58 protein-coding genes, 1 pseudogene, 1 riboswitch and 1 other annotated feature (2 of these 61 cut by a window edge) are annotated in these 57,671 nt (G+C 35.4%); of the genes and pseudogenes, 17 read left to right on the top strand and 42 right to left on the bottom strand.

The window, feature by feature from the left end; all coding sequences use genetic code 11:
- Together glsA and ACYFX0_RS22520 are read left to right on the top strand one after the other, a co-directional pair.
- Nucleotides 1-625, top strand: the 3' portion of a protein-coding gene (gene glsA / locus ACYFX0_RS22525) for a glutaminase A (protein ID WP_001149844.1). 305 nt of this gene lie to the left of the window's left edge; the window shows 625 of its 930 coding nt (coding positions 306-930); its start codon lies off the left edge, out of view; its stop codon occupies nucleotides 623-625.
- 158 nt (nucleotides 626-783) lie between these two features.
- Complete coding sequence (locus tag ACYFX0_RS22520) at nucleotides 784-1,125, top strand: DUF3969 family protein (protein ID WP_000766603.1); 342 nt, start codon at nucleotides 784-786, stop codon at nucleotides 1,123-1,125.
- A 23-nt stretch (nucleotides 1,126-1,148) separates the two neighbouring features.
- On the opposite strand, the gene ACYFX0_RS22515 is transcribed toward ACYFX0_RS22520, so the two are convergent.
- On the bottom strand, nucleotides 1,149-1,307 hold the full coding sequence (locus ACYFX0_RS22515) for a hypothetical protein (protein WP_000532409.1): 159 nt from the start codon (nucleotides 1,305-1,307) through the stop codon (nucleotides 1,149-1,151).
- Nucleotides 1,308-1,421: 114 nt separating this feature from the next.
- A complete protein-coding gene (ytaF, locus tag ACYFX0_RS22510; protein WP_000100730.1) occupies nucleotides 1,422-2,033 on the bottom strand; it encodes a sporulation membrane protein YtaF in 612 nt (203 codons plus the stop codon).
- A gap of 130 nt (nucleotides 2,034-2,163) precedes the next feature.
- Between ytaF and ACYFX0_RS22505 the strand changes: the two genes are divergently transcribed.
- A complete protein-coding gene (locus ACYFX0_RS22505) occupies nucleotides 2,164-2,817 on the top strand; it encodes a DUF1232 domain-containing protein (protein ID WP_001262777.1) in 654 nt (217 codons plus the stop codon).
- Between the two features lie 99 nt (nucleotides 2,818-2,916).
- Here ACYFX0_RS22505 and ACYFX0_RS22500 read toward each other — a convergent pair whose 3' ends face one another.
- The 3 genes from ACYFX0_RS22500 to ACYFX0_RS22490 form a co-directional block, all read right to left on the bottom strand.
- Nucleotides 2,917-4,191: an acetylornithine deacetylase gene (locus ACYFX0_RS22500; protein WP_001067752.1), complete on the bottom strand. Its 1,275-nt coding sequence runs from the start codon at nucleotides 4,189-4,191 to the stop codon at nucleotides 2,917-2,919.
- A 95-nt stretch (nucleotides 4,192-4,286) separates the two neighbouring features.
- A complete protein-coding gene (locus ACYFX0_RS22495; RefSeq protein ID WP_000969252.1) occupies nucleotides 4,287-5,708 on the bottom strand; it encodes an amino acid permease in 1,422 nt (473 codons plus the stop codon).
- Nucleotides 5,709-5,813: 105 nt separating this feature from the next.
- The gene (locus ACYFX0_RS22490; RefSeq protein ID WP_000859489.1) at nucleotides 5,814-6,068 is read right to left on the bottom strand and encodes a biotin/lipoyl attachment domain-containing protein; all 255 of its coding nucleotides are present in this window, start codon (nucleotides 6,066-6,068) and stop codon (nucleotides 5,814-5,816) included.
- Between the two features lie 292 nt (nucleotides 6,069-6,360).
- On the opposite strand from ACYFX0_RS22490, the gene ACYFX0_RS22485 reads away from it, so the two are divergent.
- Both ACYFX0_RS22485 and ACYFX0_RS22480 read left to right on the top strand, forming a co-directional pair.
- Nucleotides 6,361-7,764 (top strand): sigma-54 interaction domain-containing protein, encoded by a 1,404-nt coding sequence (locus ACYFX0_RS22485; RefSeq protein ID WP_001258425.1) that lies wholly within the window; start codon nucleotides 6,361-6,363, stop codon nucleotides 7,762-7,764.
- 84 nt (nucleotides 7,765-7,848) lie between these two features.
- The gene (locus ACYFX0_RS22480; protein ID WP_000063865.1) at nucleotides 7,849-8,052 is read left to right on the top strand and encodes a hypothetical protein; all 204 of its coding nucleotides are present in this window, start codon (nucleotides 7,849-7,851) and stop codon (nucleotides 8,050-8,052) included.
- 44 nt (nucleotides 8,053-8,096) lie between these two features.
- On the opposite strand, the gene truA is transcribed toward ACYFX0_RS22480, so the two are convergent.
- From truA to ACYFX0_RS22450, 6 genes are all read right to left on the bottom strand, one after another.
- On the bottom strand, nucleotides 8,097-8,834 hold the full coding sequence (gene truA / locus ACYFX0_RS22475; protein WP_000553114.1) for a tRNA pseudouridine(38-40) synthase TruA: 738 nt from the start codon (nucleotides 8,832-8,834) through the stop codon (nucleotides 8,097-8,099).
- A gap of 56 nt (nucleotides 8,835-8,890) precedes the next feature.
- Nucleotides 8,891-10,270 carry a 23S rRNA (uracil(1939)-C(5))-methyltransferase RlmD gene (gene rlmD, locus ACYFX0_RS22470; protein WP_000615211.1) on the bottom strand — a complete coding sequence of 460 codons (1,380 nt, stop codon included), beginning with the start codon at nucleotides 10,268-10,270 and terminating at the stop codon, nucleotides 8,891-8,893.
- Between the two features lie 10 nt (nucleotides 10,271-10,280).
- The gene (locus ACYFX0_RS22465; protein WP_000269427.1) at nucleotides 10,281-11,144 is read right to left on the bottom strand and encodes a DNA-3-methyladenine glycosylase family protein; all 864 of its coding nucleotides are present in this window, start codon (nucleotides 11,142-11,144) and stop codon (nucleotides 10,281-10,283) included.
- Between the two features lie 59 nt (nucleotides 11,145-11,203).
- Nucleotides 11,204-11,986 carry a delta-lactam-biosynthetic de-N-acetylase gene (pdaA, locus tag ACYFX0_RS22460; RefSeq protein ID WP_000875970.1) on the bottom strand — a complete coding sequence of 261 codons (783 nt, stop codon included), beginning with the start codon at nucleotides 11,984-11,986 and terminating at the stop codon, nucleotides 11,204-11,206.
- A gap of 125 nt (nucleotides 11,987-12,111) precedes the next feature.
- The gene (gene fumA, locus ACYFX0_RS22455) at nucleotides 12,112-13,632 is read right to left on the bottom strand and encodes a class I fumarate hydratase (protein WP_000413529.1); all 1,521 of its coding nucleotides are present in this window, start codon (nucleotides 13,630-13,632) and stop codon (nucleotides 12,112-12,114) included.
- Nucleotides 13,633-13,838: 206 nt separating this feature from the next.
- Nucleotides 13,839-14,021, bottom strand: a complete 183-nt coding sequence (locus ACYFX0_RS22450) for an SE1561 family protein (protein WP_000513558.1) — start codon at nucleotides 14,019-14,021, stop codon at nucleotides 13,839-13,841.
- 213 nt (nucleotides 14,022-14,234) lie between these two features.
- Here ACYFX0_RS22450 and yfkAB point away from each other — a divergent pair, with 213 nt between their 5' ends.
- The gene (yfkAB, locus tag ACYFX0_RS22445; RefSeq protein ID WP_000156022.1) at nucleotides 14,235-15,362 is read left to right on the top strand and encodes a radical SAM/CxCxxxxC motif protein YfkAB; all 1,128 of its coding nucleotides are present in this window, start codon (nucleotides 14,235-14,237) and stop codon (nucleotides 15,360-15,362) included.
- A 35-nt stretch (nucleotides 15,363-15,397) separates the two neighbouring features.
- Here the strand turns inward: yfkAB and ACYFX0_RS22440 are convergent, their stop codons facing one another.
- Together ACYFX0_RS22440 and cax are read right to left on the bottom strand one after the other, a co-directional pair.
- Nucleotides 15,398-16,195 carry a YfkD famly protein gene (locus ACYFX0_RS22440; protein WP_002083605.1) on the bottom strand — a complete coding sequence of 266 codons (798 nt, stop codon included), beginning with the start codon at nucleotides 16,193-16,195 and terminating at the stop codon, nucleotides 15,398-15,400.
- Between the two features lie 81 nt (nucleotides 16,196-16,276).
- Nucleotides 16,277-17,332 carry a calcium/proton exchanger gene (gene cax, locus ACYFX0_RS22435; protein ID WP_000482131.1) on the bottom strand — a complete coding sequence of 352 codons (1,056 nt, stop codon included), beginning with the start codon at nucleotides 17,330-17,332 and terminating at the stop codon, nucleotides 16,277-16,279.
- Between the two features lie 178 nt (nucleotides 17,333-17,510).
- On the opposite strand from cax, the gene ACYFX0_RS22430 reads away from it, so the two are divergent.
- From ACYFX0_RS22430 to ACYFX0_RS22420, 3 genes are all read left to right on the top strand, one after another.
- On the top strand, nucleotides 17,511-17,927 hold the full coding sequence (locus ACYFX0_RS22430) for a pyridoxamine 5'-phosphate oxidase family protein (RefSeq protein ID WP_000550220.1): 417 nt from the start codon (nucleotides 17,511-17,513) through the stop codon (nucleotides 17,925-17,927).
- Nucleotides 17,928-18,081: 154 nt separating this feature from the next.
- The gene (locus ACYFX0_RS22425) at nucleotides 18,082-18,228 is read left to right on the top strand and encodes a BH0509 family protein (protein ID WP_000817786.1); all 147 of its coding nucleotides are present in this window, start codon (nucleotides 18,082-18,084) and stop codon (nucleotides 18,226-18,228) included.
- A gap of 209 nt (nucleotides 18,229-18,437) precedes the next feature.
- A complete protein-coding gene (locus tag ACYFX0_RS22420; RefSeq protein WP_000100295.1) occupies nucleotides 18,438-18,866 on the top strand; it encodes an EamA family transporter in 429 nt (142 codons plus the stop codon).
- An 11-nt stretch (nucleotides 18,867-18,877) separates the two neighbouring features.
- Here ACYFX0_RS22420 and ACYFX0_RS22415 read toward each other — a convergent pair whose 3' ends face one another.
- On the bottom strand, nucleotides 18,878-19,471 hold the full coding sequence (locus ACYFX0_RS22415) for a DedA family protein (protein WP_000434870.1): 594 nt from the start codon (nucleotides 19,469-19,471) through the stop codon (nucleotides 18,878-18,880).
- A gap of 487 nt (nucleotides 19,472-19,958) precedes the next feature.
- Between ACYFX0_RS22415 and ACYFX0_RS22410 the strand changes: the two genes are divergently transcribed.
- On the top strand, nucleotides 19,959-22,721 hold the full coding sequence (locus ACYFX0_RS22410; protein ID WP_460271960.1) for a tetratricopeptide repeat protein: 2,763 nt from the start codon (nucleotides 19,959-19,961) through the stop codon (nucleotides 22,719-22,721).
- A 37-nt stretch (nucleotides 22,722-22,758) separates the two neighbouring features.
- Here the strand turns inward: ACYFX0_RS22410 and lepB are convergent.
- The 3 genes and pseudogenes from lepB to ACYFX0_RS22395 all read right to left on the bottom strand — a co-directional run bounded on the left by lepB (nucleotide 22,759) and on the right by ACYFX0_RS22395 (nucleotide 25,223).
- A pseudogene (gene lepB, locus ACYFX0_RS22405) lies at nucleotides 22,759-23,294 on the bottom strand (signal peptidase I).
- A 178-nt stretch (nucleotides 23,295-23,472) separates the two neighbouring features.
- Nucleotides 23,473-24,153 carry a lysoplasmalogenase gene (locus ACYFX0_RS22400; RefSeq protein WP_001051075.1) on the bottom strand — a complete coding sequence of 227 codons (681 nt, stop codon included), beginning with the start codon at nucleotides 24,151-24,153 and terminating at the stop codon, nucleotides 23,473-23,475.
- Nucleotides 24,154-24,272: 119 nt separating this feature from the next.
- Nucleotides 24,273-25,223: a DMT family transporter gene (locus ACYFX0_RS22395; RefSeq protein ID WP_000845710.1), complete on the bottom strand. Its 951-nt coding sequence runs from the start codon at nucleotides 25,221-25,223 to the stop codon at nucleotides 24,273-24,275.
- Between the two features lie 270 nt (nucleotides 25,224-25,493).
- Here ACYFX0_RS22395 and ACYFX0_RS22390 point away from each other — a divergent pair, with 270 nt between their 5' ends.
- Nucleotides 25,494-27,419: a heavy metal translocating P-type ATPase gene (locus ACYFX0_RS22390; protein WP_106082499.1), complete on the top strand. Its 1,926-nt coding sequence runs from the start codon at nucleotides 25,494-25,496 to the stop codon at nucleotides 27,417-27,419.
- Nucleotides 27,420-27,607: 188 nt separating this feature from the next.
- On the opposite strand, the gene ACYFX0_RS22385 is transcribed toward ACYFX0_RS22390, so the two are convergent.
- From ACYFX0_RS22385 to ACYFX0_RS22375, 3 genes are read right to left on the bottom strand one after another with little or no spacing between them, the layout of a single operon-like run.
- Complete coding sequence (locus ACYFX0_RS22385) at nucleotides 27,608-28,474, bottom strand: YihY/virulence factor BrkB family protein (protein WP_001226536.1); 867 nt, start codon at nucleotides 28,472-28,474, stop codon at nucleotides 27,608-27,610.
- Between the two features lie 6 nt (nucleotides 28,475-28,480).
- A complete protein-coding gene (locus ACYFX0_RS22380; RefSeq protein ID WP_001085387.1) occupies nucleotides 28,481-28,996 on the bottom strand; it encodes a DUF4075 domain-containing protein in 516 nt (171 codons plus the stop codon).
- 53 nt (nucleotides 28,997-29,049) lie between these two features.
- Complete coding sequence (locus ACYFX0_RS22375; RefSeq protein ID WP_000250910.1) at nucleotides 29,050-29,514, bottom strand: low molecular weight protein-tyrosine-phosphatase; 465 nt, start codon at nucleotides 29,512-29,514, stop codon at nucleotides 29,050-29,052.
- A 174-nt stretch (nucleotides 29,515-29,688) separates the two neighbouring features.
- On the opposite strand from ACYFX0_RS22375, the gene ACYFX0_RS22370 reads away from it, so the two are divergent.
- Both ACYFX0_RS22370 and ACYFX0_RS22365 read left to right on the top strand, forming a co-directional pair.
- Entirely contained in the window at nucleotides 29,689-29,913 is a 225-nt protein-coding gene (locus ACYFX0_RS22370) for a DUF1128 domain-containing protein (RefSeq protein WP_000366196.1), read from the top strand.
- A gap of 192 nt (nucleotides 29,914-30,105) precedes the next feature.
- A complete protein-coding gene (locus tag ACYFX0_RS22365) occupies nucleotides 30,106-32,772 on the top strand; it encodes a cation-translocating P-type ATPase (RefSeq protein ID WP_000073682.1) in 2,667 nt (888 codons plus the stop codon).
- Nucleotides 32,773-32,807: 35 nt separating this feature from the next.
- On the opposite strand, the gene ACYFX0_RS22360 is transcribed toward ACYFX0_RS22365, so the two are convergent.
- The 7 genes from ACYFX0_RS22360 to ACYFX0_RS22330 form a co-directional block, all read right to left on the bottom strand.
- Entirely contained in the window at nucleotides 32,808-33,890 is a 1,083-nt protein-coding gene (locus ACYFX0_RS22360) for a toxic anion resistance protein (protein ID WP_001064413.1), read from the bottom strand.
- Nucleotides 33,891-33,908: 18 nt separating this feature from the next.
- On the bottom strand, nucleotides 33,909-35,540 hold the full coding sequence (locus ACYFX0_RS22355) for a YceG family protein (protein ID WP_000492854.1): 1,632 nt from the start codon (nucleotides 35,538-35,540) through the stop codon (nucleotides 33,909-33,911).
- A 109-nt stretch (nucleotides 35,541-35,649) separates the two neighbouring features.
- Nucleotides 35,650-36,441 carry a TerC family protein gene (locus ACYFX0_RS22350; protein WP_000025702.1) on the bottom strand — a complete coding sequence of 264 codons (792 nt, stop codon included), beginning with the start codon at nucleotides 36,439-36,441 and terminating at the stop codon, nucleotides 35,650-35,652.
- A gap of 72 nt (nucleotides 36,442-36,513) precedes the next feature.
- Entirely contained in the window at nucleotides 36,514-37,092 is a 579-nt protein-coding gene (locus ACYFX0_RS22345) for a TerD family protein (RefSeq protein WP_000236653.1), read from the bottom strand.
- An 85-nt stretch (nucleotides 37,093-37,177) separates the two neighbouring features.
- Entirely contained in the window at nucleotides 37,178-37,762 is a 585-nt protein-coding gene (locus ACYFX0_RS22340; RefSeq protein ID WP_460271959.1) for a TerD family protein, read from the bottom strand.
- A gap of 23 nt (nucleotides 37,763-37,785) precedes the next feature.
- Nucleotides 37,786-38,382, bottom strand: coding sequence for a TerD family protein (locus ACYFX0_RS22335; protein ID WP_001121586.1), 597 nt, complete (start codon nucleotides 38,380-38,382; stop codon nucleotides 37,786-37,788).
- 128 nt (nucleotides 38,383-38,510) lie between these two features.
- Nucleotides 38,511-39,389, bottom strand: coding sequence for an ROK family protein (locus ACYFX0_RS22330; RefSeq protein WP_106082500.1), 879 nt, complete (start codon nucleotides 39,387-39,389; stop codon nucleotides 38,511-38,513).
- Nucleotides 39,390-39,590: 201 nt separating this feature from the next.
- Here ACYFX0_RS22330 and ACYFX0_RS22325 point away from each other — a divergent pair, with 201 nt between their 5' ends.
- Nucleotides 39,591-40,589 (top strand): LPXTG cell wall anchor domain-containing protein, encoded by a 999-nt coding sequence (locus tag ACYFX0_RS22325; RefSeq protein WP_247727728.1) that lies wholly within the window; start codon nucleotides 39,591-39,593, stop codon nucleotides 40,587-40,589.
- A 114-nt stretch (nucleotides 40,590-40,703) separates the two neighbouring features.
- On the opposite strand, the gene proS is transcribed toward ACYFX0_RS22325, so the two are convergent.
- Together proS and ACYFX0_RS22315 are read right to left on the bottom strand one after the other, a co-directional pair.
- Nucleotides 40,704-42,134: a proline--tRNA ligase gene (gene proS / locus ACYFX0_RS22320; RefSeq protein WP_001040982.1), complete on the bottom strand. Its 1,431-nt coding sequence runs from the start codon at nucleotides 42,132-42,134 to the stop codon at nucleotides 40,704-40,706.
- A gap of 47 nt (nucleotides 42,135-42,181) precedes the next feature.
- Nucleotides 42,182-42,388: a binding site (T-box leader), on the bottom strand.
- Between the two features lie 93 nt (nucleotides 42,389-42,481).
- The gene (locus ACYFX0_RS22315) at nucleotides 42,482-42,775 is read right to left on the bottom strand and encodes a YesK-like family protein (protein WP_000383852.1); all 294 of its coding nucleotides are present in this window, start codon (nucleotides 42,773-42,775) and stop codon (nucleotides 42,482-42,484) included.
- Nucleotides 42,776-42,929: 154 nt separating this feature from the next.
- Between ACYFX0_RS22315 and ACYFX0_RS22310 the strand changes: the two genes are divergently transcribed.
- Nucleotides 42,930-44,243 (top strand): alkaline phosphatase family protein, encoded by a 1,314-nt coding sequence (locus ACYFX0_RS22310; RefSeq protein WP_106082258.1) that lies wholly within the window; start codon nucleotides 42,930-42,932, stop codon nucleotides 44,241-44,243.
- Nucleotides 44,244-44,351: 108 nt separating this feature from the next.
- A complete protein-coding gene (locus tag ACYFX0_RS22305; protein WP_106082259.1) occupies nucleotides 44,352-45,635 on the top strand; it encodes an MFS transporter in 1,284 nt (427 codons plus the stop codon).
- Nucleotides 45,636-45,704: 69 nt separating this feature from the next.
- On the opposite strand, the gene ACYFX0_RS22300 is transcribed toward ACYFX0_RS22305, so the two are convergent.
- The 7 genes from ACYFX0_RS22300 to ACYFX0_RS22270 form a co-directional block, all read right to left on the bottom strand.
- The gene (locus tag ACYFX0_RS22300; RefSeq protein WP_095691464.1) at nucleotides 45,705-45,956 is read right to left on the bottom strand and encodes a helix-turn-helix transcriptional regulator; all 252 of its coding nucleotides are present in this window, start codon (nucleotides 45,954-45,956) and stop codon (nucleotides 45,705-45,707) included.
- Between the two features lie 56 nt (nucleotides 45,957-46,012).
- Complete coding sequence (locus ACYFX0_RS22295) at nucleotides 46,013-47,245, bottom strand: MFS transporter (RefSeq protein WP_098437949.1); 1,233 nt, start codon at nucleotides 47,243-47,245, stop codon at nucleotides 46,013-46,015.
- A gap of 66 nt (nucleotides 47,246-47,311) precedes the next feature.
- Nucleotides 47,312-47,893 carry a TetR/AcrR family transcriptional regulator gene (locus ACYFX0_RS22290; protein ID WP_001254432.1) on the bottom strand — a complete coding sequence of 194 codons (582 nt, stop codon included), beginning with the start codon at nucleotides 47,891-47,893 and terminating at the stop codon, nucleotides 47,312-47,314.
- Between the two features lie 80 nt (nucleotides 47,894-47,973).
- Entirely contained in the window at nucleotides 47,974-48,117 is a 144-nt protein-coding gene (locus ACYFX0_RS22285) for a hypothetical protein (RefSeq protein ID WP_000817987.1), read from the bottom strand.
- A gap of 125 nt (nucleotides 48,118-48,242) precedes the next feature.
- Nucleotides 48,243-48,485, bottom strand: coding sequence for a hypothetical protein (locus ACYFX0_RS22280; protein ID WP_000394363.1), 243 nt, complete (start codon nucleotides 48,483-48,485; stop codon nucleotides 48,243-48,245).
- 13 nt (nucleotides 48,486-48,498) lie between these two features.
- Nucleotides 48,499-48,813, bottom strand: coding sequence for a thioredoxin family protein (locus tag ACYFX0_RS22275; RefSeq protein WP_016078590.1), 315 nt, complete (start codon nucleotides 48,811-48,813; stop codon nucleotides 48,499-48,501).
- A 10-nt stretch (nucleotides 48,814-48,823) separates the two neighbouring features.
- Nucleotides 48,824-49,195 (bottom strand): DnaJ family domain-containing protein, encoded by a 372-nt coding sequence (locus ACYFX0_RS22270; RefSeq protein ID WP_000382382.1) that lies wholly within the window; start codon nucleotides 49,193-49,195, stop codon nucleotides 48,824-48,826.
- A gap of 371 nt (nucleotides 49,196-49,566) precedes the next feature.
- On the opposite strand from ACYFX0_RS22270, the gene ACYFX0_RS22265 reads away from it, so the two are divergent.
- The gene (locus tag ACYFX0_RS22265; protein WP_106082260.1) at nucleotides 49,567-51,591 is read left to right on the top strand and encodes a glycosyl hydrolase family 18 protein; all 2,025 of its coding nucleotides are present in this window, start codon (nucleotides 49,567-49,569) and stop codon (nucleotides 51,589-51,591) included.
- A 440-nt stretch (nucleotides 51,592-52,031) separates the two neighbouring features.
- On the opposite strand, the gene ACYFX0_RS22260 is transcribed toward ACYFX0_RS22265, so the two are convergent.
- From ACYFX0_RS22260 to ACYFX0_RS22235, 6 genes are all read right to left on the bottom strand, one after another.
- Nucleotides 52,032-53,576, bottom strand: coding sequence for an ABC-F family ATP-binding cassette domain-containing protein (locus ACYFX0_RS22260; protein ID WP_460271958.1), 1,545 nt, complete (start codon nucleotides 53,574-53,576; stop codon nucleotides 52,032-52,034).
- A 395-nt stretch (nucleotides 53,577-53,971) separates the two neighbouring features.
- Nucleotides 53,972-54,721: an ABC transporter ATP-binding protein gene (locus ACYFX0_RS22255; protein WP_000016082.1), complete on the bottom strand. Its 750-nt coding sequence runs from the start codon at nucleotides 54,719-54,721 to the stop codon at nucleotides 53,972-53,974.
- Nucleotides 54,718-55,716 carry an ABC transporter substrate-binding protein gene (locus ACYFX0_RS22250; protein WP_000715577.1) on the bottom strand — a complete coding sequence of 333 codons (999 nt, stop codon included), beginning with the start codon at nucleotides 55,714-55,716 and terminating at the stop codon, nucleotides 54,718-54,720. Before ACYFX0_RS22250 ends, ACYFX0_RS22255 begins: the two co-directional genes overlap by 4 nt.
- Nucleotides 55,713-56,486: an ABC transporter permease gene (locus ACYFX0_RS22245; RefSeq protein ID WP_001057166.1), complete on the bottom strand. Its 774-nt coding sequence runs from the start codon at nucleotides 56,484-56,486 to the stop codon at nucleotides 55,713-55,715. The genes ACYFX0_RS22250 and ACYFX0_RS22245 overlap by 4 nt, the downstream gene beginning before the upstream one ends.
- Entirely contained in the window at nucleotides 56,458-56,778 is a 321-nt protein-coding gene (locus ACYFX0_RS22240) for an MTH1187 family thiamine-binding protein (RefSeq protein WP_000082906.1), read from the bottom strand. Before ACYFX0_RS22240 ends, ACYFX0_RS22245 begins: the two co-directional genes overlap by 29 nt.
- A 101-nt stretch (nucleotides 56,779-56,879) precedes the next feature.
- A riboswitch (TPP riboswitch) is annotated at nucleotides 56,880-56,981 on the bottom strand.
- 52 nt (nucleotides 56,982-57,033) lie between these two features.
- Nucleotides 57,034-57,671 carry the 3' portion of a non-ribosomal peptide synthetase family protein gene (locus tag ACYFX0_RS22235; RefSeq protein WP_460271957.1) on the bottom strand. The gene runs 2,944 nt beyond the window's last position, so only the last 638 of its 3,582 coding nucleotides appear in the window; its start codon lies beyond the right edge, outside the window — the gene reads right to left on this strand; the stop codon is at nucleotides 57,034-57,036.

The following is a 57,671-nucleotide window of genomic DNA, read 5'->3' as shown; positions in this document are numbered from 1 at the left end:
GTTAGAAACGACAAGTCCGTCCAAACCCCTTAATCCAATGATTAATGCAGGAGCATTAGCTATTACAAGCATGTTAGCAGGAAAAGATAACGAGGAAAAAATGGAGCGTATCCTTCATTTTGTACGTGAAATAACAGATAATCCTACTATTAATTATTCTTCTAAAGTTGCCAATTCAGAATTAGAGACAGCTTACTTAAATCGTTCACTTTGTTACTATATGAAACAAAACGGAATTATCGATTGTGACATCGAAGAACTTATGGATTTATACACTCGTCAATGTGCAGTTGAAGTAAACTGTATTGATTTAGCACGTATTGGCTTAATTTTTGCAATGGATGGATATGATCCATATAAAAAGAAACAGATTATCCCTAAACATATTACAAAAATTTGCAAAACATTTATGGTCACATGTGGTATGTATAACGAATCTGGTGAATTTGCAATCCGTGTTGGTATCCCTGCAAAAAGTGGTGTAGCCGGTGGCATTTTCGGCTGCGTAAAAGGTGAAATGGGAATCGGTATTTTCGGGCCAGCTTTAGATGCAAACGGAAATAGTATCGCTGGTTTTAAAATTCTTGAACTTCTTTCTGCTCAAGAAGGCTGGAGTATTTTTTAATGGAAAGTTATCCTGCTAGTATAGCGGGATTTTTTTATTTGATCTGTTATCAATATCCATACAAAAACGGTATTGAAAGTTTCTCTTTATTATGCATATTTGCTCCCCCCTCCCGAATAATATAGTACAACCTAGCGCTATATGTGGAGGTGTGAAAGATGAAACTAATATTTCAAATGGGAAAACAACCTGTTCTTGAAAAAACAATTCTTCTTTTTATATTGAGTATTGTAGAAAGCTTAAAGCTAAAAGTTGTTTCACTCGACGAAGCTCACCGATACATATTCAATTTAGAAGTACTTGAACTATTAATGGACCGGAACATCGATGATCAAGTACTTGAACTTATTCATTTCGGAATGGGACTTGAAGACATTCACCATGTGCTTCCTGAAGAACTTGAGCATACGATCGAAGAATTAAAGTGGCTTTGCATTCAAGTATTAAGTGAGTACAGTATGCATGAAGAATCCGAACAATTAATTGAAGATATACGGTAAAAAAAGCACCTATGTAGGTGCTTTTAATGTTTTTTTAAACTATTTTTATACGCCTCAATATTTACTGGTAGCTCTTCCTCTTCCAAAGTATGTTCATTTACATCTTTATGAATGAACGCACCTTTAGGTGGTTGATGATCATGCCCTTTTTTCTTATGATCAAATGCTTTCCCGCGTCCCATACAAATCCCCCTTTCTTAAAAGAAATCCGTATTAGTATGGAGAAAAGTACGTCGATATATGCAATCCCTTGCTGTATTTCCAAGGAAATACTCGAACCTTGTTTTCTACTCTCCTTACAACAACTGATCGATCCCAATAAGAATTAATAACACTCCTGCAATAACCGTCGCCCATTTCCCTAAGTATTCTGCTAAATATCGTTTTCCTACATACCCAAAACCACTTATGCAAATAAAACTAAACACCCCAGAAATAGTCGCTGTAAGCCAAAGGTTTAAATTTGTTACTCCAGCATCGAACCCACCTGCGATATTATTAATAGACAATGCAACCCCTAAAACAAGTGCTTCAGAAAAACTAATTGTTTTAGATCCATCGAAATCTGCTTTTTCTGGATCACGTAAAATTCCCATAAGTACATTATCATCTTTAGAACCTGCTGTATTTTTTTGACTCAAGAAAGGCTGGCATAAAATAAACACCCCGATTATCCCTAAAACGATTGCTCCAATCAAGTTTGCTGTAAACTCTGAAATAAATAACGCAATCCAGTTCCCAAAAAATCCCGCTAATAAAGTAAATAAAAATCCAAAGAATGCGATGATAAAATTGTTAAACCACGAAATACGAATTTTACGAATGCCATACGCAATTCCAACACCTGCATTATCTAAATTAGAAGCGATCCCGATTAAAAAAATTGAAAATAAGCCTGCCGTACTCATAAATAGTCACCCCTTTTTCTCACTTTTCAATGCATATTATGAAAATGTTGAGCAACTGTGCCTGTCTGTTTCATATACTTGTAATAAATGCTCAACATTTTTTCAACACTAAAAAAGGAGTGCCTACACTATGGCTAATGAAAACCCGAATGATCGGCTTGGTAAATTAATAAAAAAACTTTTAAAAGAACGCGCCCTATCTATGCGCCAACTAGGAATACTTACAAATATTGATCCTGCAACGGTCTCAAGAATTATTAATGGCAAACAACCGCCGAAACAAAAACATCTACAAAAATTTGCAGAATGTCTTCAAGTTCCACCCCAATTGTTATTTGATGAAATGTACCCTGATTCTCCTCACATAAATAAAGAAAAAACGGATATGTACACATCTCTTGATACCATTCAGCAAACTTTACAATCCTCTAACTTATTCGATTTCGATTACACTACAACTCGCGTAAAACAAGAACTCGAAAATTACGAACGCTATGCCCAGACAACAGAAGGCGAAAATCGTATTCGTGACAGTTTCGCAAGCAAATTAGAGCAAATTGATAGTGCTGGTCCTTTTATTGAACAATTAACAGATATGTATCAACAATTTTGCAATGAAACCATTTCAAAAGAAGAACGTGCAGTTCTTGGGAGCGCATTACTTTATTTCATTTTATCGACAGATATTATTCCCGACTATCTCTTTCCAATTGGCTATTTAGATGATGCGATTGCCGTTGAATTAGCAAAAGAGAAATTACTTGAAATGAAACGAAAGACATAGCAAAATAAAGAACTATTTCAGTTGTTTCTATTTAACTCTGAAATAGTTCACTAAAAAATAGTACAAGTATACATACCTGTACTATTTCAACATACTAATCTATTTTTTCATATGACACCATTCATATATAAATGCTGTTATTACTTTTGTAAATTCAATTAACTGCTCTACTTCTACTTTCTCATTTATTGAATGAGCTTCCTCTAATGTGCCTGGTCCGTAAATAACAGCCGGAATATGAAATTCACTAAACCAACCACCATCCGTTACCGTTGCAGACATATCTAAAATTGCGTTTTTAGAAAGAATTGATTCATGTACTGAGCTAAGCGTTTTTACAGCTGTATGTTCACTATCTATTTCTAAAGAAGGAAAAATTTCACCACGATCTACAATCATTGATTCTCCGCCCCACTTAAATTGTGGCGGATTTTCACTTAACCATGGATCGGCAGCTGCCACCTTTCCAATATACTCTTCAATTTCGTTTATTATTTGTTCATGTGTTTCATTCGGATAGAAGTGCACTGTTATCCACAATCGGCACTCATCCGCAATGAACGCCGCATGCCTTCCTCCCTCAATAACAGCTGGATTAATTGTTGTTGTTCCAGATGGATAGCCTTCATATGTTTTCATGACTGCCCAGTGGCGCTCTAATTCTTGTAAGCTTTGCACAATTTTCATCATTTTTTCAATCGCACTCGCTCCAAATAAACGTCCTCCAGCATGGATCATTTGTCTACGCGTTGCATCATGAAACGTTTGCGGACTTTTCACTGTAATCCATCCAGTAATGACACCGCCTTGCCCTTGCATATGTAAATCACTCGTATCCACTACGACTGCAAAATCAGCATCGTAACCCCTTTTGCAGCATTGAAGTGTACCTGCTTCTCCAACTTCTTCTCCAATTACTGATTGAAAAGTTAAATCTCCAGGTAATTCAATACCAGCTTCTTGTAAAAGTTGAATGGCAAATAGCGCTCCAGCCAACCCACCTTTCATATCTGCTGCGCCACGTCCAACTAACCAGCCATCTTTTATAAATGGATTAAATGGATTTGTTTCCCACGCCTCATCTGCTGAAACTTCAGCTACATCCATATGCCCATTAATAATAAGACTTTTATATGAGTCACTTTTTATTCCTTTTTTTACTCCAACAACGTTCGGATCATTCCGATATACATCCCATTTATCAATACTAAAATTTCGTTTTCTTAAAAACTCTGCAATAAATTCTTGCGCTTCATTTGTATTTCTCGCTGGTGGTGCTGGTGTTTCAAAACGAATTAAAGTTTTTGTAAGTTCTAGTAATTCCTCTTTCCTTGAATCTATTTGTTTTAACAACTGCGAAACTTCTGGATTCATCGCTAATTCCCCTTTGCATACATAGTATGTTTCCAGCTTTATTTTCACAAAAAAAGAGACTGTTTACAATTTTACAGTCTCCTAATTAATCACTATTATAAATTCTCTACTTCCGTTGTATTTGTCTTTTCAATATGCTCCACATTACTTCCCTTATTTCTTGTAGCACGATAAAACAGTAAACAAACAATCATAAATGGAATACCACAATACAATGCCATTCTTTGTTCTGGAATAAAGGCCATGCCAACGATTACTGTTAAATTTAATACTAACGCAAGAAGTGGTACAAATGGATACAATGGTGTTTTAAATTTCAAGTCCTTAACATCCCCGCCCCGCTTCATGTATGACCTTCTAGCTAATAAATTTGATAAAGCAATAGATGCCCAAACTAGTATCGCTCCGAACCCAGCGATAGAAAGCAGCCATAAATAAACTGTATCTTCCGCATAAATACCTGATAGTAGTGAGAGACACCCTACAATTGTGCTTACGATTAATGCATAAATAGGAACACCGTTTTTAGATAACTTGCCAAAAATTGGACTAATCATTCCTTGATTAGACATAGACCATAGCATACGCGAAGTTGCATATAATCCTGAATTCGCAACGGATAGTACTGCTGTAATAATAACGAAATTTATAATATCTGCTGCATAAGGAATACCAATTTTATCAAATACAACTACGAATGGACTTTCTATTACTCCTGCTTGCTGCCAAGGGAATAGTCCAGCAAGAATAAAAATAGATAGTACAAAGAAAACAAGTATACGCCAAACTGTATTGTTAATTGCCTTCGGGATCGTTTTCTCTGGATTTTCACTCTCACCTGCTGCAATACCAACTAATTCTGTTCCTTGGAAAGAAAAATTAACTGCAATCATTGTAATTAAAATGGCTGATAATCCATTTGGAAACAATCCACCATAATCAGTAAAGCTAGAGAACATTGGCGCTGGTTCATTTCCTTTCATATCTAGAAAACCAAACATTGCTGCCCCGCCCAAAATAATAAATGCAATAATTGTAATTACTTTAATACTTGCAAACCAAAATTCCACTTCCGCAAAACTTCTTGAAGATAACGCATTAATAGCAAAGAGCAGTACTGCGAACACTACACACCAAATCCATGACGGTACATCGGGAAACCAGCGTTTCATCAAAATACTAACTGCAATTAATTCAATGCCTATCGTAGCAGACCAGTTTAACCACGACATCCATCCCACTACATAACCCGCTGCAGGGGAAATGTGCTTTGTCGCATACGTTTGATAAGACCCTGCGTCAGGCATCGCAACAGCTAATTCTCCTAAACAGAGCATCGTTAAATACATTACAAATCCACCGACAAGATACGCTACAATTGCTCCTCCAGGTCCAGCTTCATGAATCGTATAACCTGACCCTAAAAAAAGTCCTGTACCAATAACTCCACCGAGTGCAATCATAAATATGTGCCTGCTTTTCAATTCTCTTTTTAATCCTTGGTTTTGATCCATCATATAAATCCCCCTTTTCACTTTGCCAACCCATTTAATGTAAGCGTTTTTAAAATTATTCACCGTAAAAATAATGAGTTAAAAGAGCAAAATTACACGTCACTTACATTAATCACTGCCTGTTACTAAAAGGTCATCCCTTACTGTTATTAATAACTTTTGATCAGCAATAGCTTGTCCTTCTACTACTTCTAATGATTCAATATAACCACTGATCCCTATCTTAATTTCTACTTTCTGTTTATCTATTGTTTCAATTAACGCTAATTTCTCCCACTCGTATACGTAAGAACTTTCCGTAACAAATAACTTCTCTACTTTTCCATAACAAGGACTATACACACCTTCTATAACTGTCTTCACTTTATAAATTCCCCCTCTTATTAATTGACACCGCAACGTTGTATATCCTATAAAAATTCATATTCTCCCCTCTAGAGATTTCGAATATTATTTATGCAAAATACGTACCAAGTCTCTGATTCATATATTAAATGAGAGTTTCACACAAAAAAGCGTGCACAACCGCAAAATTTTTCTATCATTTGAGAAGTTTTAAAAGGAAAATAGCAAAAAAATTTTGCGGTTTTATAAGAATTTTAATAAAATTATAAAAAGTCAGTCTTCATAGGGTGAAATGAGGAGAAGATAATCTATGCGTACAGAAGACATTAATTTTAAACAGATCATTGAAATGAATATGCTATATGAAACTTTACTCAATGAACTCGATATCGGGATTCATATTATTAATGAGGAAAGTAAAACGATTGTCTATAACCGCAAAATGATGGAAATTGAATCAATGGATCGCTTAGATGTGCTATATAAAAGTCCTTTAGAGGTATTTGCATTTGAAGAAAATAAAAATAGTACTCTTATAGAGGCATTAAAATTTGGAAAAACAAAGAAAAATATAAAACAAACGTATTTTAACAATAAAGGACAAGAAATTACAACGATTAACGATACTTTCCCTATAATAGAAAATGGAAAAATTAAAGGTGCCATTGAAATATCAAAAGAGATCAGTCACTTAAAGCAAACAATAAGAATAGGCCCTTCTCGAAAACAAAGCACTAAATTTACCTTTGATCACATAATTGGTGATTCTGAAGCAATTCAATCCATTATTACAGAAGGAAAAAGAGTAATTCGTACATCTTCCTCCATACTTCTCGTAGGAGAAACAGGTACTGGTAAGGAACTATTTGCACAAAGCATCCATAATGAAAGTCAGCGTTCAACAAAACCTTTTATTTCACAAAACTGTGCCGCTATACCTGATACCTTAATGGAAAGCCTATTATTTGGTACAAATCGAGGTGCCTTTACAGGAGCAATAGATAAACCAGGTTTATTCGAAGAATCAAACGGAGGAACTTTGTTATTAGATGAAATCAATTCATTAAGCCCAATTCTTCAAGCTAAGTTGCTACGGGCTATACAAGAAAAAACAATAAGAAGAATCGGAGGTACACACGAAAAAGAAATTGATGTTCGTATTATAGCAACTATTAATGAAGATCCCTTCGAAGCCATCGCACATGATCGATTAAGAGAAGACTTATATTACCGATTAAGCGTCGTTACTTTATGTCTTCCGCCTTTACGGGAAAGAAAAGAAGATATTCCAGCTCTTGTTCAGCACTTTATTAAAAAATATAATACTCAATTCGTGCTCAACGTAACCGATGTAGATGTAAATGTAAGTGAATTTTTCTATGCATACGATTGGCCTGGAAACGTACGGGAATTGGAACATATAATTGAAGGTTCCATGAACTTGATAGAAGATGAAACCATCATTACAGCTTTTCATCTTCCTACTCGCTTTCGCGAACAAATAAAAAAAGAATTCAACATGCAGCATACACTAACTAATCACAATACTGATGCACCTAAAACTTTAAAACACACAATAGAAAAAATGGAAAAAAACTACATCAATCAAATTCTTAAAGAGAATCACGGTAACATCTCACAAGCTGCAAAATTTTTAGGATTAAGTAGACAAAATTTACAATATCGAATTAAAAAACTGCATTTACACATATGAAATGAACATTTCTCCAAATGCAAAAAATAATTTGGTAAAATATGTTACAATGAACATATAACATGCTAGAAAGGGGCTATATATATGAGTAATGATAAAAAATTAAAGTTATTACAATACTTATACTTTTTCCCTGCCATGCTCTGTATGATGTTATTCATTAATTCCGATGTAAGCAGCTCTCCTTATGCAAAGCTATTAGGAACAATTTCGGGCTCCTTTGCAGCTATTATGCTTGCTGCTTTTTGGAATTTGAAGCTACATATAAAAAACGAGAAATCTTCGTAATACTAAAAAAATCGAGCTACTTAGCCCGATTTTTTTATTTGCCATTAAAACTCAACATTCTCTAAATACAACCCACTTGCCTCAGCAAGACAATTAATTTGATTGCGCTGCTTTTCTTCTAAAATGTTTGGAATTGCTTCAGCATCTAATTGTCCTAATCCAACTTCAATTAATGCCCCAACAATTTTTCTTACCATGTTATGAAGGAATCCGTTCCCACTTACTCTAATTTGTACAAATCCTGCCTCTTCCATCACATCAAGTGTATATACTTCTCGAACCATAGATTTTTTCTTTGATTTCGCATTTGAAAAAGCAGTAAAGTCATGTGAACCAACTAAATGTTTTGCAGCTGCTTTCATGCTTTTCACATTTAATTTTTTATTCACATGCATGCTGTATTTACGCATAAATGGATTTGTATGCTCTTCATTCCAAATTTTATACAGATATGTTTTTGCTTTAGAATTGTAACGAGCATGGAAACGATCATGTACTTCTTCCACATTCGTAATGCTAATATCATTAGGTAAATATTGATTTAAATATTTTTTCACTTTATGTTCCACTAACTTCTCATCACTTTGAAAGTTAGCAACTTGATTCAAAGCATGTACACCAGCGTCTGTTCTACTACAACCGATAATTTCAATTTCTTTTCCGATCATTTCAGATATGACACTTTCGATTTTTCCTTGAATCGTATTATCATTATTACCGAGACGTTGCCATCCTTTAAAACGTGCACCATCGTACTGAATCGTTAATTTATAATTATGCATAATATTCTCCTTCATAGAAAATATTCCCTCATACCATGAGGGAATATTAATAAACTTTACTTTCTAACAAGCTTCACTACATTTTCTACATGCGCAGTATGCGGGAACATATCAACTGGTTGCACATACTCCACTTCATAACTCTTCATTAATGCTTGTACATCACGTGCTAATGAAGAAGGATTACAAGACACGTACACAACTTGTTTCGGTTTCACCTTTAAAATCGTTTCCAGTAATTTATCATCGCAACCTGTACGTGGTGGATCGACAACAATTACATCTGGACGCCATCCTTCTTTTACCCATTTCGGTAACCATTGTTCAGCTTTACCTGCTTCATATTTCGTATTTGTAAATCCGTGACGCTTCGCATTTTTTCTTGCATCTGCAATCGCTTCTGGAATTACATCCATACCACGTACTTCCGCTGCATCGTTCGCAAGCCAAAGTCCGATTGTACCAACACCACAATACGCATCTACAATTTTCTCATCGCCTGTTAACGCAGCTGCTTTTTTCGCTTCATCATATAAAACAATTGTTTGTTCTGGATTCAACTGGAAGAATGCACGTGCTGATAATTCAAATGATAAATCGCCAAGTGTTTCTTGAATTACTTCTTTTCCAGCTAATTTAAATGTTTTATCTCCAAAAATAACAGATGTTTTACGCCAGTTTACATTTTGCATAATTGATTTAACCGCTGGCATCTGTTTTTGTACTTCTGCAACAAATTGTTCTTTATTTGGTAATTCTTCTTTTGTTGTAATAAGTGTAACTTGTACTTCCCCTGTTTGAACTGCAGTACGTGTTACAATTGTGCGTACTAAACCTTTTTGTTTTTTCTCATTGTAAATAGAAACATTTAATTTTTCTAAAATACGTCTTACAACTTTTGTCGCTTCATTCGTTGCTTTATGTTGAATCATACAGTGAGCAATATCAATTAACTGATGTGAGTTTTGTTTATATAGCCCTGTAATAACCTTTTCGTCTTTACGCCCCACTTGTAATTGACTCTTATTACGGTAATGCCATGGATTTTCCATGCCAAGCGTTGGACGAATTTTCTCTTCCATACTGTTTTTCATGTACTTCTCAAATGCTTGTACAACGATATCACGCTTTTGATTCAATTGTTCTTTATAATCTAAATGTTGCAGCTGACAACCGCCACACTCCTCATATACTGGACACGGTGCTTTCACACGATGCGGTGAAGCTTTACGAACTTTTTTCACTTTCGCTTCAGCGAAGCCACGCTGAATTTTCGTTGTTTCTGCAACAACTTCTTCTCCTGGTAATGCCCCTGGAATGAAAACAACTTGTCTCTTAAAATAACCAACGCCTTCTCCGTTAATCCCAAGACGTTTAATTGTCACAGGAAACGTTTGACCAACTTCCAACTTACTCTCATGTTGCTTTTGTATCATTATTACACCTCTACTCTATACTTTTCCATAAATATAACGCTGCATAACTGCAGTATGGTTCACACTCTTGTTTCACTTTTTCTAAAAATGCATCATCAGGTTTATCATCTAATTGAAATATACCTTGCACTGCACGCTGAATCCCAATGTCCGCTTTCGGAAACATATTTTTCCGTCCAATCCCAAACATTAAAAAGTTTTGCACTGTCCATGCACCAATTCCCCTAATTGGCAACAATTGTGCTGAAACTTCTTCTTCCGTCCCAGTTTCTATACTCGCTAAATTTAATGTACCACTGACAATACTTCGACCTAATCCTACTATATATTCAGCCTTTCGCTGACTAAACTTCTGCTCTCTCAATTCTTCTATTGAAATATTTGCTACTATTTCCGGAGTGGGGAAAAAGAATACACCGTTCTTCTCTGTTCCATACCGTTTCACAAATTGTTCTGTTAACACAGTAGCAAATTTCAAATTTATTTGTTGGTGAATGATACAGCGAAGAAGACAAGCAAAATAATCAAATTCTAAAATAATTGGAGTATAAGCATATGTTTCAAATAGTGGACGTAATGATGTGTTTAAAAAATGATTTTGTATATCTTGAAACGGTTCATTCCAATGAAAAATGGCCCTCATTCGTTTCATGACTTTCTCCGGATCTCCTGTCTGACTAGAAATCCAAAACTGTGGATTTTGAACAGTACCAATCCCTTGTAAGCGAACAACAACCTGTTCCTCTTCTATGCAAAGCGGGATATAAATGACTTTCTCATCTAATTGAATGACGTTAAGAGGATCAAAAGATAAACGTTTTAATACTTCTTCAAAATGATACGGATACTCTAACGTAACATGTTCGCTCCACATACGTTTCCCCATCCTTTTTACACATCATTATAGCATGAGAAAACCGTAAGCATACATGCTTACGGTTGATTGCTTTTTACTAAGTCATCTAGACTTTTAAAATGATACCCTTTCTCGCGCAAATCATCAATGATTTTCGCAAGTGCTTCTGCATTATCTTTTGATATTGCATGAAGTAATAAAATAGATCCTGGGTGAATCATCGTCATAACATTATTATGCGCATATTGCCATCCTCTTTGCTGATCCACTTTCCAATCCAAAAATGCAAGTGACCAAAATACATTATAGTAGCCCATTTCTTTCGTAAGAGCTAACGTTCTTTCACTAAATACGCCGCGCGGAGGACGTACATATTTCACTTCTTTTTGCCCAGTTACTTTTTTAATTTCTTCCGTTACACTCGTTAATTCTTCACGAAGCTTCTCATCATTTACCGCTGTAAAATCAGGATGACTCCAAGAATGATTTCCAATAATGTGTCCTTCATCCTTCATTCTTAACAATAAATCTTTTTGTGTTTTAATGTAATGCCCCGTTACAAAGAAAGTTGCTGGTACTTTTTTCTCTTTTAATACATCTAAAATTTTCCCTGTGTATCCATTCTCATATCCATTATCAAATGTTAAATAAATATCTTTTTTCTTCGTATCTCCTAAATAAAACCCGCCATTTTTTTGCAGTAAATCCGTATATAACTTTCCTGCATCTGGTACTGTTTCATTTTTAGGACGCGGGATTCCCCAGTTATGTGGAGTATTTGTATAAGCCAATGTTGAAACTGGAACAAGTGCCATCATAATTGAAAAAATGAGACCGATATATAACCATTTATATTTCATAAATAGTCTCCTTTCCATATATAATCGTACCTGTAGTTTCTGTTTCCTTACTTACTTTCATGCTGTGCATGTTTTTCTATATATACCAAAAAATGCATCTCGAAAGATTCGAGATGCATTTTTGTTTATTTAAATACCGGCTCTTTAAAGCTCGCTAATTTTTCAAGTGATGTTTTATCAACATCTGCATGTAAACTATTACCATGAGAGTCCATCGTTACAACTGCTTTAAAACCTTCAATGCGTAAATGCCACATTGCTTCTGGAATACCAAATTGTAAGAAATCAACATCTTCCACTTCTTTAATACATTCAGCATAATATTGCGCGGCACCGCCGATTGCGTTTAAGTACACGCCACCGTGTTCTTCTAAAGCCGCTAATGTTTTCGCACCCATACCGCCTTTTCCAATAACAGCGCGAATACCAAATTTCTTCATAATATCGCCTTGGTACGGTTCTTCACGAATACTTGTCGTTGGACCTGCCGCTTTAATTTGCCAATTGTCATTGTCATCTTTCACAACAACTGGACCACAGTGGTAAATAATTTGTCCGTTTAAATCTACTGGACAATCATTATCCATTAAATGCTTATGGATTGCGTCACGACCTGTATACATCATGCCATTAATTGTTACAACATCACCAACGCGAAGTCCACGAATTTGCTCTTCTGTAATTGGTGCTTGTAATACAATCTCACGTTGCTCTGTTTTTTCTTGTGCTTCATGCTGAAGTGTATCTTCACCTTCTTGATATAACCAATCCATAATTTCACCTGTTTCAGGATGGATTGTTACACCTAGGCGGCGATATGCCCAGCAATTATACGCCACAGATACGTAGAAGCTAGCTGGCAGGCGGTTATACACGCCAATTTTACAGCCCAGTAAAGTTGTTTCTCCACCAAATCCCATCGTACCAATGCCAAGCTTATTCGCATTTTCTAATACGTACTCTTCAAGTTGTTGTAACTCTGGTACTGGATTGACATCATCTAATGTACGGAATAATTGATTTTTTGCTAATTCATAACCTGATGTGCGGTCTCCCCCGATACCAACACCAATTACACCAGCACTACATCCTTGACCTTGTGCTTGGTATACTGCATGAAGAAGGCATTTACGAATTCCTTCTAAATCACGGCCAGCTCGTCCAAGTCCTTCTAGTTCACACGGTAAGCTATATTGAATATTTTTATTCTCACAGCCACCACCTTTTAGGATTAAACGTGCATCAATATAATCTTTTTCCCATTGTTCAAACTTAATAACCGGTGTACCTGGTCCTAAATTATTTCCACTATTGTCTCCAAAAAGAGAGTCAACAGAATTTGGACGAAGTTTACCATCTTTTGTCGCCCGCTCAAGCGCATTATAGATAGCTTCCTTCAACTTTAATTGATTCACACCAACTGGTGTATAAATTTTAAACGTTGGCATCCCTGTATCTTGGCAAATCGGTGAGATGTTATCATCAGCCATTTTAATATTATTTGTAATTGTGCCAAGTGCCATCGCAGAACGAGTCCCTGCATTTTCTCGCTCTTTCGCTTGTTGAATCGCACGACGAACATCTTTCGGTAAGTTCGTTGACGTTTCAACAATTAGTTGATACATGCTTTCTTGAAGCTTTTCCATTGTTACTTCCCCCTCAATTGTGAACGCTACCAAAACGTTATGAGCTGAAAATTCCATTGTTATGCTCTTTAGCTTTTTATTTGTTTCACGCTATTAAAGCATAAATGAAATTTTTCACAACTTGATTATACCTCTTTTTCTATCGTCCTTCTATTATCCGCACAGAAAAAGGCTACCAAATTGGAATTGGCAGCCTTTTTAATATATTATTCGTCTTTTTTAAATTGCTCACATTTTAATTCTAATTCATCTAACATTGCAAGAAGACGATCTACATCTTCTAATTCTACTTCTTCAGGTTCAATTGTATCAATTACTTCAATGAACATATTTAAACGCTCTTTTAAATATACTAATTGTGTATCTTTATCTTGAATTGCTTTTCCCATGAAGGCACTCTCCTTTTAATTCGAGTTGCTTTTATTATACCGCAAAAATGATTGCTATGGGCATGAAATTTCACCAATTTTGTCACAGTCATCCACTATAATGTAAGCCCTCTCTCTTTTCATGCTAAAAAGTTTCACTTTATAAAAAGCACATATTCTTCTATTATAGAGAATGGACAAATTGTTATTTCAATAGTCAAAGGAGTATTTCATATGACGATATCACAAAAAATGAAGCCGATTACTCCTTCTTACGATCCATGGGAAGCGTATATGGACCTTGAAGAGTACGGCAAACTACTATTAACAAATGTTGAATTTACAACGACGACGTTATGCAATATGCGCTGTGAGCATTGCGCTGTTGGTTACACGTTACAGCCGAAAGACCCAAATCCGCTTCCGATGGATCTTTTATTAAAACGATTAGATGAGATTCCTCATTTACGTTCTTTAAGTATTACTGGCGGAGAACCTATGCTTTCAAAAAAATCCGTCGACAACTATGTAACACCACTCTTAAAATACGCCCATGAACGAGGCGTTCGCACTCAAATCAACTCTAACTTAACTATAGATTTAGCACGTTACGAACAAATTATTCCTTATTTAGACGTGTTGCATATCTCTCATAACTGGGGAACAATTGATGACTTCGTTGAAGGCGGATTTGCAATGATGGAGCGTAAACCTACTTACGAACAACGTGCAAAATTATTCGAAAGAATGATTACAAATAGTAAGGCTCTATCAGATGCAGGTGTACTTGTATCTGCCGAAACAATGTTAAACAAAAGAACTCTACCACATATTGAACATATTCACCGCCAAATCGTCGAAGAGATGGGCTGTAAACGTCATGAAGTTCACCCAATGTATCCAAGTGACTTCGCGAGTAATCTAGAGATTTTAACAAAAGCTGAAATTCGTGATGCGATTGAGCATTTACTAGAAATTCGCGATGAAAATGTATGGATGTTATTTGGAACTTTACCTTTCTATGCTTGTAGCGATGACGAGCGAGACATTGCCACATTTAAAAAATTACAAGAGAGCAAAAATGTAACCGTTCGTAACGATCCAGATGGCCGTTCTCGTTTAAATGTAAATATTTTCGATGGAAATATTATTGTGACGGACTTTGGTGATGTTCCACTTCTAGGAAACATACAAACAAACACATTACAAGAAGCATATGACAAATGGAGTGCTTCAAAAACAGCAAAATCATTAAGCTGTCACTGTCCTGCAGTAAAATGTCTTGGACCAAATGTTCTTGTAAAAAACAGCTACTATCCGACAGAAGATTTCTTATCAAAAACAGCAAACATTACATTATAAAAAAACGTCAGCTTATAAGCTGACGTTTTTTTATGTTATTGCGAGTGGGAAGAAGAAATGAATTTAAAAAATAAATGATCATGAATTGGAATCGCCGCTCCAATTCCTTGAGAAGTAATATTTTTCACAACAAGTCTTTTTTGATTTCCCTTTAATACAAGATACACTTCTCCAAATGTTACTTTTCCCTTTTCATTTACTGCTGGTGTATAAGCGTATAAATATCCGAGTTGACTCGGACTAATATTATACACACGCTCATGTCCAGTACCATAACCAATAGTTGTTTTAAACGAAAGGGGCAATTGTACTTTTTCAAGCGCTTTGAGAAGCATCATTTTTTTCACATCTGCAGCATCTTTCATATCTGCTGTTAAATCGCCTTCAACCGTCTTTTGTGTTTCTTGCTTATAGCGAAGTGGATATAAACGGTCTCCTCCGCGATTATCATACACATTTCGATTCACTTGTTTATATTCCCAATTAATCGATGTGTCTACTGATTCATAATGTAAAGCCCATTGACCTAAATAAATTTTTGCCCGGTACCCTACTGCAAGCGGCGCATTTGAAATTGTCGTTTCATTAAACATCCGAATTAAGTCTGGATTTTCAATTTTAATATTAGCTGTTTTCAATAGTTCTTGAGCAAACTTACTTGGCTGTAAACGTGGCAAATCTTGCGCATCATTTGGAAATGTATTGTCTTTTGAAATATTTAAAACAGATGAAGGCATTTTTGTTCCTACTGTTGTCTTTGCAAAACTCATGTTAGGAAATAATAAAATAAACGAGACCATAGTTGAAAGACATATGCTGTATACTCGTTTCACCTGTCTGGCTCCTTCCTATGTAAAGGTATATATACTACTTTGTTTATTGTTTTCTCTGAGCACAATTGTTATGCCTATTTTTCATAATAAATAAAAACCAATTCCCATAATGACATACGCCGCTAGTAAAGTGCCGCCTTCAAACCAGTTTGTATCTCCATCATTTGAAATCGCAATCGTTAAGAAAACGGCTGTAATCATAGATACAAGTTCTGGTATGGTAAATACTAAAGGCATCCTCTGCGCGAAGAACATAGATAGCAATACTAGTACAGGAGCAACAAACATGGCGATTTGTAATGTAGAACCTATTGCAATTTCGACTGCAATATTTACTTTATTTTTATAAGCCATAATAATTGCAGATGCATGTTCCGCTGCATTTCCAACAATTGCAACGATAATAACCCCTATAAATAATTCTGACCAACCAAATGATTTTGCAACAGTTTCAAAAGTATGCACGAGCGCCTCTGATACATAAGCTACCGCCAGTGTTGCTATCGCTAAAATAAGGAGTGCCTTCCCTTTCGACCACTCTGGCTCTTCTTCATGCGCTACTTCGTCACTTTTATGTTGATATACACCACGGTGCGTAACTAACTTAAATAGTAATGCAGCAATGTACATGATAATCATAATAATAGAAACACCTATACTTAATTGATACGTCTTGCCAGCGTCCATCTTCATTGAAAAGATCTCTGGAATAACAAAGGCCACGACAACAGCAAATATTAATAAAGCTGAATTATGCCTTGCATCGTAAACGTTAAAGCTTTGCCTTTTATATTTAAGTCCACCTACAAAGAAGGATAGTCCTCCTACTAATAATAAATTTCCAAGTACAGAACCCGTTAAAGAAGCTAACACCACTTCAATTAACCCTGCTTGAAGTGCAAAAATTGAAATGATAAGTTCAACAGCATTACCGAAAGTAGCATTTAATAATCCGCCTATTCTAGGACCAGATACAATTGCTAAACTCTCTGTTGCTCTCCCCATAAAACCAGCTAACGCGATAATCGTAATACAATACACAGCGAACATAATTGTTTCTGGCCAATGAAGTGTTTTTCCAAGTACAGATAGTGGTACACCTATAAGTGCTACTATAAGAAATATTTTATTAAACATGCTTTTCACCCTTCCATCGTATGTATTTCTCCTCAATATTATTATTATTCTTCTCCTAACTTGTCCGATTTCATCACAATTACGTTTAAAAAATCGACTTGAAGAAAACAGTATGAAAGATATTTAAATTATCTTGTTTAAACAGAGAAAATATAAATTAGGAAAAGAGGTAAAGAATATGCACTTAAAAGAGAAAATTGCAACTATTATCCAAGGACAACGTACCGGTGTATTATCCACAGTACGTAACGAGAAACCGCATAGTGCCTTTATGATGTTTTTCCATGAAGATTTTGTACTATATGTTGCAACAGATCGACAATCAAAAAAGATAACAGATATTGAACAAAATCCTAATGTCCATGTACTACTCGGACGAGAAGGAAAAAAATTAGATGAAGATTATATTGAAGTTGAAGGATTAGCTTCAATCGAGGAAGACTCAACATTAAAAAACAAGTTTTGGAATAATAGCTTAAAACGTTGGTTACTCGGTCCTGAAGACCCTAATTACGTATTGATAAAAATCAATCCCGACACAATTTATTACATCGATGGTGCCGGTACGACGGAGCCTGAGTTTTTACGACTATAAAATAAAACAAGCCCCCTTTAGGTGGGCTTGTTTTGTCGAAAAGTTCTTTTGAAAAAAACAATAAAATAGGTGGAACTTTCTAAAGATTCTGTTATATAATAGCAGTAACTTAAATAAACTGTATTAAAACAGATTGAGAGGAGAAATAAAATTGATGAAGAGAGAAGAACGCAAAAATATGATTGAGTTTATTGAAAAGAAGAAAGGGATTGAGCGTGACGAATTACTGTTTATGACAGACGATGAAGTAGAGCATATTTATAATGTAACGTACTTTTTATATGAGGAAATTGCAGAGTAGCATAATAATCCCCACCTTATTAAAAATATAAGGTGGGGATTATTTCGTTATTTAGCCCACTATTTGCGGGCAGTAAAACTCCCACCTTAAAATTCAAGTGGAGCAAGAAGTTAAGTTGGAGTCATGCTTCCTATAAACCTTAATTACTTCAACTTTATACATGAGAATCATTTTCATGTATAATACTGTAAGATTGGAGGGATTTTACTATGAGTTCGTGGCTCTTATTTGCACTATTATCAGCAATTGCTGCTGCCCTTGTATCGATTTTTGGAAAGTTTGGTTTAGACGGAATCGATGCAAACGTTGCAACAACAATTCGATCTATTATTATGGCATTATTTATGATAGGCGTTATTATCATACAAGGTAAATTTCAAAATATCGGCGACGTACTGCTAAATAAAAAAGCACTGCTATTTATCACATTAAGTGGGATTGCAGGTGCTTCTTCATGGCTATTTTATTTTCTTGCCCTCAAAACAGGAAAGGTTTCACAAGTAGCTCCTGTCGATAAATTAAGCGTCGTATTTTCTATCATTCTCGCTATGATTATCCTCGGTGAAAAGTTAAACTTTATGACCGGTGTTGGTGTAGTCTTTATTACAGCTGGTGTATTATTTATTGCTTTCAGCTAAAAAAACCGCTATTAGCGGTTTTTCTTTTTCTTTATGTAAAACCATACAACACATGTAACAACTGCTGAAATTAATAAAATCCATATTCCATAATGATGTAAACTATACTCAACGAAGCGCCACTTCTCGCCTAACTTCCAGCCAAGCCCAATAAAAACACTTATCCAAATGAGCGCACCACCGTAAGCGTACAAACAAAAACGCCAAAGTGTCAAATTTGATACCCCAGCAAAATATGCCGTTAAATGACGTACTCCCGGTATAAAATAACCAATCATTAAAAGAAATGGCCCATATTTTTCAAATAAAATATGTGTTTTTTCAATGTGATGTTCTTTAATTCTAATTTTCGGCCCATATTTCTTTAAAACAGGGAGCCCAAGTTTTAAACCTAATATGTAGCTTAACGTAATCCCTAACATCGCACCAGCCATCCCACTTAAAAAAGCAGCAGTTCCTGACATAACTCCTTTTGAAACATTATAACCAATAAAGGTCAATAAAAACTCGTCTGGTATCGGTAATCCGACAATCCCACCAGCCAAAGCTATAACAATTCCAAAATAGCCATAATGCGCGATTAACTCGCCAATATGTTGTTCCATTCGGAAGACACATCCTATGCACGATCGTTATTCCACATTGTACCCTTTCTATCTTTAAGGCAAACATGGTATACATATTCACTATACATTGTTTTTATAATGAACTCTACTTCTATTCTTTCCTTTAACAGAGATAAAGTGAAACTTTAATCAGTGGGGCTTTTCTTCATCCTCTACTAATTATTAATCTACGCCAATCTTGCTTCTACAGACATCCCGACTCCCACATAACTCACTTACATTCACCAATTTTGAGAGTAGATTCTTACTGCCCGCAAATGACCCGATAAAAAATAAAAATTCATATGCGTGTTTTTTTGTTACAATAAAGGAAAGTTACTTTTCGCAACGGTTTAACTCTCAAGAAAAATGATATATCTAGCAAAAACATAGTTTGGTCTATATAATGCAACTTCTACCTATTAAAAGAACATGAACCCTTTTACATACAACATCATTTTTCTAAATTATACAGGGGGGAACGAACATGACCATTGAAAATCAATTTATTCAAAAAGTTTACTATAAAACATTTTTAACAGAAGAAACTTCTACTCCTGCATCGGAAGTACTCGGTGAAGCATATATAAATGAATCTAAAAATGAATTCTCCAACATTTCTAATATTCGATTTGCTCAAGGTGAATTTTATTATCAAAATAAAGATTTTGAAGCAGCTATATTTAAATGGGAAAAAGTAAATAATGCTCTTACACTTTGGGCAACAAAAAATATTGCAGATGCTTATTTTGAACTAGGATTTTTACCAAAGGCAGAAGAAATTTATCAATCCATTCAAACAGAAGATACAACTCTTACGATGGAGGTTTCCTTACAACTTCTTTCTCTTTATATCGAACAAGATCGTTTAGGACTTGCTTTTAAGACGATTAGTGAAGCTGTTGCATTCCAACCGGATTACCCAAATATTACTGCAATTGCACGTTCTTTCTATGAAAAACAAGAAGATTGGAACAACGCTATCGAACTAGCTGTTCAAGAAGGTATTCGAACACAATCTTTACACTGGTTTGATACGTTAATAAATTACATAAATAAAGGATTTACAAAAAATATTAAGCCTGAATATTTCTATGAGTCTTTAAAAGCTCTATATGCTGTTGATCAAGCTCAATTTAAAGAACTTGTTATTGCTCTTTGGAATAGCTATCAACATGAATCCTTATACCTTCCTTGGATTCAAAGTATTAATCATTTATTCTTGCATATTGAAACAGACAATAATGACGATTGGAATGAAATTTCTACTCGCTATCAAGAAACATACTTTGCATTAATTACCGGAAATCATTTTATGCATGAATTAAACGGACTTGTACCAAATTTATTAACAAATTGGTTCAGTTTAACGAAAGCAAAAGATTCTCTAGTTGTCTCTGCAGCAGTGTTAGCATGGAATGAAGTCTCACCTACAACTTTAGAATCATTACTCGTAAAAAGTGCTGGATCCTTACTTTCTAATACATCTGCTGAAGCAGATGTAAATATGGAAACAGTTTCTCATTTATTCGAAACAATCGCTGTATGGGCTGAGAAAAATGATGTAGATTTAAGTCATCAATTTACGCTACTCGTCCATGAACTATGCGATTTAAATGTCACGCCACTACTAATAGCTGGAACTAGTGACCATGATAAAACATCATTTGTTAATTCAATATTAGGAGAGAACATCTTAAATGAAACTTTAACAACTCCTATTCTATTTAAAGACGCTAGTCAAACTGAAATAACAGAATTTACCGCGTTAGATATACGAAGTATCCCTAACCTTGATGAATTCCATCAAGTAACGGCTACATCTGCTCAGTCGGAACTTGAGAAAAGATGTATAGAAATTAAGCTACCAAGTAGGTTTTTAAGAAAAAATAAGTTTACATTTCTTATTACACCATCCATTCAAGGACAATTGGATAAAAACAATGCATACTTTGAATACTTACAAGCAGCAGATAGTCTTGTTTACGTATTAAATTCTTCTTCACCATTGCATAGTGAAGAAATTGATACGTTAATTTATTTACGTGAACAAGTATCAAACTTACAAATTCACTTCGTATTACACACAAATAATACGACTACTAATGAAAAACTAATTAGTAAACTTAAAGTGCATTTTCCAGATGCACAATTCTTCCCATACTCTCCTTCGCAAGAGAGTAGCCAGCAACTTGGAGATGTAACAGAATCTATTCTCTCTAATCTTGCAAAACGCGATATAGAAAAAGAACGTATAGAAAAGCTAATATGGTTTACGCAAAAGACGATTGCTTATCTCATAAACGAACGTGTGGAATTAGAAAATACATTAGTAAAATCCGTACGCTGGAATAAACACATCTCAGTGAAACTTACTGGATTTATTAATAACCTTACTGCTCTTGAAAAAGATAAAATTCGCTCTATTACCGAATCCTATCTTTTAACGAAAGAAGAAATTACACGAGATATACATTCTCAAATTCCTGAATTATTACAGAGCTGCTCTGATCTTGTTCAAGAAGATAGTGATTTCAAACTAGTTCATGAAGAATTAAATGCTGCAATGAATGAACGAGTTCAAAAGCATGTACAACAGGTACTTCTTCCTAAATTTACTGGGTCTATTCAAGAATGGATTGAAACAGCACATAATGAATTTATTCAAGCTCAAGCTTATTTAGATGAAATGAGTGAAACATTTAATAAATTATATAAAGAAGAACGTATGAAACTTCCTTGCGATTTCAAATTATTAGATGATTGGAATCGAGATGTTGTACGAATGACAAATCGAATTACAGTAACAAACATCAATATTTTATTACGCTTTACACCGACACAGTTTTTCTTAAAAAGTGCCGGAAAATTATTTGGTAATATGCAAAAAAACCAATCTATGCTCGCCAACAAATATAAACAATATATTGAAACAGAAGACTATACAGAAATTGCTCACACAATTTCAAAACAATTCTTCCTACAATTTGAAGTATTTGAAGGGGCATTAGAACGCGATATCATGATGTTCTTTAAAGATCCACTTAGCATATTGAAACAAAATGTGGATGCAGCTCAACTTGAGATACAGGAAGATGAACAAACATTAGCAACGCTAAGAAGCAATCCAGAAACATATCATGATCCTTTAGCGTTATTTAAACTACAATTGCTACAACATAAATTCGTTTTAAGTACTACAAAGAAACATGAAGATATCTTTGTATCTAACGAATCTCCTACTGTTTAACAGAAAAACCAAGCAAACTAAAATTTGCTTGGTTTTTTTACTTTATTATTTTCATATGTTCAAACGGATAATAAATGCCTGCTAACTTTCCTAACACATCTTCTCTATCAATAAAACCTAAACCATTTCTACTATCTTTACTTATTAGGCGATTATCTCCCATAACAAAAATCTTATTTTTAGGAATTGTAATCGGTCCAAAGTCCTCTGTTAAATTCATAAGTTTTTTTCTGCTTGTTTTTTATTACTATCCAAATACTCTTCATCTTTCACTTCAGAATTTACATATAATTGATCATTTCTCATCTCAATAATATCTCCTGGCAATCCAATCACTCTTTTGACATAAAAATTATCTGTTTTCACAACAATAATGTCTTCTCTCCCATAGCTTTCAAATTGTTTTGCTAACTTATTAACAATCACCTTATCTCCATCTTGCAACGTCGGCCTCATGGATGCTCCTTTTACAGTCGTAGGGAAAAACACAAAAATTTTCGCCAAAAACACCAATAAACATGCAATTGCAATCGTTCCAAAAAATTCACGCCAACATTTTTTCCTTTGCATCATTTCACCATCTCATCATCTTTTTACTTTTATTATAAATAATACGACTGATATTTTTCTACAAAATTCTGAATTATTAAATTACAATATCAGAAATTTCAAAATAACAATACTGATCAAATTAAACAAGCAAAAAAGATACTCTCAAAATAGTCTATCCACTATTTTTGAGAGTATCTTTTTATAATCCCACATATACAATACACATTTGAGCAGCTACATATGTAAACCAAATCCAAAGTGGCTCATACTTCAATTTACGCCCTCCGATATCTGTCACGCCAATAATAAAATCAGAAATCACAAACAGTAAACCACCAAACGCTGGTATCCACCATATTCCTGTATTTTCATAATATAAGGCGAATGCAAAGCACGCCATTCCCCCAACCCACAATCCATAAATTAGAGCTCCTATCGTAAACAATTTATCCTGTTTATCATTTCGGATAAAGAAGAACCATCCTACAATTAGAAAGAGCCCATATACAAGTAAGCCAATCCAAAAACCATTCCATGAAATTCCTGTTTGCAAAAATGCTTTTACATAAAAACAATGAGCAAGGGCGAAAGTAACCATCCCACCAATTAATCGATGACCAATTGGAATCAACCCAGCCATAAACAAATCTCCCACAGTCGATAAAGTCATACCAAGTGCAACCCACGTACTATACTCTACAGATGGATCTTGTAACCATATCCAAATTGCACTACCTGTTAAAGAAAAACTAAGAATAAGACGGATTGCTAAAGGTAACGGCATATTAACTTTCGTTCTTTTTGTCTGCCCTATTGCATAAATTGCACCAATAAAAAAAAGAAGTATTTGCCCAATTAACACCACGTAAAGTAGATTCATAATATGTTCTCCTCAATAAATGCTTTTTGTATCTTTTTTCGTTACACTTAGTCTATTATCCTTTTTCTAAAAAAAAGAAGAACAGCACTGTTCTTCCATTGTAATCGCTTTTCTGCTCTCTATGCCACTTGTTTTTCTTGCTCTATTTTTTGCTTAGCTGGCGTCCGATTTACCACAATAATTCCCGCGGCTACACATGCTAAACCAAGTAGCACAAATGAATGAATTGCTTCACCTAAAATCATGCTCGATAATAACACACCAAATACGGGTATAAAGAACATATACATAGATACTTTTCCAACCTTGTTGTATTTCATAATTGTATTCCAAATGCAAAAACCAGCTGCAGATAAGAAAGATAAATAAATCAGCATAAGTAGTGCGTGTAGACTAAATGTAAATGGCATTACTCCAACTTGTAAAGCCCCTATACATAATAATCCTATAGAACCAAAAATCATTTGGTATGCTGTCATATAGCCAACATCTAATGTTTTACTACCTTCTTTTGCTAATATGTTTCCATATGAATACAGCATTGCTGCACTAAGAAGTAATAAGCTTCCGATTCCAAAATGAAATGATAAGCTACCATCACTCGGCACATTTACTAAAATGACGCCACAAAAACCAATCGATACCCCAATTAATTTTCTCATATTGAGAGCATCATCTTTATATACAAAATGGGCGAGTAAAATTTGAAAGAATGATGATGTCCCTGAAATGATAGCTCCTTCAATCCCCGAACTATAACTCATTCCAATATAAAAACAGATATATTGAAGAAACGTTTGGAATAAACCAATTTGTATTAACTGTTTCCCCGTTCCTTTTTTGAAGCTCATATTTTTCCCTAACACTTTAAAAAAGAATAAAAGCATTACCCCAGATAACAAGAAACGATAACCAGCAAATAATATTTGCTCTCCAACTTCTTGTGGTTGAATTCCAAGTTCAACATAACTTAATTTAATAAAAGGAAATGCGCTTCCCCATAAAAAAGTTGCTACTATTGCAGCAATAAATACGCCAATCGGATGGGTAAAAAATTTCTCTGTCTTCACTTGTTGTCTTCCTTTCCGATCTTTTATGAACAATATTCATATATACCAGAGGAATTGCGAAAACACAAGTTTTCCGTTTATACTTGAAACAAAACCGTACCATCTCATAAAAACATATGATATACTATAGAATAATTACAACATAATAACGATTAAAAACAGATTCAACAGAAATGCTGCTATCCATTATGGATGGCAGCTTTCGTCGTTTTATAGGGGTTTCGATTTTGATTATTTTTCTCAATAAGAATTCGGAAGGAGCGAGTAGTAATGAACTCAGAAGTAAAAACGTTACAGGCAAAAGAAGCAATTTCCCATCCCTCTTTATGGGACACATTAAAAAAACATTATGAACTTGTATTTGCATTGGCATCTGGTATTTTTATTTTAGCTGGCTGGCTATTCACAAAGAACGATGCAATGAATGTAGGTATTACTTGCTATATCCTTGCTTATATAGTTGGTGGATATGCAAAAGCGAAAGAAGGAATTGAAGATACGATTGAAGAAAAAGAGCTAAATGTTGAAATGCTAATGCTCTTTGCAGCTATCGGTGCTGCAATTATTGGCTACTGGGCAGAAGGGGCTATTTTAATCTTCATCTTTGCACTCAGCGGTGCTATGGAATCTTATACGTTAAGTAAGAGCCAAAAAGAAATTTCCGCTCTTCTTGACTTACAACCTGAAGAAGCATTACGTATTTCCACAGGAACTGAGGAACGTGTTCCTGTTGGAGAGTTACAAATTAACGACATTATTTTAATTAAACCAGGTGAACGTGTTCCTGCTGACGGTACGATTCATAACGGTGAAACAAATATCGATGAGGCAGCAATCACAGGAGAACCTATTCCAAATGAGAAAAGACATGGCGATGAAGTATTTGCCGGTACTGTAAATTTACGTGGTGCTATCGAAGTTAAAATTACGAAGCCGAGCGATCAAACATTATTCCAAAAGATTATCCGTCTCGTCCAAAGTGCACAAAGTGAAAAATCACCATCACAACTATTCATCGAAAAGTTTGAAGGAACATACGTAAAAGGTGTACTACTCGTTGTTGCGCTTATGATGTTCGTTCCTCATTTCTTACTTGACTGGAGCTGGAATGAAACGTTTTATCGCGCTATGATCTTACTTGTAGTCGCATCTCCTTGTGCACTCGTAGCTGCCATTACACCAGCTACGTTATCAGCCATTTCTAACGGAGCGAGAAACGGTATTCTCTTTAAAGGCGGTATACATTTAGAACGCCTTGCTTCTGTGAAAGCAATCGCGTTTGATAAAACAGGAACATTAACAGAAGGTAAACCTACCGTAACAGATGTATATGTTCGAGAAAATATAACAGAAAAAGAAGTACTTTCTATTACAGCATCAATTGAAAGTCACTCTACACATCCTTTAGCTGAATCCATTGTTAAATATGCACAACATGCGTACGACATTATATTAAAAAAACCAGAAAAGGTTGAAGATGTAACTGGTTTTGGTCTAAAAGGAAGATTGGAAAACAGCGCTTATAAAATAGGTAAAGCTGATTTTATCGGTGAAGAAACAAAGACATTTCATAATGGTATTTCTGCCTCACTTGAAAAAGAAGGTAAAACTGTCGTTTATATTAGTGATGAGGGAGGCATTCTTGGACTTATCGCTTTAAAAGATACGCTTCGCCAAGAAACAATAGCTGCTATTCGTGATTTACAAAGCATTGGTGTCGAAGCAATTATGATTACTGGAGATAATGAAGAAACGGCAAAAGCAATTGCCTCTGAAAGTAATATAAAGGAATATTACGCATCATGCTTACCAGAAACAAAAGTTGAAACGATTAAAAAGTTAAAAGAAAAATACGGTACAGTAGCAATGGTCGGAGACGGTATAAATGATGCACCAGCACTAGCTACTGCTAGCATTGGTGTAGCAATGGGAGAAGGAACAGACGTAGCTTTAGAAACTGCGGATGTTGTACTGATGAAGAACGAATTATCTCGACTTTCTCAAGCGATCCGTCTATCAAAACGAATGAACCGTATTGTGAAGCAAAACGTAATCTTTTCGCTAGCTGTAATTGCACTACTAATTTGTTCGAATTTTTTACAATTTTTAGCTCTTCCATTCGGTGTTATTGGCCATGAAGGAAGTACGATTCTTGTCATTTTGAATGGCTTACGATTACTAAAAGGAAGCAAATAAAACGGGTCCCTCATAGAGGACCCGTTTTTTTTTAATGATAGCTATTATGACCGTTCGCACTGCTACTCGTTTTATGCTTTGGATGCGAACTGCTCTTTTGTTTATTATTACTTTTATTATTATGGTTCTTTTTATTATTACTCATGAAATATCCCCCCTGTTCCTTTTTATTATGGAACAAGAGCTCATTATTCATTACGGGAATTATTGTCACCGGTTCTATAATGGTGGAGTAAACCATTAATTTCACCGCCAAGTAAAATTACCCATCCAGTTAAATAAAACCATAACATTAAAATAATGATACCACCGAGACCACCATATGTATTGGCGTAATTCGCAAACTTATCTACATAATAAGCAAATGAGTAAGACACCACAATCCATCCTACAGTAGCAAATAACGCCCCTGAAATAACTTCTCTTCTTTTTAACTTTCGATCTGGTGCAAATGTATATAAGAAACTAAACAAAGCAAATAGTACGAAGAAACTCGCTACTAATCGTGTAATGCTCCATACGAAAGAAAAACTATCTGATAAACCGAGTGCTTTAAACACTGCTGCTCCAATAACTTGTCCGAATACCGGAACAATTAACGCAAAGACAATCATAAAAATAATAGCTAATGTAAACACAATTGATAACGCTCTTGTTGTAATAAAAGAACGTGTTTCCTTCACGTCATAAGCTCGGTTAAAAGCATTCATAACCGCATTAACACCATTTGAGGCAAACCATAACATGGATAATAAACCAAATGATAATAAACCACCATTTTGCTGGTTTACAACTTTATCTACATTTACCTCAATTAAGTTCATTGCATCATCTGGTACATAAACCTCTAATAAACTAAGCACATCCTCTGTTTGAATGGGAATAAATCCAAGAAGCGTAATTAAGAAAACGAGCCCAGGAAAAATTGCAAGCAAGAAGAAATAAGCGAGCTGTGCTGCCAAGCCCGCTACATCATCGCGCATCGTCCGGTCATATAAATCTTTACCAAACGAATAAGTACGATTTCTTCTCACCTTTTCTAAAATTTTTCTCATATATGTTTAAACGCTTTTCTTCTCTTCTTTATCTTGCTTTAACTCAATGTACGCTTCAGTTTTTTTTTCCACTGCATTTGAGTCTTTTATAAATAATTCACGCGCTTCTTTCATACCACCATCTTCAGCAACTACTGGCTCTTCTTCTGCTTTCAGCTCATCTACCTTTGGAGATACAGCTTGAATTTCAATCGTTTCTGGTTTTTCTTCTGGCTCAACTTTTTTCTTACTAAAAATTTCTTTCGTTTCTTTTAACGTCTCTACAACAGATGGCGTTAATTTTTTAATTTCTGCTACTTTCGCTTTTACCACATTGAAATCAGCAAGTTCGCGTCCTTTATCTGTAACAGTTTGCACTTTTTCTTTGATCTTTGCATTTTCACCAATTTCAATCATCTTTGTTTTTGCTTTTTCTGCTGTATTTTTTACTTTTTCACGGTTTTCTTTCTTTAACATGGATACAGCTACACCTGCCGCTACACCAATCGCAATGTTTCGAGCAATATTATTTTTCTTTGCCATATTCCTTCACCCTTTCATTTCTTATGTTAGAAAGTATTTCTTTCTAAGCTTCCTCATATTCCTTGTTCATTTCGAATGAAAGCTAATAGCTTTGCACACCCTTCTGTTACAAGGTCATATACTTCTTGGAAATTCCCTGTATAGTAAGGGTCAGGAACGTCTGTCCAGCCACCGTCTGGAACAAAGTCGGACAGTCTACCAATATAGCCTCCAGTTTTACCTAAACTTTTTAAATCTGCTATATTCTTGTTGTCCATGGCAATAATATAATCAAACTTTGTTAAGTCTTCTTTTTCTACTTGCCTTGCTTTAATTCCTTCAAAAGTGACTGCATTTTCTTTTAAAATTTTTTGTGTTCCTTTATGTGGCGGATGGCCAACATGCCAATCTCCAGTTCCTGCAGAATCAATGACAATTTTCTCTTCGAGTCCCTCTTTTACGACAAGATCTCGAAAAATCGCTTCTGCCATTGGAGAACGGCAAATGTTCCCAAGACAAACAAACAATACTTGAACCATGTTTTTGTTTCTTCCCTTCTTGGTGCATTTCTTCATATATACTTATAGTATAAACAACCAATTATTAAATATAAAGGAAATCCCTACTAATTTAATAGGATTGAAAAGATTCATTAACGAAAATGATAAAAAATGTTAAGATAGCCTTATGTTATTTTAAAGGGGGACACTTCGGTGGATTTATCCGTAAAGTCAGAAGAAAACGTTGAATATATGGTCGAAGCTATTAAAGAAAAATTACGTATGGTTAATGCTGGAGCGATGAGAGCTGCTAGTTTTAACGAAGAAATGTACGAAGATTTACGTGACATTTATGATCATGTTATGAAACGTGAAACTTTCAGCATTAGTGAAATGCAAGCTATTACAGAAGAATTAGGTACATTAATTAAAAAGTAAAAAAGCCTCTCTTATATGAGGCTCTTTTTTATTTCCAACAAATTCATGACAACTCTTCTCTTTCCCTCAACCAACTGTAAAATATTGTACAATAGAAGTAGAACCTCATCTTAGATTTTTTCTCCATACATACTACTCACAAATAATAGCAACACTACCATTGCTAACTGTTTTTACTGGAGGTGCTTACTTATGAGCAATTGGTACAGTAAGACGAAAGATCAAACATTAATTGACCTAGAAACAAACGAACAACACGGTTTAACAGATGAGATTGTAAGTGACCGTTTAAAGCAATACGGTTCTAATGAATTAGCTACAAAACAAAAACGCACTTTATGGCAGCGTATTTTCGCCCAAATTAATGACGTCCTCGTATATGTCCTTATTATTGCTGCCCTTATTTCTGCCTTTGTAGGTGAATGGGCGGATGCCAGTATTATCGCGCTCGTTGTAGTTTTAAATGCTGTTATCGGTGTTGTCCAAGAATCGAAAGCAGAACAAGCTTTAGAGGCATTGAAAAAGATGGCGACGCCTAAAGCTATCGTCAAGAGAAATGGTGAACTAAAAGAAATTCCATCTGAGCACGTCGTTCCAGGGGATATCGTTATGCTCGACGCCGGACGATATATCCCATGCGATTTACGCCTTATCGAAACCGCAAATTTAAAAGTTGAAGAATCTGCTCTAACTGGTGAATCTGTCCCTGTTGATAAAGATGCAATCTACCACCCTTCCATGCAAAGTGATGAGCAAGTACCACTCGGCGACCAAAAAAACATGGCCTTTATGTCTACTCTTGTAACATACGGAAGAGGCGTCGGTGTTGCTGTTGAAACTGGAATGAACTCACAAATTGGTAAGATTGCTACCCTGTTACATGAAGCAGACGATGATATGACACCACTTCAAAAAAGCTTAGCACAAGTCGGAAAGTATTTAGGCTTTGTTGCTGTAGCTATTTGTATCGTGATGTTTCTCATCGGCTTTTTACAAGGACGAGATACACTAGAAATGTTTATGACTGCTATTAGTTTAGCCGTTGCAGCTATTCCAGAAGGCTTGCCAGCTATCGTTTCCATCGTTCTTGCAATTGGTGTGCAGCGTATGATTAAACAAAACGTCATCATCCGTAAACTTCCTGCTGTTGAAGCTCTCGGGTCTGTCACAATTATTTGTTCAGATAAAACAGGCACATTAACGCAAAACAAAATGACTGTTACTCACTTTTATAGTGATAACACATACGATCACTTAGAACATTTGAATGTAAATAATGATACGCAACGTCTATTGTTAGAGAATATGGTGCTATGTAATGATGCGTCTTACAATAACGAATCACAAACCGGGGACCCGACTGAAATTGCTCTTCTGGTGGCCGGAAGCACTTTTAACATGCAAAAAGATCATTTAGAAAAAATACATGAACGTGTTAACGAGCTACCTTTCGACTCAGATCGTAAAATGATGTCAACCGTGCATACATACGATGAAAACTGCTATAGCATGACGAAAGGTGCTATCGATAAGCTCTTACCTCGATGTAACCATATTTTTAAAAACGGGAAAATCGAGATTTTAACTGATTCTGATAAAAATCAAATATTAGAATCTGCCGGAGCAATGTCTCAAGAAGCTTTAAGAGTACTTTCATTCGCATTTAAAAAATACAATTCAAACGATGTGGATATAAATCATCTTGAAGAAAATCTTATCTTTATCGGTCTTGTCGGTATGATTGATCCACCGCGAACTGAAGTGAAAGATTCAATTACAGAATGTAAAAAAGCCGGTATTCGCACAGTTATGATTACCGGTGACCATAAAGATACCGCCTTTGCAATTGCCAAAGAACTTGGCATTGCTGAAGAAATATCTGAAATTATGATTGGAACTGAATTAGATAACATTTCAGATACAGAACTAGCTAGCAAAATTAATCATTTAAATGTATTCGCTAGAGTCTCTCCAGAGCATAAAGTGAAAATTGTAAAGGCATTACGCGCAAAAGGAAATATCGTTTCTATGACTGGTGATGGTGTCAATGATGCACCATCTTTAAAGCAAGCTGATGTTGGCGTAGCGATGGGCATTACAGGAACAGATGTCGCAAAAGGAGCAGCTGATGTCGTGTTAACAGATGATAATTTCTCATCTATCGTGAAAGCTGTTGAGGAAGGTAGAAATATTTATCGTAACATAAAAAAATCAATTCTCTTCCTACTCTCTTGTAACTTTGGAGAAATTATCGCTTTATTTTTAGCGATTTTACTTGGCTGGGCAACACCCCTACGACCTATTCATATTTTGTGGGTAAATTTAATTACAGATACACTGCCTGCATTATCACTTGGGGTTGATCCTGAAGATCCAGATGTGATGAAGGAAAAACCACGACATGCGAAAGAAAGCCTATTTAGTGGTAGCGTTCCTTTTCTTATTTTCAATGGGGCTGTCATTGGGATTTTAACGTTAATAGCCTTTATCGCCGGAGCAAAATTCTATACTGGAGATACAAATTTATTCCCTCTTTTCCCAGAGCGAATTGATGAGGATGCTCTATTACATGCCCAAACGATGGCATTTGTCGTTCTTAGTTTTTCTCAGCTTGTTCATTCATTTAACTTGCGTTCAAGAACGAAATCGATTTTTTCAATTGGGATCTTTACAAATAAATATTTAGTCTTCTCCCTTCTTATCGGTGTTCTTATGCAAGTTTGTATCATCTCCATCCCGCCCCTTGCAAATATATTCGGTGTACATGCATTAACGATGCGAGATTGGGGATTTGTTCTCTTATTAAGTATCATTCCACTTGTTGTGAATGAAATTATTAAATTAGTGAAGAGAAACTAAAAGGCAATGAGGACTATTCCTCATTGCCTTTTCATTTATCCTTGTAATTCTTTTTTGATATTCTCTGTTAATGTAGCCATACGCTTGCGACTTTCTTCACGCTCACGTTTATTTTGTTCTTCAATTTGTTGTGTTTCTTGCATACCTCTTGAAATAATGTTCCAAGTTTCCTCAAGTGTTTCCATTTTAATACTAGAAGAACCTGATAATCTCGCTACTTCTACACTTTGCGTTGCGATATTTTGTGCATTTTTCTTAAGTAATTCATTTGTACGGCGATCAAGTTCAGCCATAGAATCTGCAACAAGCTTTTGACGTTTCGCATTTACTGCTTGAATGATACCATTTTTAAAGATAGGAATCGTCGTAATAAATGCTGTATTGATTTTACCAATTAATTTATTATTACCACGTTGAATCATGCGAATTTGTGGTGCTGTAAGTAGCGCAACCATACGAGCTTTTTCTAAATCATCAATACGTTGCTCTAAAATTTCAACCGAGTTTTTAAGCGACTCTAATTCAATACCTGCTAATTGATCATTATTACGCACGCGCTCTTCATACATCGGAACTAATTCTGTATTTAAACGCTCTAATAACATTTCTCCTGCTACTACATACTTCTCTAAGTCTAAATAATATTTTAAGTTTTGCTCATACAAGCCATCTAACGTACCAATTGATTTTTTCATCTCATCTTGGTACTTCGTAATTTCCACATAAACTTTATCAATTTCGCGGCCCATCGTTTGATATTTACTAAAGATTTGTTCTATCATTTTATCTGCTTTTTTGAACATGCGCGAGAAGAAACCACTTTTTTCTTCCGCAAAGTCTTTACTATCAAATCTGTCCATAATTTTACCAAGTTGCTTTAACAATTCACCAGAATCTTCTATCTTTGATAGAGACATTGTATGTAAAATTTGATCAGCGAAACGTGAAATTTCCATAGAAGGTTCTTTTCCAAGTTCAATTAATTCCAGTTGATCTTTAATATCTACTGCGTTATAAATACGTTGCACATCTGCATCTTGTCTAAGTTGCAAGCGAACATCTTGTGCGGTTTGCTCATTCAATTCAGTTTTCGAATCTAGTACGACTGGGTTATTCATATGGTATTCTCCCTTTCCTTATAAAAATGGACGAAATAGTCCTTTTATTGTTTGTGATAAATTTTTATAGGCTGATGAACCATGAAACTCAAGATCGAAATTAACTTCTTCAAGCCAATGGGAATCGAATGCTCCTGCTTCAACATACGGTTCAATATCGTTTCTGCCCGTGGGATTGAAATGGAATACATCTACTCCAATTTGATTCAAAAATAGTAATAAAACAGCGTCAGAACGAGTTAATTCTCCACTCTTCTCATTATTAAATATAACAATTTTCGGTACATCTTGTGAATAATCAAATTTCTCAAGCTGTTCTAAAATATTAGGTGGTATTTGAGAAAGTTGTGCGAAAACATACAGTGCTACATCTTGTTTCGTTTCTTTCGCAATTGGTTTGCACATTTCACTTTCGCACGTATGGATAATCGCCTCTGCAATCCCATGTTGTAAACCTTCCGGTAAACGCTTATGCGGCCACCAATGGCTATTCATAATTAGATCAGGATGTAATTTCCCAGCTCGGTCCAATGCATCTCGATAATGATATTGGAAATTTGCTTTTTGCTCTTTCGTAAATGGGAATGTATTAATTAATAAACTGTTATCAAATGATGTAACAACCTTTAATCGTTGAAAATATTCTTTATCATTCTTTGAAACGCCTGATATTTTCGCAAATAAAGAAGGAATATAAATATGTTTATTTTCAACAAAGAATGTTGGACGTACAAATGCCTTTTCTTTCGTAATTAAAAAGAGTTCATCATATGTCGTTTTTAACGTACGTGCTACAGGTGTATACGAACGAAATTGCCACGGTTTATATAATAGTGAATTATCGTGGTGAAGTACTTGTTCAATTTCTTTCGAAGCTTGATACGCTACTGTTGCAACACGCTCACGTCGACGATCAGGGAATGGTTCAAGCGAAATGCGACCCGGATGAGATACAACAAAAGTTCTTCCCTCTTCATCAATATTTTCAAATCCATCTTTTCCTTCGGGGTGATAATAAAGCACATCACAACCGAGCATAATAAGAAAATATAAGAAATATATACGGCTTTCCTGTGCATCACCATACCAAACGATACGCGGCATTTGTTTCTTATAATTAATCGTAGAGAACCACTTCGCTACGTAATTTTCGCTTAGTTTAATTATGTCGATTAAGAAACGACGGAAACCTTCTGTCTTTAACGACTGATTATGTTGTTTCTCATATAATTTCAATACTGAAATGAACGTCGCATGTATGTAATGCTGTAAATCAGGATTGTCTACTTTCGGTAAAAGTTGTTTCCCAGATAAGTGTGCAACTAGCCTATTTACTGTCAGACCATTTGGTGCTTCTTGATGTAATCCGAACACTTCTTGAATATGACGAAGCTTTTCCGAATCAATCACTTTGTTTAAATTTTGTTCGTGTAAAACTTCGATTCCTTTCGCTTCACTATAATCAAACAGTTCATTAAAATATTCATCTACATCATTAGGAACGCCAAGGATTCGACATGCTATATAACTAAATTTCATTTCATTCTCTGTCAGCTCATATTGTGGGCGTTTTTCTAAAAGTGTTTCAAATTGCTTTAAATCTGATTCATCTTTTAATGCATATGGTTGAAGTGTAAAACGTGAAAACACAACAGTTCACCTCCAAAAACATTTACGTTTTTTCTAAATCTTTCTTCTATTATAAACTATTTTTGGTTATAAAAAATGGGCGCTCGTAAAACGAGCAAACCCATTTCAATTATTTATTGTCTTCTTTAGTAGCTGCAACTTCTTCTTTAGCTTGTCCAGAATTCTTCATGTAGTGAATTATAAATGTTGCTCCAAATGCTACAACTAAAATAATGAAGAACAGTGTATGACTAATATGAATATCAATTAGAGACAATAGCATTTTCGATGCGATAATTAAGATTAAAATATATGCTGTCGTTTCAAGCTCTGGAATACGCTCTAACAATTTTAAGAATACACCAGCGATACCACGCATCATTAAAATACCTAGCATTCCGCCTAATAATAAAATCCAAACTTCATTAGATACACCAAATGCAGCAAGTACGCTATCTACAGAGAACGCGATATCCATTAATTCAACCATCGCAACTGTTCCCCAGAAGACACCGAACATTCTAAAGAAAATACTGTTTTGATTCATACCGTGAGCTTCGTCTTCTTCACTTGCACCTTTACGCTTATCAATAAAGTATTTTACTGATAACCAAGCAAGGTAAAGTGCACCAAGAAGTTTTACCCACCATAATTTAATTAAGAACATTCCAATTCCAATCGCAATAAAGCGGAACACATAAGCTCCAATAAGTCCATAGAATAATGCTTTTTTACGTTTTTCTTCCGGAAGGTGTTTTACCATTACTGCTAACACAAGTGCGTTATCGGCAGATAACAAACCTTCAAGTACAACAAGTGTACCTATTAATCCCCAAGATACTGGATCTTGCAACACTTTAATCCACATGTCCAAGTCGAAAAACTGAGCATACGTATCAAGGATTCCTTGCAAAATACTCATCTTACCTTTATCCCCTATTCTTTGCTAGATTTATAGAAAGGTCAAAAAAAGGAAACGAATATCGTTTCCTTTCTATGCATCCAAGCCATACGCTCTTACAAGCGCACCTAAACCACCTTGGAATCCACTTCCTACTGCATTAAACTTCCACTGTCCATTATGACGGTATAATTCACAAAAGACAACTGCTGTTTCGATGGAGAAATCTTCCCCTAAATCAAAACGAAGAACTTCTTCATTCGTCTCTTCATTTGCTAAACGAACAAACGCATTTCCTACTTGTCCAAAGTTTTGACTACGGCCTTCTGCATCATAAATCGTAACTGTAATAGCAATTCTGTGCACATCTGCTGGAACTTTCTTTAAGTCCACAACAAGTTGCTCATCGTCACCTTCACCTTCACCTGTACGGTTATCTCCTGTATGTAAAACAGATCCACAAGGAGACTGTAAATTATTATAGAAGATAAAATCAGTTTCCTTCGTACATTTTCCGTTTGCATCTAATAAAAAGGCAGATGCATCTAAATCGAAATCTGATCCACCGTCATAAGATTTAATATCCCATCCAAGACCAATTACTGCTTTTGTTAAACCAGGGCTTGTCTTACCCAAATCAATTTTCTGTCCTTTTTGTAATTGAATAACCATCTATATTCACCTCTATATTTTTATCTTTAAAAATATATCCATCGGTAAACATACATTTCACCGATGGATATATAAATTAAATCTATTACTCTACGTCTAAACCAAAGTTATTACATAGAGACGCTAATCCACCTTGGAATCCACTTCCGATTGCATTGAATTTCCAGTCACCTGCATGACGGTATAATTCACCTACTACTACGGCTGTTTCAATAGAGAAATCTTCTCCTAAATCGTAACGAATTAATTCTGCATTCTTTTCTTCATCTAAAATACGTACGAAAGAGTTAGAAACTTGTCCGAAGTTTTGGCTACGACCTTCTCCATCATAGATTGTAATTGTGAAACAAATACGTTCGATATGTGCAGGTACATTTTTCAAATCTACTTTGATCGATTCGTCATCGCCTTCACCTTCGCCAGTTCGGTTATCTCCTAAATGCTCGACAGCACCATTCACACCTTTTGGGTTATTATAGAAGACGAAATCCTCTGCACCTGAAACTTTACCGTTAGCGCCTACTAAGAAAATACTAACATCTAAATCGAAATCGTTTTGTCCGTCATAACGATTCGTATCCCAACCTAGTCCTACAAGAACTTTTGAAAGACCCGGATTCGTTTTTGTTAAGTCTACCTTTTGTCCTTTTTTCAATGAAATTGATGCCATATTCAATTCCTCCTCGGTTTATTTTATTGATAACGTGATACAATCTCACTTAAGTTTTTATCTTGTGTGCCTTCTCCAACAGCTGAAAACTTCCATTCACTTCCGTGACGATACATTTCACCTGCAATTAGAGTCGTTTTGCCAGCATAATTATCCGATAAATTATAGCGTGCTAATTCTTCACCAGTTTGCGGGTTTTGAATACGAATATATGCATTACGAATCATCCCGAAATCTTGACGACGATTTACACAGTCATAAATATTTACAACGAATACTAAACGATTAATACGGCTCGGAACTTTATGTAATTCTACGAAAATTGTTTCGTCATCACCAGCGCCTTCACCTGTTAAATTATCTCCTGAATGAATAATACTACCACAAGTAGAAAGTTTATTTCCGAAGTAAACTAAATCATTTTTGTTTAAAAAACGATCTCCTTCTAACATAACAACAGATGCATCACAATCTACATTTGGTTTACTTCCAAATAATGAAGACAGAAATCCACCTGATTGCCCAATTGGATCCCAGCCTAAGCCAACCTGTAGTTTTGCTACTTTTGGTTGTCCTTTCGTTAAATCGATCTTTTGACCTTTTTCTAAAATAATAGGCATGAAGTTTCTCCCTTTCTACAAAGCATTTTCCAAATCGGAAAATATTGTATTCTTCTCTTATATTGTAGCATTATTTACCTAGCGATAAAAAGGATAAATTCTCAGTTATATGAAAACATTCATATAATTTACTTATGATGATGTAAGAAGTGGTAAATAGCACCAATCATTCCTGCACAATTACCGTTTTGTGCAAGTTCAATCTCACAATTATTATAAATCTCTTGATTTAAGTATTTACTGACCTCTTCTTTTACTTCTTTTAAAAACTCATTTCCTCTATCGGTAATTCCTCCACCAATAATAATCTTTTCTGGATTGAAAATATAAGCAAGATTACTAATTCCGATTGCCAAATGTTTAAAGAAGATCCTAACTGCTTGAGCAACTTCCCGATCTCCTTTATCATACAACTCGAAAATTAATCTCCCATTCCACTCACCTTTTCCTTTATATTTTCTGACAAGACGAATTAATCCTGAAATCGAGGCAACCTCTTCAAACGGTTTTCCTTCTATTAACATATTCCCCCATTCACCAGCACTAAATGAATGCCCTCGGTACAATTCTCCGTCTATAAAAATCGCTCCCCCAATCCCTGTTCCAAGGGTGAGCATAATAAAGTTCTCTTTCTCTCTTCCACTACCATTCCATTTTTCTCCAAACGCTGCACAATTCACATCATTGTCAATCGATACTGGAACTTTTAATATCTCTTGCAATCTATCAATAATAGGAATAGTACGATATCCCGGAATATGATCCGCACCTCCCGTCACAATTCCTTTACTAATATCAACAATCCCCGTGGTGCTAATACCAATTCCTGCAATAGTATGTTCATTCATTATTTTTTTTGATACATATATAAGTTTTTGAATAGTTTGTTCTCCGCCTAAATGAATTTCTGTTACAACTGTTTTACGCTTTAATACTCTCCCTATTTCTGAAACAATGCCATACTTAATTTGCGTACCGCCAATATCAAACGCTATATACTCTTTCATCTACTGCCACTTCCTCTACCGTTCTGAATGTAAATTCTCCGCCTCTACTATTTGTAGGAAATCTACATTAACTCTTTTCTGCTTTGAGAAATACACCACCTTTTTCTATATATAGTTTTTTTTGCATAAAACTCTTTTTCCTAAGAAATATTACAAAGGGATGTATTTTAGATGGAATATTAATTTCTTAGGAGGAAAACCATGACGAAAATCTTCATTTTAGCATCAACACTCTCTTTATCTTTTTTTAGCGGTTTAAATATTGGTAATGCTGCAACTGAAAACTTCCGCCCATTAACAAACGCTATTGTACAAAATAGTGATCATTTTGCAGAAGGAAACTCAAAGGATAATAATAAACCTCCAGGAAATAACGGTTCTCAGAACGATAGTGGTTCTGGTGACAACGGTTCTGGCGGCAATGGTTCTGGTGGCAGTGGCTCTGGCGACAACGGCTCTGGTGGCAGTGGCTCTGGCGACAATGGTTCCGGCGGTAACGGCTCTGGCGGCAATGGTTCCGGCGGTAACGGTTCTGGTGGCAGTGGCTCTGGTGGCAATGGTTCCGGCGGTAACGGCTCTGGTGGCAGTAGCTCTGGTGACAACGGTTCTGGTGGCAACGGCTCTGGTGGCAGTGGCTCTGGCGACAACGGTTCCGGCGGTAACGGCTCTGGTGGTAACGGTTCTGGCGGCAATGGTTCCGGCGGTAACGGTTCTGGTGGCAGTAGCTCTGGTGACAACGGTTCTGGTGGCAACGGCTCTGGTGGCAACGGCTCTGGTGGCAGTGGCTCTGGCGACAACGGTTCTGGTGGCAATGGTTCTGGCGGCAACGGCTCTGGTGGCAACGGCTCTGGTGGCAACGGCTCTGGTGGCAGTGGCTCTGGCGACAACGGTTCTGGTGGCAATGGTTCTGGCGGCAACGGCTCTGGTGGCAACGGCTCTGGTGGCAATGGCTCTAAAGGCGGTAATCGTGTTAAAGGCGATAGCAGTTCTCAAGGTGGTAATGGCTCTCAGGGCGGTAACCGTGTTAAAGGCGATAGCAGTGGAAACGGCTCTCAAGGTGGCAATGTAAAAGATAATGCGAAAAAACAAGGCGATAAGTTACCGAATACGGCAACACATTATCCTGCATCTATTTTAATGGGGCTTTCAACATTCCTAATTGGTATGTTACTATTTATTCGCCGTAAAAACGCAAAATAAAACACATCCTTCCATCTAAAAAATACATGAAATAAATTGTAAAAACTAAAAGGACTTTAGGTTGCATTTTATTATGCAGCCTAAAGTCCTTTTTATCACCTATCAGAAGGATTATTAATACGCTTTTCCCCAATACACCATTTGTTTAGCTTCTTTACCACAACAAATACATTCGTCAGCTAAATGCTCTTGCTCAAAAGGCATACAACGTGAAGATACTCCAACTTCTTCTTTTAGTTTCTCTTCACAAGCTAATTCTCCGCACCACATTGCCTTAATAAATCCTTGCTTTTCATCAGCTACTTGTTTCATCTCTTCAAAATTCGTCGCACTATACGTATTCTCATCGCGAAATACTTTTGCCTTATTAAATAAAGAGTCATGAATTTCCTCAAGTAGTGCTGGAATACGTTCTTCTAATTGATCCATTGATATAAATTCTTTTTCTTTCGTATCTCTTCTTACAAGTACAACTTGATTCTTTTCAATATCTTTAGGCCCAACTTCTAATCGAATTGGAATGCCCTTCATTTCATACTCATTAAATTTCCAGCCCGGTGTTTTATTACTAGCATCTATTTTCACGCGTGCAACTTTTTGAATATGTCCTTGTAACTCTGTTGCTTTCGCTAAAACTCCTTCTTTATGCTGAGCAATTGGTACGATAACAACTTGCACTGGAGCAACTTTTGGTGGCATTACAAGTCCATTATTATCGCTATGAACCATAATTAGCCCACCTATCATTCTTGTTGATACACCCCAAGATGTTTGGTGTACATATTGCCACTTACCGTTACGATCTAAAAATTTAATATCAAATGCTTCAGAGAAATTCGTTCCAAAGTTATGGGATGTTCCTGTTTGAAGTGCTTTCCCATCATGCATTAAGCTTTCAATTGTATAAGTTGCCTTTGCTCCAGCAAACTTCTCTTTTTCTGTTTTTTGTCCTTTAATAACTGGTATCGCTAAATAATCCTCACAGAAAGAAGCATATAAGTTTAAAATATTTAATGTTTCAGCCTGCGATTCTTCTGCCGTTTCATGGATTGTATGACCCTCTTGCCATAAAAATTCAGTCGTACGAAGGAATGGTCTAGTTGTCTTCTCCCAACGAACTACTGAACACCACTGATTATATAACTTTGGCAAATCATTATAGGATTGCACAATTTTTGAAAAGTGCTCACAGAATAAAGTTTCAGATGTAGGACGTACACAAAGTCTTTCCGCTAACTTTTCATCCCCGCCATGCGTAACCCATGCTACTTCAGGAGCAAATCCTTCAACATGATCCTTCTCTTTTTGCAATAAACTCTCTGGGATAAACATTGGCATATATACATTTTCATGGCCAGTTTCTTTTAACTTCTCATCCATCACCTTCTGCATATTCTCCCATAAGGCATAACCATACGGACGTAAAATCATGCACCCTTTTACACTTGAATAATCAACCAGTTCGGCTTTTTTTACAATATCGGTATACCACTGCGCAAAGTCCTCTTCCATCTTCGTAATGGCTTGCACTTGTTCTTTTGCCATAGTCAGTCTTCCTCCTTCTAGAAAATACAAAAAAGCCCGCGTCCCTAAATAGGGACCGAGCTTTGCCGGCGTTACCACCCTGATTCATACACAAAAATTGTATATGCTCTCTTCTTGATAACGGGAAATTCCCGCTGCATATGCAGAACTCAAAGGCAGGTTCCATATTGCCTTTTTAAGAATCTTTCAGCCTGGCGGATTCTCTCTCTGCTAAAAAGGTTGAACATGTACTAGTCCTTTTTCATCGTTATAATAAAATAAATTTGTTGATTATCATAATACAAATTCTTTTTTAAAACAATAGCTAATTTTCTTATTATTATATATTCTTTTCGTTTTTTGCAGTTTTATACGTAGCTTTTTCGAGAGATTTTTACAAGTTGATGTGCAATCATACCGATGAGTGTCCCTAGTAGAACGAAGAAACCAATAAATCCATATCCCATTCCTTCCCACCCACCAATAACCATCATTGTAACGGGAAAGGACGCTAAGCAAAGAAGTATTAAACTAAGTGCAAATATAATATCGAACTGTTTGTCTGGAAACCGTTTCTTTAGTAAATATGAAATAGCAAATACAAGGATAATCGTGATTCCGCCAATGATGTAAAAGATACCAAATCCATCTAACCAATCCATAGTGTTTCCTCCTTCCATAGATTCCCTTATACTTAATTATATGTTTATTTTTTCTGAAAATAAATAATGAATTTCCACCTAAAAATATATTTTTATTACTAGGTATTAATAGTAATATATAAGAATAGGTTTTATATAATCAGGAGGGAACTTTATGGATAAAGCATTAACAAACCACGTCATTATTTTATCATTCGACTGTTTATCAGCTTTAGATTTTCCTATACTACAAAAACTACCTCATTTCCAATCTCTAATAAAAAAGGGCACGGTTGTCGAAAAAGTAGAACCAATTTATCCTTCTGTAACATATCCAAGCCACTCAACAATCGTAACCGGTAATTACCCTAACAAGCACGGTGTTGTTAGCAATACGTTACTTCAACCAGGGCGTGAATCACCTGATTGGCATTGGTACCGAAAATCGATAAAAGGAACAACATTGTATGATGAAGCACGTAAAGCAAATTTAACGACAGCTGCCCTTCTATGGCCTGTTACTGGGAGAGCAAACATTGATTACAATTTACCAGAAATTTTCCCCAATAGACCGTGGCAAAATCAAGTGTTAGTTTCCTTATTTAGCGGTAGCCCACTATACCAATTAGATTTAAATCGTCGTTTCGGCCATATAAGAAATGGTTTATCACAACCAGAGCTGGATGATTTCGTCCTCGCCTCTGCTGTACACACCATTCAGACGAAAAAGCCTAATGTTATGTTCGTACATTTCACTGATTTAGACACGCAAAGACATTATCATGGCTTTGAATCTAACGAAACAATAGCTGCAATTCATAGACATGATGAGCGGCTAGGGAAAATTATTCAAACTTTAAAAGACAGTGATCTATACGAAGAAAGTACAATTATTGCCCTTGGTGATCATAGCGCTTTAAGTGAAAACAAATCCATCCAATTAAATGTGCTATTCCATCAAAGAGGACTTATATCTCTTAATAAAAAAGGCAAATTAGTAGACTGGAAAGCCTATTGCCAAAGTTGTGATGGCTCTGCCTATGTATATGTGAAAGACAAAAATGATACGGATACAATTCGAGAAGTACAACTACTCCTTGAAGAACTGCTGCAAAATAAACAGAATGGAATTGAATTTATACTTCATGATGAAGCTGCGAAAGACCGCGGTGCAGATGGTAATTGTTTATTTATGTTAGAAGCACAAGAGGGTTATTATTTCAATGAAAACTATACAGGAGATTTTATAAAAGAAATTACTGAAAAAGATGTTACGCCTAGTAAAAAATATACATTTGGTACGCATGGATACTCTCCAACAAAACCTAACTATGAAACAATTTTTATCGCTGCTGGGAAAGGAATAAAAAGCGGCGTTACCGTCCCGTACATGAGGCTTATTGATGAAGGTCCAACTATCGCTAGACTACTCGGTTTACACTTAGGTGAAACAGACGGAGCAATTGTAGAGGATTTACTCCAATTGTAAAGAACTGTGTATATATGTAAAAGTTATGTAAAATTCATCACTGTTTCTCTTTTTATAATTTTTATTTTTGTACACTGTTAGTAAAACAAATTTAAGGGGGAACATTATATGAAAAAAATGTCCAGACAAGAAAAAAGCTGGATATTATACGATTGGGCGAACTCGGTATATTCGCTCGTCATTACAACTGCATTATTTCCAATTTACTTTAAAGCAGCTGCAAAAGAAGCTGGACTATCCGGGGCAACTTCAACAGCATATTGGGGATATGCAAACTCGTTCGCTACACTTTTAATTTCTATACTTGCTCCTATTCTCGGCACAGTTGCTGATTATAAAGGATTTAAAAAACGATTTTTCACATTCTTCTTTGGACTCGGTATCGTATTTACAAGTATGTTAGCAGTCGTTCCAACATCTCAGTGGTACTTATTATTAGGATGCTATATGCTCGCCTTAGTCGGTTTTGCTGGAGCAAACATTTTTTATGATGCATTTTTAGTAGATGTCACTTCTGAAGATAGAATGGATCGAATTTCTACGCGAGGTTTCGCATTAGGCTATGTTGGGAGTACTATTCCTTTCATCGGTTGTATCGCTCTTATTATTCTTTCTCAAAAAGGAACTATCCCTTTATCTGTTGGTATTGCTAGTCAAATTTCATTTGCGATAACAGCTCTTTGGTGGGGGTTATTTACGATTCCAATGCTAAAAAACGTAGAGCAAAAGCACTATATTGAACGTCACCCTAGACCAATTACAATGAGCTTCAAACGCCTTGCTGCTACTTTTAAAAATATTAAAGAATATAAAACTGTATTCATGTTCCTAATCGCTTACTTTTTCTATATTGATGGGGTCGATACAATTATTACCATGTCCACGGCTTACGGAACAGATCTCGGTATCAGTGCAACGAATCTATTAATCATATTATTTGTAACACAAATTGTCGCTTGTCCATTTGCTTTATTATATGGAAAATTATCAGCAACATTTACAGGTAAAAAAATGCTATATGTCGGTATCATTATTTATATCATCATTTGCATATATGCTTATTTCTTAAAAACGACACTTGATTTTTGGATTTTAGCAATGTTAGTTGCTACATCTCAAGGTGGTATTCAAGCACTAAGTCGTTCATACTTTGCAAAACTAGTACCAAAAGAATCTGCTAATGAATTCTTCGGATTTTATAATATCTTTGGTAAGTTCGCCGCAATTATGGGCCCGGTATTAGTCGGTGTTACAACGCAATTAACAGGAAAAACAAACGCTGGTGTTCTTAGTATTATTGTTCTGTTTATTATCGGTGGATTCTTATTAACTAGAGTTCCAGAAAATAATACATCCGTTACACCACCTAGTCCAAAGACTAAAACACTATAAGAAAAGATCCTCTTCTCATGAGAAGAGGATCTTTTTTATTTTTAACGGTGCGCCTTATAATAAACGACTCTACTGCTTGTACAAAAATAATTTATCAACAGTTGTTCCTAATACTTCAGCTAAACGGAATGCTAACGCTAAGCTTGGATCATATTTATTATTCTCAATTGCATTTATCGTCTGTCTAGAAACCTTGCATTTATCAGCTAATGCGCCTTGTGAAATATTATTTTCAGTGCGTAATTCATAGATTTGATTTTTCACACCATTGCTCCTAACCTGTAAAATCATTTTTACAACATCAGTATATAATTGGCTCATATAGTTGTCAAAAGTTCCTCAAAGAAAAAGGGAGCAATTTTGCTCCCTTAAAATAGTTATTTCGAAGCTAACGAATTTGTTAGTTTCTCTTTATTAACGACATCTTCTTTCTTTATTTGCATGCGTAGAACTGGCCCTATCGCTAATAAAACAAGTGCCATTGCTATACAAAACACAATAACTAGTGAAGTTAGTTCCTTTAATCCTCCAGCTAGTGAAGTTCCAATTAGCATTGCCCCCATAAACAGTGGTAAAATCGTCCCGTTTACTCTTCCAACCATATTTTCTGGTACAAGTTGAATCATAAGCGTACCGACAACGATATTAACACAAGCTAAACAAATACCTGTTCCAAATCTCATGAAACTAGTAATCCAAAATGATGTAGATAGCCCTTCTACTAAAAATGACATCGCTAATATGCTCATACCGAATACGAACATCTTTTTCGGATTCACTTTTGAAGCGAAAACTGCAGCAACAATACCACCGATTAACATACCTATTCCGTCAGCTGCTGCTAAATATTGAACCGCTTCCTTTTCCATTCCAAGGCGTTCTATTACAAGAAACACCTCTAATGGATTTGTTAATCCAACAGCTAAACCCATAATAGTAAAAGTGATCGTAATCATACGTAAATTTTTCGTATGAAGAACATACTTCCAACCTTCTTTTATATCATTTTTTAATGAATCTCTCGCCACTTGCTCTTTTTCAACCCATTTTGGTAAAAATGAAAGGATGATAGCCGATAACAAAAATAGAATGATTAAACTATATAGTGACGTAAATAAGCCAAGTTGTGTATACACAATTGATCCTACAACTGGTCCAAAAATCATAAATAATGACTGTAATGTTTGGTTAAATGCAATCGCATTTGCTACCTCTTCTTCTTTTACATAGCGCTTAAATATACGCGAAGATGAGGGCTGAGAAAACTGACCTACAATCGCGGAAATGAGTGTTGCAAAAAATATAGCCTGCCAATAATCAAATTTTAACAATACGACAATTCCTATAATAGACAGTACACTTAACACATCTCCAGCAACCATTGTTCTTTTCGGATTCCAACGATCTGCTAATGCACCACCAATGAACGAGAAAATAAAGATAGGTGCATACTCCATGACAGATAATAGAGACACTGAAACTGGATCATTATTTGTCCGCTCCATTATGAAATATAAAAGAGCCATATTTCTAATCCAAATTGCAAATTGTTGTAAAATATCAGATGCCATAACGAGCATAAATGCTCGGTTTTTAAATAAAGCGTTCATTTTCATTCCCCTTTCACAAACCGACCGTTCGGTCTAATTTATTCTTTAAGAAAAGCAACTGACCTATTATTCAGCTGCCATTCCTTTTAACAATACATCTATTGCCTTTTTATAAATACGCTTCAACTCTTTATAATCTAGCTCGTAGTAAAGTACTCCAAGCCCTGATAATAATCCATTCACAATATACATAAGATCACGAGTATTATCTTCACGGAACTCTCCAGACTGTATACCTGCTTCAATTAATTTCTCAAACATAACATATGATTCTCTAGTTAAAGCTAACAGTTCATCCAGAATCTCTTTACTTACAACTTGGCTCATAGAGAATTCCTCTATTGCATTTGAAATTGGTTGCTGTATGTCCTCTACATGATATTCCGCGAGACCATATAGTTTTTCAGTACTAGTGCTATACAACTTCTCTTTTTCATTCCATTTTTCAAGCCAATCATACGTATGCTGTTTCACTACAAATAAAAATAAATCTTCTTTACTTTTAAAGTGATAATAAATACTTCCTTTACTTCGCTCTGTAATTTCACAAATCTCTTCCATAGATGTAGCTGCGTAGCCCTTCTGTGAAAATAGACTTTCTGCTTTATATGCAATTTCTTTCTTTATCTCTTCTGCGCTTCTTCTCATATTCACACCTCTTTAAACCGACCGTTCAGTCTAATAATAACAAATCAAAAACCTCTATCGCAAGAGGCTATATTCCTTATTTAAGAAAATGTACTTTCAAACCAAGTTCGAATCATATGTATTGTTCCAAATTTAAATGTTAATTTAACAAGAAATACGCCTCCCGCAGCTAATAAAAATAACACTACTTTCCCCTTATTTTTCACTCTCGGTTCCCTTTTCATTTCCATTCCCCTTAGTATGTTAAAAATATTAATCAAACGTTTGTTTAACTGTGTTTATGCATATGTAAGCCAACTAATCAAACGTTTGTTTAAAAAGAAATACGCCTATATAAGGCGCATTTTCATCAATCACCACCACCGCAGCTTCCCCCGCTATCTCCCCCAAAAGACCCTCCACAATCATGTGAACCGCCATCATGCGAGCTATCATTATCAGATCCAGCAAAGAAAAATAATGGTGATGAGCTGTTAGATGAATTATGAATGTTATTTTGTTTTGTAAGATTTACCTTCTTTTTGTTCGATCGAACTGCTGTTACGATTATTCCAACTACAACAAATAATAGTATGACAATAATAAATTCCATATAAAAGCCTCCCTTATTCCTCGAATAATTGAATGGTTCTCTCTAGATTTTTAAGTGAAATGAAGCGCGATTCCCGAAGGATCTCTTTTCCATTATAAAATAATAAAACTGTTGGTCCTGTAAATACTGCATATCGCCCCGCAATCTCTTGCATATCTTGTAGTAATATCTCTATTTTCTCTACGTAATCATAATTCTCTAATACGTAATTTACTTTCCTTAACATAACATCGCAAACACCACAATTTTCTGTTTTAATGAACAGAAGTACCAATTGTTGTTCTTCAATATATGTCGCTAATTCTTCTATCGTTTTAAATTTATGCATCTTATCCCTCTTAACGCAATTTATGAAATACTCTATCTTGATACATACGAAAAGCTGAACTATCTTTAATCCTTCTCTTTTCCATTACCTGCTGAAAACGAAGCGTTTTTGCTGTTAACTCTTCTCGTAATTTCTTTCTCTCTTCTTCATCATAACAGCAAGCAATTAGATCCTCTATTTTTAATATATCTTTTTGTAGTTCCATTTCTGATGGAATCATTCCCGCATTTTTTAAAATTTTATAACTCATTCTAAGTTCTGGAGGTACCATTGAAAGATCTTCTAATTGTAGTGGTTTTCCTTTTCCCGGAAGATAATCAAGATCACCATTCCGTATTGCTTGTCGAATTTTTTCTTCAGCAATGTTCAAAAACACATCCACACCATTCCCTCCTTTACATATTTTTACTATTATTTTACATGATATTTCCTTATCTTTCTACGTCTTTAATAATTGACTCCAGACAATTTTTTCTCAAATTTATTTATAATAAGCTTTTTCCTCCCATACCGATCTTTCGTTTTCATATATAGTTTGTATTCAAGCCTTTTTGTATTGAGAAAGTATATTTTAACTTAATAAAGCGTTTACACTAAATCTTACATTTGTTACGATTTAATCACCCCCAGCTCCCTTGTATAGACTTCGTGATGTCTGATCATTTTATCTAGACGTTTCATACGTCTAGATTCATTTTGATTTATTGGCGTATGCCTTTAAATATATTTTTTATTTTGAAAGGAGAAATGGCTATGAGGTCTCAAAAATTCACACTGCTATTACTATCTCTACTACTTTTCTTACCTCTTTTTCTCACAAATTTTATTACTCCAAATCTCGCATTAGCAGATTCACCAAAGCAAAGTCAAAAAATTGTTGGGTACTTTCCTTCGTGGGGCGTTTACGGACGTAATTATCAAGTTGCTGACATTGATGCATCAAAACTTACTCACCTTAACTATGCTTTCGCGGATATTTGTTGGAATGGAAAACATGGAAACCCTTCTACTCATCCTGATAATCCAAATAAACAAACGTGGAACTGTAAAGAATCTGGTGTACCATTGCAAAATAAAGAGGTTCCTAATGGTACTCTCGTACTCGGTGAACCATGGGCTGATGTTACCAAATCGTATCCTGGTTCAGGGACAACTTGGGAAGATTGCGATAAATATGCCCGTTGCGGAAATTTCGGAGAACTAAAACGATTAAAAGCTAAATATCCTCACTTAAAAACAATTATTTCCGTTGGTGGCTGGACTTGGTCTAACCGCTTTTCTGATATGGCCGCTGATGAAAAAACAAGAAAAGTATTTGCTGAATCTACAGTATCTTTTCTTCGTGCATATGGGTTTGATGGCGTGGATTTAGACTGGGAATATCCGGGCGTTGAAACGATTCCTGGTGGTAGTTATCGTCCTGAAGATAAACAAAATTTCACTCTCCTTCTTCAAGACGTCCGAAATGCTTTGAATAAAGCAGGTGCTGAAGATGGCAAACAATATTTACTAACAATCGCTTCAGGCGCAAGCCAACGCTACGCTGATCATACAGAGCTAAAGAAAATTTCTCAAATACTCGATTGGATTAATATTATGACATATGATTTCCACGGCGGATGGGAAGCTACTTCTAATCATAATGCAGCTCTATATAAGGATCCAAATGACCCAGCAGCAAATACGAATTTTTACGTAGATGGTGCTATAGATGTTTATACAAATGAAGGTGTTCCAGTGGATAAACTAGTATTAGGCGTACCTTTTTACGGACGTGGCTGGAAAAGTTGTGGTAAAGAAAATAACGGACAATATCAACCTTGCAAACCAGGTAGTGATGGGAAACTTGCTTCTAAAGGTACTTGGGATGATTATTCTACCGGTGACACAGGTGTATATGATTACGGTGATTTAGCAGCCAATTACGTTAATAAAAATGGTTTTGTACGCTACTGGAATGACACAGCTAAAGTACCTTATTTATATAATGCAACTACAGGCACATTTATTAGCTACGATGACAATGAATCTATGAAATATAAAACAGACTATATAAAGACGAAAGGTTTAAGTGGAGCAATGTTTTGGGAACTAAGCGGAGATTGCCGTACAAGTCCAAAATATAGTTGTAGTGGTCCAAAATTACTTGATACGCTAGTAAAAGAATTACTTGGTGGACCTATTAACCAAAAAGATACTGAGCCACCAACGAATGTTAAAAACATTATAGTTACGAATAAAACTTCAAGCTCAGTTCAATTAAGCTGGACTGCATCCACTGATAACGTAGGCGTTACTGAATACGAAATTACTGCCGGAGAAGAAAAATGGAGTGCAACAACAAATAGCATTACAATTAAAAACTTAAAACCTAATACGGAATACACATTTTCAGTAATTGCCAAAGATGCTTCTGGAAATAAATCACAACCTACCGCTCTTACTGTCAAAACGGATGAAGCTAATACAACACCTCCTGATGGAAATGGCACTGCTACATTTTCAGTCACTTCGAATTGGGGAAGCGGTTATAACTTCTCGATTATAATTAAAAATAACGGAACGATTCCTATTAAAAATTGGAAATTAGAATTTGATTATAGCGGCAATTTAACACAAGTTTGGGATTCTAAAATTAGTAGTAAAACAAATAATCATTATGTAATTACGAACGCAGGATGGAATGGCGAAATTCCTCCTGGTGGATCAATTACAATTGGTGGTGCAGGAACGGGTAATCCTGCCGAACTTTTAAATGCCGTCATTAGCGAAAACTAGACGTAATATCCATTAATTATTTCACTAAAGTTTGAATTTAGGTTTGAGCAATACCTCCTAAATTCAAACTTTTAATTTTATGAAAAATAAAAAGCATCACAATAACCTATTATAATTAATTTCTAATATGAAGTTGATATGAAGTTAATTTGAATTTTACATGAATTTCCTTTAATTTCTATTGTCTTCCTATAATATCCACATTATTCTTTACATATAGGAATTATTTTCATTCCACTTTGAACTATCTATATATATAAAGAAAGATAGTCACCTGTTAGGGAAAGGCTTTCGTATTATTATAAATATAACAAAAGAAAAAGCACGCTTATAAGCGCACCATAAGAGTGCTTCTTCATACAATTCTCATGTAAGAGTTCTCGAAAATCATGTTAATCACAAAGAAAAGACATTAGCTCATAAAAGCTAATGTCTTTTCTTTATTCATATTGTTCAGCATTCCACTCTTCTATATTCCATACTTTTGTTATCCACGATTCATAGAAAGAAGGTTCATGTGAGACAATTAAAACCGTTCCTTTATATTGTTGTAACGCTTCTTTTAAAGCCATCTTAGTTTCTACATCCAAATGATTAGTCGGTTCGTCTAAAATTAAAACATTGCTTTTCGTTGCGATGAGTTCACATAAACGCACTTTCGTTTGCTCTCCACCGCTTAATAAATGAATAGGTTTTAATACATGTTCTTCTTTCAATCCACACTTCGCTAATGCTTGGCGCACTTCTTTCTTTGTCATATCTGGTCGCTCTGCCCAAACTTTCTCTAATGGTGTTATTTCTGAAGCAAACTCTTCCTGTGCAAAATAAGCAGGATTTACTCGTTCCCCAACAAAAATTGAACCACTTAGCGGCTTTATTTGATCTAATAACGTTTTTAACATTGTCGTTTTTCCAATACCATTATGACCAACAATAGCTATCTTTTCTCCTTTCTTCACTTGTAAATTCAATTCTGGAAATAACGAATCACTATAACCCACTCTTAGTTTCTCAGCCTGTAATATACTACTTACTGGCTCATTATAAACAGTAAAAACAAAACGGGACCGAGGTACATTTTTAACCTTTTCAACCCTTTGCATTTTCTCCAATACTTTCTCTCGACTTTTTGCCTGTTTTGCTTTTCGAATTTTATTTTTTTGAATAAATGTTTCTAACTGAGCAATTTCTTTTTGTTGTTTCGCATACGCCGATTGTAATTGTTTCCTTTGCAATTGATAACTTTGTAAAAACTTTTCATAATCCCCTACATATCGCTTAACTTTTCGTTCTTCTAGATGGTAAATGACATTCGTAATATTATTCAAAAATACTTCGTCATGCGAAATGATAATATAAGCTTTTTCATACAACTTCAAGTACGATTGCAACCATTCTATATGTGCTGTATCTAAATAGTTCGTTGGTTCATCTAGCAATAAAACATCAGCTTTTTCTAGAAGAAGCTTTCCTAGTAATAACTTTGTCCGCTGTCCTCCACTTAACTTTAAAACATCCTTTTCCAATCCTATTTCAAACAGCCCTAAACCAATTGCCACTTCTTCAATTTCTGTATGAATTTGATAGAAATTAGAGTTTTCCAATATAGTTTGTAACTCTCCATACCTTACTAACAATTTTTCTACTTCTACTACTTCAGCCATCTCTTCTGCAATTTTTAACATTTCGTATTCAATCGCATACAAGTTAGAAAATGCACTTTGCAAGTATCCTTCAATTGTTATCCCTTCTTGTAAATCTATATGCTGCTGCAAAAATCCAACCTTTACATGTGGAAACCATTCAATGTTCCCATCATCATGTATAAGTTCTCCTGTTAAAATTCTTAGCAGTGTTGATTTTCCAATCCCATTTTTCCCTACTAACCCAACATGCTCCCCCTTTAATAATCGAAAGCATGCATTATATAAGATGGTTTTCTCACCATACGAATGACTTAAATTTTCTACTGTTAATATACTCATTTTTTTCTCTCCTTTACTTATCGTCCATAAGCTAAATAGAGAGACCAACAGTATGAAGCCTTATTTAATTATGCATATAAAAATGGGTAAGGTGAATACACCTTACCCATTACATATTATCGTAAAAAAGGATTAAGGTTCTTTACCTGCTGTCTTCAATTTAGCTTAATCTTAAAAAATGGGCAGACTTCTCCCATATCAAGCTAAAACCATTTGAAGAACAGTTGATAAAGTCATTTTATCCTTTCACTCCTTTAACATTTGTTATATTAAGAGTATAAACTACTCTGTTATATTCTATTCTCTATTTTCCCTTTTGTTCCTTCTCCATCTTTTCATATTCTAAAAAAAGCCTCTTAACAGTAATTATACTAAAAACTGTTAAAAGGCTTTTTCTATTTTTTCATATAAGGAGCTAACACACTTAAAATCTCTTCTTTATCCTTTTTTAATTCGAGTGACGTTAACATATCCATCGTTCTCAGTCTAGGTAATTTCACTTGTACCTCGCCAACTATTGACGCTGGTCTTTGAGATAAAATAAATACGCGATCTGAAAGCAAGATTGCCTCATCTAAGTCATGTGTAACCATAACGATTGTTTGCTTCTCTTGATGCCAAGAGTTTAAAAGCCAGCTATGTACTTCCATTTTTGTAAATGCATCTAACTTTCCAAAAGGCTCATCAAGCAGCATAATTGGCTTTTCACACAAATATGTGCGCAGAAAACTAATTCTTTGACGCATACCACCAGACAATTCATCTGGATAATGGTCTGCATATTCATCTAGTTCGAACTGCTTTAATGCTTCCATTCCTTCTGTCAGCCTTTGTTTTTTCGGCTTTCCTTCAATTTCTAACGGAAGAACGATATTTTGCAAAGCTGATCGCCACGGTAGTAATAAATCTTGTTGTGGCATATAACTAACAACATCTTGCTCTTGTACTTGCTTATCTTTATACGTTACGTTCCCGCTTGTTGGTTTTTCAACATTTGCAATCATGTTTAATAATGTGCTTTTCCCGCAACCACTCGGTCCTACAAAGGAAACAAACTCTCCCTCTTGTATAGAGGCACTAATATTCTCTAATACATTCTTTCCGTCGAAAGATTTCACTATATTTTTTATTTGTAATCCGCTCATTTTTCACTTGGAAGGAATTCATTTGTAAAAGCATCTTTTACATCGATTTTCTTTTTAATAACTTTGTTGTCATATAAGAAATTCATGTAATTCGTCCAAATTTCTTCCTTCTGTACTCCCCATGCTTTCGCATCATCTTGATACTTCGTACTTAACCATTTCTGGCTTTCTTGAACTAAATCTTTATTTACATCTGGAACAGCTTTAATTAGAATATCAGCAGCTTCTTTCGGTTCCTTAATTGCAAAATTATAACCTTCTGTTGTTGCACTCATAAACTTTTTCACAAAGTCTTTATCTTGCTTCGTATGTTTTTCACTCGTAATAATAACAGGACTATAGAAATCAAGCGCTGGGTCTAAGTCTTTCACCATAATCGTATTTAACTCTTTTCCTTGGCGCTTCGCTTCAATTCCATCCCATCCGTAATAAATCCATTCAAAGTCTGCATCACGGCCGATTGATTTAAAGAAATCGGTTTGTCCTAAGATGATTTTTTCAACTTTATTAAAATCAGCTTGATGCTTATCCATAATCGTCTTTAATGTCGCTTCTTCTGCTGGTCCTCCCCAGCCGCCGTAACGTTTACCTTCAAAATCTTTCGGTGACGTCATATTATCTTTCTTAAGTGATGCAAATGCTGAAGTGTTATGCTGAATAATCGCTCCGACAGATACAACAGGAATCCCTTCCACACGAGCCAACGTTACATTTTCTTGTGCGCTTATTGCGAAGTCAGCTTTTCCTGATGCTATCATTTGCTCTGCTGTTACATTGTCACCCGGTTGAATAATTTCTACATCTAATCCTTGCTTTTTGTAATAATCTTTCGTTTGTGCTACATATAAGCCAGTATGATTCGTATTTGGAAACCAATCTAATACTACTTTTACTTTTTGATCTTTACTTTTACTTTCTTCTTTCTTCGCCGGATTACATCCAGCCACACCTACCGCTACTAAGGCAGCTAACATAACTTTCAAACCTTTTTTCATTTTCTGCCGTCCTTTCTATATATCCATGGTGCTGTTATTCTTGCCATAAACTCTACGATAAAATACAGGCACAATGTCACCATAACGATGATTGCTGCAACACCAAATACTCGGGCAGTCAAAAATGATTTTGTAGCCCTCGTAAGCATAACGCCTAATCCTTCACTTGCACCGAGCCATTCTCCGATAATTGCCCCCATTACGCTATATGTAACTGCAATTTTTAAGCCTGAGAAAAAGTATGGAAGCACTGCTGGAAATTTTACTTTCTGGTAAACTTGCCATTTCGTCGCCTTCATTGTTTGTAACAGCTTCAACATGTTTTTATCTACTGTTTGAAAACCTTCTAAAATACTAAGCGCAATTGGGAAGAAACAAACGAGTATTACGACCATTACTTTCGGCAACATCCCATATCCAAACCAAATAATAAATAGTGGTGCAAGTACAACAATTGGAATTGTTTGCGAAATAACGAGCAATGGATTTATTAAAATACGAAATAACGGTATAACGTCCATAATAATTGCGATGCTCGTCCCCAATAAAATTGCAAAGAATAGTCCAATTATAACTTCCTGCAGTGTTTGCATCGTATTTGGTAATAGTAAATCTTTCATCCCAATTAATTCTTGAACAATGGCAGAAGGCTTTGGTAAAATCCACGGTTCGATTTTAAATAATGAAACAGATCCTTCCCATATCGCAATGAGAAGGATAAGCCAAATAGTTGTAATAAGTTTAGATTGCTTCTGGTTTTGCATATTCATCACGGTACTTCCAAACCTTTTCATCTATCGTTACACCAGTGCTTGGACGATAATGGATTTTAATAGAAGTAATCACTTCTTCTGCTCCAGCATCGACGCAAGCTTGTTGTGCACGTTTAACGACATCAAGAAGTACATCTAATTCTCCTTCCAAAGTTGTTTCCATTGCCCCTACTTCATAACGAACTCCCGATTGTTGCACAACTTCAATTGCTTTATCGACAACAGAATATACATCTTTCGTTTTCGCTTGTGGTACTACTGAAAATGACATTGTAACTTGTTGTGACATAATAAAATCCCCCTTATAAAATTAAATTTCAAAAATAAGAAAAGGCTTTCCTACTGCGTAGGAAAGCCTTGTATGCAAGTTATTATAGAATAACATATGCTACATCACTTTAAGTAACTCCCTACGCTGGCATTATCCAGATCAGGTTGAGGGTCGATGTTTACTTACATCCTCTCAGCCAATTGGCTCCCCGGTCCTTAATTCGTTTTCATTGTAGCATGATTTATTTTATTGAACAAACAAAAGCATGCATAATCATTTCATTATTTTTGGAAAATAACCAACTTTTTCACCATGAGCTAATAACTGCTGTATAAATTCTTTATTAATTGCTGGTACTTTCAATTCTTTTTTCTTAATCCATTCATTCGTTCTACGCGTACCCATTACAATTTCAGATTGCTGCGCTCCATCTCCTGCAACTTGAGAAGCAATTAACTCTGCTATTACTTCATTTCCCTTTGCTAATTCAAGTCCGGCATTTTCATATTCTGAAAGTGTAACCAGTTCAAGATTGTATCCACACTCTCCAATTAGCTGTATAAATTGTTCAAACTCAATTTGATGTGGATGACAGATGTGCAATGTTTCTCCATCTATTTGTGAATCTTGTACATACGTTACAATTGATTTACTAGCAAAATCAATTGGTGTGAAATCAACTTTCCACTTCACATTTGGTGCTTTTCCAATTAATAGCATTGTTTTAATAAGACGATAAAATGCGTTTCCTTCAATATTTTGTTGGAACGAACCTGTTTCTGAATGACATGCTAAATTACCTGCACGATAAATATTTCCACGCAAACCATTTTTCATTGCTTCACGAACAATGTTTTCCGCTTGTAGTTTACTATTTGAATATACATTCTCTAAGTCTACACTGTAATTAA

The organism is Bacillus sp. NEAU-Y102 (assembly GCF_054788175.1).
The sequence above is the reverse complement of the archived record's forward strand: the minus strand, read 5'-3'. Positions and strand labels throughout refer to the sequence as shown.

Bases quoted from the DNA above. Each gene is read 5' to 3' on its own strand.
- ACYFX0_RS22420 (WP_000100295.1), top strand. From the start codon at position 18,438: ATGAGTTCGTGGCTCTTATTTGCACTATTATCAGCAATTGCTGCTGCC.
- ACYFX0_RS22350 (WP_000025702.1), bottom strand. From the start codon at position 36,441: ATGAGTATTTTGCAAGGAATCCTTGATACGTATGCTCAGTTTTTCGAC.
- ACYFX0_RS22480 (WP_000063865.1), top strand. From the start codon at position 7,849: ATGAGTAATGATAAAAAATTAAAGTTATTACAATACTTATACTTTTTC.
- ACYFX0_RS22310 (WP_106082258.1), top strand. From the start codon at position 42,930: ATGGATAAAGCATTAACAAACCACGTCATTATTTTATCATTCGACTGT.
- pdaA (WP_000875970.1), bottom strand. From the start codon at position 11,986: ATGAAATATAAATGGTTATATATCGGTCTCATTTTTTCAATTATGATG.
- ACYFX0_RS22465 (WP_000269427.1), bottom strand. From the start codon at position 11,144: ATGTGGAGCGAACATGTTACGTTAGAGTATCCGTATCATTTTGAAGAA.
- ACYFX0_RS22280 (WP_000394363.1), bottom strand. From the start codon at position 48,485: ATGGAATTTATTATTGTCATACTATTATTTGTTGTAGTTGGAATAATC.
- fumA (WP_000413529.1), bottom strand. From the start codon at position 13,632: ATGGAAAAGCTTCAAGAAAGCATGTATCAACTAATTGTTGAAACGTCA.
- ACYFX0_RS22390 (WP_106082499.1), top strand. From the start codon at position 25,494: ATGAACTCAGAAGTAAAAACGTTACAGGCAAAAGAAGCAATTTCCCAT.
- ACYFX0_RS22375 (WP_000250910.1), bottom strand. From the start codon at position 29,514: ATGGTTCAAGTATTGTTTGTTTGTCTTGGGAACATTTGCCGTTCTCCA.
- ACYFX0_RS22415 (WP_000434870.1), bottom strand. From the start codon at position 19,471: ATGGAACAACATATTGGCGAGTTAATCGCGCATTATGGCTATTTTGGA.
- ACYFX0_RS22515 (WP_000532409.1), bottom strand. From the start codon at position 1,307: ATGGGACGCGGGAAAGCATTTGATCATAAGAAAAAAGGGCATGATCAT.
- ACYFX0_RS22250 (WP_000715577.1), bottom strand. From the start codon at position 55,716: ATGAAAAAAGGTTTGAAAGTTATGTTAGCTGCCTTAGTAGCGGTAGGT.
- ACYFX0_RS22400 (WP_001051075.1), bottom strand. From the start codon at position 24,153: ATGAATCTACTTTACGTGGTGTTAATTGGGCAAATACTTCTTTTTTTT.
- ACYFX0_RS22485 (WP_001258425.1), top strand. From the start codon at position 6,361: ATGCGTACAGAAGACATTAATTTTAAACAGATCATTGAAATGAATATG.
- ACYFX0_RS22255 (WP_000016082.1), bottom strand. From the start codon at position 54,721: ATGAGCGGATTACAAATAAAAAATATAGTGAAATCTTTCGACGGAAAG.
- ACYFX0_RS22305 (WP_106082259.1), top strand. From the start codon at position 44,352: ATGAAAAAAATGTCCAGACAAGAAAAAAGCTGGATATTATACGATTGG.
- yfkAB (WP_000156022.1), top strand. From the start codon at position 14,235: ATGACGATATCACAAAAAATGAAGCCGATTACTCCTTCTTACGATCCA.
- ACYFX0_RS22260 (WP_460271958.1), bottom strand. From the start codon at position 53,576: ATGAGTATATTAACAGTAGAAAATTTAAGTCATTCGTATGGTGAGAAA.
- cax (WP_000482131.1), bottom strand. From the start codon at position 17,332: ATGTTTAATAAAATATTTCTTATAGTAGCACTTATAGGTGTACCACTA.
- ACYFX0_RS22275 (WP_016078590.1), bottom strand. From the start codon at position 48,813: ATGCATAAATTTAAAACGATAGAAGAATTAGCGACATATATTGAAGAA.
- ACYFX0_RS22265 (WP_106082260.1), top strand. From the start codon at position 49,567: ATGAGGTCTCAAAAATTCACACTGCTATTACTATCTCTACTACTTTTC.
- ACYFX0_RS22430 (WP_000550220.1), top strand. From the start codon at position 17,511: ATGCACTTAAAAGAGAAAATTGCAACTATTATCCAAGGACAACGTACC.
- truA (WP_000553114.1), bottom strand. From the start codon at position 8,834: ATGCATAATTATAAATTAACGATTCAGTACGATGGTGCACGTTTTAAA.
- ACYFX0_RS22385 (WP_001226536.1), bottom strand. From the start codon at position 28,474: ATGAGAAAAATTTTAGAAAAGGTGAGAAGAAATCGTACTTATTCGTTT.
- ACYFX0_RS22410 (WP_460271960.1), top strand. From the start codon at position 19,959: ATGACCATTGAAAATCAATTTATTCAAAAAGTTTACTATAAAACATTT.
- ACYFX0_RS22495 (WP_000969252.1), bottom strand. From the start codon at position 5,708: ATGATGGATCAAAACCAAGGATTAAAAAGAGAATTGAAAAGCAGGCAC.
- ACYFX0_RS22365 (WP_000073682.1), top strand. From the start codon at position 30,106: ATGAGCAATTGGTACAGTAAGACGAAAGATCAAACATTAATTGACCTA.
- ACYFX0_RS22450 (WP_000513558.1), bottom strand. From the start codon at position 14,021: ATGGGAAAAGCAATTCAAGATAAAGATACACAATTAGTATATTTAAAA.
- ACYFX0_RS22345 (WP_000236653.1), bottom strand. From the start codon at position 37,092: ATGGTTATTCAATTACAAAAAGGACAGAAAATTGATTTGGGTAAGACA.
- ACYFX0_RS22245 (WP_001057166.1), bottom strand. From the start codon at position 56,486: ATGAATATGCAAAACCAGAAGCAATCTAAACTTATTACAACTATTTGG.
- ACYFX0_RS22240 (WP_000082906.1), bottom strand. From the start codon at position 56,778: ATGTCACAACAAGTTACAATGTCATTTTCAGTAGTACCACAAGCGAAA.
- ACYFX0_RS22315 (WP_000383852.1), bottom strand. From the start codon at position 42,775: ATGGATTGGTTAGATGGATTTGGTATCTTTTACATCATTGGCGGAATC.
- ACYFX0_RS22380 (WP_001085387.1), bottom strand. From the start codon at position 28,996: ATGGCAAAGAAAAATAATATTGCTCGAAACATTGCGATTGGTGTAGCG.
- ACYFX0_RS22300 (WP_095691464.1), bottom strand. From the start codon at position 45,956: ATGAGCCAATTATATACTGATGTTGTAAAAATGATTTTACAGGTTAGG.
- ACYFX0_RS22425 (WP_000817786.1), top strand. From the start codon at position 18,082: ATGAAGAGAGAAGAACGCAAAAATATGATTGAGTTTATTGAAAAGAAG.
- ACYFX0_RS22360 (WP_001064413.1), bottom strand. From the start codon at position 33,890: ATGAATAACCCAGTCGTACTAGATTCGAAAACTGAATTGAATGAGCAA.
- ACYFX0_RS22295 (WP_098437949.1), bottom strand. From the start codon at position 47,245: ATGAACGCTTTATTTAAAAACCGAGCATTTATGCTCGTTATGGCATCT.
- ACYFX0_RS22340 (WP_460271959.1), bottom strand. From the start codon at position 37,762: ATGGCATCAATTTCATTGAAAAAAGGACAAAAGGTAGACTTAACAAAA.
- ACYFX0_RS22500 (WP_001067752.1), bottom strand. From the start codon at position 4,191: ATGAATCCAGAAGTTTCGCAGTTGTTAAAACAAATAGATTCAAGGAAA.
- ACYFX0_RS22335 (WP_001121586.1), bottom strand. From the start codon at position 38,382: ATGCCTATTATTTTAGAAAAAGGTCAAAAGATCGATTTAACGAAAGGA.
- ACYFX0_RS22290 (WP_001254432.1), bottom strand. From the start codon at position 47,893: ATGAGAAGAAGCGCAGAAGAGATAAAGAAAGAAATTGCATATAAAGCA.
- ytaF (WP_000100730.1), bottom strand. From the start codon at position 2,033: ATGAGTACGGCAGGCTTATTTTCAATTTTTTTAATCGGGATCGCTTCT.
- ACYFX0_RS22520 (WP_000766603.1), top strand. From the start codon at position 784: ATGAAACTAATATTTCAAATGGGAAAACAACCTGTTCTTGAAAAAACA.
- ACYFX0_RS22285 (WP_000817987.1), bottom strand. From the start codon at position 48,117: ATGAAAAGGGAACCGAGAGTGAAAAATAAGGGGAAAGTAGTGTTATTT.
- ACYFX0_RS22330 (WP_106082500.1), bottom strand. From the start codon at position 39,389: ATGAAAGAGTATATAGCGTTTGATATTGGCGGTACGCAAATTAAGTAT.
- proS (WP_001040982.1), bottom strand. From the start codon at position 42,134: ATGGCAAAAGAACAAGTGCAAGCCATTACGAAGATGGAAGAGGACTTT.
- ACYFX0_RS22325 (WP_247727728.1), top strand. From the start codon at position 39,591: ATGACGAAAATCTTCATTTTAGCATCAACACTCTCTTTATCTTTTTTT.
- ACYFX0_RS22505 (WP_001262777.1), top strand. From the start codon at position 2,164: ATGGCTAATGAAAACCCGAATGATCGGCTTGGTAAATTAATAAAAAAA.
- rlmD (WP_000615211.1), bottom strand. From the start codon at position 10,270: ATGATACAAAAGCAACATGAGAGTAAGTTGGAAGTTGGTCAAACGTTT.